Here is a 45,168-nt window from a genome sequence, read left to right on the forward strand (position 1 = left end):
CAAAAAACAACTTACACTCAAGTTGTCTGTTATCAGTATGGCTATTTTACTTGCAAGCTGTGGTGGTGGTGGTAGTAAGGGGTACTATAATAACCAAGGAGGTGATTCTTCTACTAATCCAACTAATCCTGGTACAGGTGAAGAGGTAAAAGCAGTTAATATTGGTGCACTTGAATTATTAGATCAGAATAATATTCCAACAGTAGCAATAACTAGTGAAGGTGTGATTGCAAAAGTAAAAGTAACAGATCAGTCAAATAATGGTATTTCAGGTGCTTTAGTCACTTTCTCCGCAACTGGAGGGGTGATACTAGGTAGTTCAAATGGTGCTGTTTTAACAAATGCAGATGGATATGCAATTATTTCAGTTCGTCCAGAAAATATTAATATAACAGGTGCTTATCAAATTTCAGCATCTGCTGATTACAATGGTCTTTCAGTAGCGACATCGCCTAAAAACTTTTCTTTACAAGCGACAAATATTATTTTAAGTGACTTACAAGTAGCAGAAAACAATCTTGAGGTTGGTGGTACAACAAATGTTACTTTGAAATCATTAAATGCTACAACACTTTCACCACAGAATAATGTAAGTGTAACTTTTGATGCAACTTGCGGTACATTTGAACCAGCTACAGTGGTTTCTTCTAATCAAGGAAACATTGTAACTTCTTATAAAGCAATTGCGGCCAATGGCGAACTTTGTGAAAGTTCACAAACAATTGGTGTTAGCGGTCAGAACATTCCTCGCTTAGAAATACCTGTACAGATTGCGCAAATTAAGCCTGATTCATTGGTTTATACAACAACTAGTCCTGTTAATCTTGGTATTAAGAGTAGTGGATCTGCTGCTTCTGGACAGATTGAATTTACACTTTATGCAAATGGTTCTCCTGCAAAAGATAAAGAGGTTGAACTTAAAATTATTGATGCCCCTATAGATTTAGAATTCGTATCATTAGGGAATCGCGCTTCTAAAATCGTAAAAAGTGATTCTTCTGGTAAGGTACGTGTGAATTTGTATCCAGGTAATACTCCTGGCCCTGTAGAGATTCAAGCAACTTTAGTATCTGATAAAAACGTTTTTGTTCGATCTAAAGATGTTTCTGTTTCAAGTGGGCGAGTTACTCAAAATGCACTAAGTTTGTCTGTAACAAAGCAAGCCTTACGAACGGATATCGATGGTGATGTTTCGACGATTGTAGCCCGTATGGCTGATCGTTTGGGTAATCCAGTACCAGATGGTACGGTAATTAGTTTTGTTTCAGAGGGTGGGCGAATTGAACCGAGTTGTGCTTCAGTTAAGGGGGAATGTTCGGTTAGATTAATTACTCAAAATCCTCGTCCTATAAACAATCGTGTTACTGTATTAGCCTATGTGGAAGGTGATAAGGATTATATTGACGTTAATGGTGATCAGCTATACACAGAAGGTGTTGATCAACTAACCCATAATATTGGTAGTATCTTCCGCGATGATAACGAAGATAATATACATAATGTGGGTGAGTTTATTTATACGAAAGCATCAGGTGCTTTAGCTTGTGCAGCTTCATCAATTTCGCAACCTAATGTTCCAAACACTTGTAATAATGGTTTGAGTGCTATTTTACGTCAGCAGCTTTTGTTTGCTTTCTCTCATGATACACCGACTTTTGTTTGGGGGAGTGGTATTGAACAAGATACTGGACGAATTTTATCTGGAAATGGAAGTTTTAAATTCCAAGTTTTTGGTAATACTCAGAAAACAGTACCGATGCCATCAGGAACTGGTGTCTCTGTTACTGTAAAAGATAACACTGAAAATAATAACTCATGTGAGGCAGAGATTATTAGTGGCTCGTTACCAGTACCGAGTACCATGCAATTATTTACACCAAATACATTTGGTAATGTTGGTAATGAGGTTGTTAGCTATACCGTTAGACTTCTTAAATGTGCGGCAGGAGATGATGTGAAATTAACAACAAATGTTCCTGGCGGTAAATCTCAAACTGTCTATTTAGAAATTAAATAGATATTAATTAAAAATTTAGACCAACTTACTAGCTAGTAAGTTGGTCTTTTTATTCGGATGGCTTAATTAATTTAAAATATTAATCATCCAACAAATCCATTTGTTTGGCGAGTTGATATAAATTGTTAGAGCGATTGCCAGTGCGGCAGAACATTAAGATTGGTTTTGGGAGTTCATTATAATGATTTGCGAATGCACGAACATCAAGTTCAGTAATCTGACCAGCAACGACAGGTTGATAAACATAATCTAATCCTGCATTACGCGCTGATTCTTCGATCTGAGCACTAGTTGGTTGTTCAGGGCCACCTTCCATATCAGGACGGTTGTTAATAATAGATTTAAAGCCTTTTTCAACAACTTGTTCTACGTGTTCTGGGCCAATTTGACCTGCAAAACCTACATTCTCTGACATCTTGTCACTCCAAAAACAAACAAAACATTTTATGCTCTATCATAGCATTAAGCTTGATCTTGAGTTTAAATGTCTATAACAAATAAGTGATGTTCAGTAAAAAGATAATGAAATGGAGCGCGCATGCACACCTATACCGTTGAGCCGTTGTATGTTCCGAGTGGTGATGAAACAATCGCAGCAGATTTTTATCTTCCGAAAGCTAACATTAAACCTGCGGTTATTATCATGGCTCATGGGTTTGCTGGGTTACGTCAATTTAAATTAGTTCAATATGCTCAGCGGTTTGCGAAAGCAGGATATGCGGTCATTTTATTTGATTATCGCTATTGGGGGGGGAGTACAGGAAAGCCCAGAGAGTTAGTTTCTTTAACGGCTCAGCTTGATGACTGGAAGACGATTGTTCAGTTTGCGTCAAATTGTAAATTGATTGATAACAGACGAATCATTCTTTGGGGAACTTCTTTAAGTGGTGGATATGTCCTGAGTTTGGCCACGGATCTAAAAAATATTCAAGCTGTCATGGTACAAGTGCCTTATGTTGATGGTGCTGAAACCGCTAAACTTTATCCACTCCAGCGTTATCCCGAAGCGTTAAAGCGTTCTAGCCAAGATTATATGGGATCAAAAATGGGGTTAGTACCAAAGACATTACCTGTTGTGGACCAATATAAATTATGTTTTCTACCAACCTCTGATAGTTATTATGGCTATCATTCCATTGTGAATCCTGATTATTATTGGAGTGGGGAAGTTCCTGCTCGTGTTTTTTTTAATTTAATGCGTTATCGTCCTATTCAGTATGTACGCAAGATAAATATTCCAGTTTTATTCATTGCAGCAAAACAAGATAGTTTGATTCCCATCGCATCTAGTCGTGAAGCCGCAACCAATATCGCCCCTTTTGTGAGCTATCATGAGTGGGAAATGAAGCATTTTGATATTTATCATGGTTCTTGGTTTGAAAAAGCGGTCACAACCCAATTAGAATTTTTACATCAACATATTGGAGTGATGTGATGATTATTGTCTGTGCATCCTGTGGTGCAAAAAATCGTGTTCCTGAAGAAAAGCTAGCTGTTCATCCAAATTGTGGCCAATGTCATCAAGCCTTATTACCTTTAACGCCGATCGAGTTAAACGAACAAAATTTTAGTCATTTTATTAGCAATAATGATCTCCCTGTTTTGATTGATCTATGGGCTGAATGGTGTGGTCCTTGTAAAATGATGGCACCGCATTTTGCTCAGGTTGCTAAGCAAAATCCTTATGTCATTTTTGCAAAAATTGATACTGAGGCAAATCCTCGTTTGAGTGCTGCATTTAATGTTCGTAGTATTCCAACACTGGTTTTAATGAATAAAACGACAGAGTTGGCAAGAGTTAGTGGTGCTTTACGGGCGCCAGAGTTACAACAATGGTTAGACCAGCAATTACAACAACATCAAGGACATTAACATGACGGAGCGCCTAAACCAGCCTGAAGGAATTCTATCGTTACAGACAATTGCAATGCCAGCTGATACCAACTGGAGCGGGGATGTGTTTGGTGGTTGGATTGTTTCACAGATGGATTTAGCCGGTGCCATTCACGTTGAGCGGTTGAGTAAAGGGCGTTGTGCAACCATTGCAATTAATCAGATGAGTTTTCTTGTTCCCGTGAAGGTTGGGAATGTTATTAGTTGTTATACCAAAATTTTGAAAGTGGGTAACACCTCAGTACAAGTCCAAATTGAAGTATGGAATAGCCATGATGACTCTCGTGAACCTGTTCGTATTACGGAAGGTGTGTTTACTTTTGTGGCAGTTGACATAAATGGTAATAAGCGTGTGATCGCCGAGGAGATTAAACAGGCTTTTGCAGCAGTCGATAAAGCTAAGGTTTTGTGATTAGTAATGCGCTAAAAATATTTTATTTGGAATAAAGAGAATGGCTGAAGAATTAGTTTTACAGCAAGGTGATAAGGCAGAGCAATATCAAAGTATTATTCCGCAAATTCAGGCAATTGTTGAGGGTGAGTCTGATGTGATCGCCAATCTTGCGAATATTTGTGCAGCGTTAAAACAACAATTTGATTGGCTGTGGATTGGCTTTTATCTTGTTAAACAAAATGAATTAGTATTGGGACCATTTCAAGGGCCGATCGCATGTACTCGTATAGCCAAAGGCCGTGGCGTGTGTGGCACTGCGTGGGAACAGCAGCAAGTAATGATTGTGCCTGATGTAGATCAGTTTCCAGGACACATTGCATGTAGCTCTGCTTCAAGATCAGAAATCGTGTTACCGATAATGAAGAATGGTGAATGTATTGGCGTTCTGGATATTGATAGTGAAGAGCTGAATCAATTTGATGAGATGGATGCTGAATATTTGCAGCAGTTAATGCTTATGATTGAAAAAATTGTGTAAGCGATTAAAAATAAGGCCAAAACTAGTTTTGGTCTTATTTTATTAGCACAAGGTCTAGAACATGGTATTTGAGTTCTTACTTTTTTCTGGAATATTTTGTATCACATCCCAATGCTCTACAATTTTTCCATTTTCCACACGGAATATATCAATAATCGCTCTGCCTCGATCACTATCATTTTCAGTAGAATGCACGTGAAGAACGACTAAATCTCCTTCAGCAATTACTTTCTTGATGACATTTTTTGCCTGAGGATTATTGCTAAATTTTTGCGTAAAGAAGTTTACAAAAGGCATTTTACCATCAGGTACATTAGGATTATGTTGGATATATTGATCACCAATATAACGATCTGCGTATGCTTTAACTTGATGTTTTAGAAAAATACCTTCATAGAAATCAACCACAATTTTCTTATTTTGTTCTGAGAGATTAACAGTATTTGTTAGCTCGGATGAACGGATCTGCGGGGTGTTTGAAAGAACTGAAGTACAGGCGCTAATAACTGTCAGGGAAAGTATAAGTGGAAGAAAATAAATTTTTTTCATAATAAGAAGCCCAAGAAATACAAGTGTATTTATCTTGGGCTGAAAACTAATCTCAAAGAAGTTTAGATCAGTTACTATTTTTTACGTTTTGGTAGCCATGCCCAAAGCATTTGGCATTGGATGGGCTCATTGCCAGAATCATCAATAACGGTCACAGGAATCAATAACTCGCCTTTTTCATTATCAGCGATAAACTTTTGTTGATCGGCTGATAATGTTGCTGTTGCAGTCAAACCACCTTGTGCCACTTTCAAATAATCTACATGTAACGATTTAATCAATAAAATACGATTATCGGGTACATGTAAGCCTGTTAAGAAGCCCGTTGCTGTTTCAGCTAATAATGCCATTGCCGCAGCATGAACGCCTTTAATATGATTTTGCATATTACGTTGGTTTTCGATACGAACTGCGACATGGTCTTTATCCACTTCTAAATAGCGAATATTTGCAGTTCCAACCATTGGAACAACACGACCAAAGGCTTTACTCCATAGTGTGCTACGGATGCTTTTCGGAAATTTAGAAGTGGTTTTAACCAGCGTATAAAGGCGGTTATCTTTTGCCATAGCGAACCTATTGCTTAGTCTTTGAAATTATTAAATTGCAGTGGTAGACCAAATTGTTGTTCACGTAAAAAGTTCATCACCTGCTGTAAAGTATCGCGCTTTTTGTCCGTGACACGGATTTTGTCTCCTTGGATAGAAGATTGCGCTTTGATGCCACTTTCTTTAATGGCTTTATTAATTTTTTTTGCAGTATCTGAGTCAAGTCCATCCTTAAGCTTGATCACTTGAACAACATGTTTGCCCGAAGCCGTTGCTTTTTGAGGATCTAAAGCTTGTACATCCACTTTACGCTTGTAGAAGTGATTTTCGAGCATGGTATAAACTTGCTCGCATTGGAAGTCACTTTCAGTTGAGATTTTAATTTCTTTATTTTTCTCATTTAACTCAATCGAAACGTCTTGTCCGCGAAAGTCAAAACGAGTACCAATCTCTTTTTGGGTGTTTTGCACAGCATGATTGACTTCAAATAACTCTAATTCAGAAACAATATCAAAAGAAGGCATGGTTAGACCTTTACAAAGGGAAAGAATATCTGAGATGCTAAGGGGGTTTTCTTCATTTGCCAAGTGTTGTTTACATCAAAGGAGTGCACAATGATCCGTAAACAAGAAATTACAACATTTGAGTTCCCAGAAGGCGCTGTCATTTGGGATGTCCGAGATACCAAAGCGTATGCAGAGGCTCATGTTAAAGGGGCGATGAATCGTCCAATTGCTGAGTTAAATGCGGATAGTTTGACTCAAGTTGCAGCGGATCAGCCGATTTATATTCTATGTGGTGGTGGTAGTAAAGCACCACGTGCGGCAGAGTTGTTAGACGGGATTGATAGTTCTCGTGAATATGTGGTTCTCATGGGCGGAACACGTGCAGCACGTGATGCCGGCTTGCCTTTGGAGCAAGGTGCTTAAAAGAACCCTAAAATTTGCCAAGATACATTATGTATTTTGGCAAATTTAAAAAATAGATTTAAGTCATCGTTATAAATAAATAATAATTTAACCTGAATAATACGGTTTTTTTACTTTAGCTTTCTTTTGAAAGCGTTGAGGATCGAGTTTACTCAATAAGCTTTGTGGTACAGGACAAAGTTCACCTAATACCAATGCCACCAAGATCTCACTGCATAATGGTGCAAATAAAAAACCTTTAGAACCTAAACCCGCAAACGTATAAATAGGTGGATCGTTTTGTATCTTGCCTACCAACGGAAAGTAATCCAAAGTTTGTGCACGAACTGATGCTCGACCTTGCCAAGTATCTGTAGCGGAAAGTTGCTCTGCATATGTTGGAAAGATACTGTGGATAAGTTGGTAGTTATGCACATGATCTTCAAGCAAAACTTCAGTGTCATCACGATTCGGATAAAAGGATGCACCTAAGATCAATTGTGATGAATCCAATTGCATGCAATAGCCACCATAGCTATAGGCTTGTTCAAGAGATAATGCTTGATTGGTATTTTCAACCCAGCTCACTTGCCCACGAATCGGTTTTAAAACAGGATAATGGTCAAACAATGCTGCACTTTGCTTTGCGCAACAGACAATGACCTGATCGGCAGTGGCGAGGTGGTGTTGATCTTGCCATAGCTCAGTTTGCGTTCCTATGCTATTTAAGCGTGAAACTTTGGCTTTTTTCACAGCAATGTTGGGATGTTGTAAGATTTCATCACGGAGCTGATGTGGTACCACGACACCTGCTTGTTGTAACGTCAAACTCGGAAATTCTGTTTGAGGCCTAATTTCATCCGATGTATGAGTCGTTAATACTTGATCAGGATATTGTTCGGCTAGTTGCAACAGTTCATCTGGATTCTTTAAGGCCATTTGCTCAACTTGAATGGCTCTAAAAGCTTTGAAACGTGCATAAAAATTCAATGCATGCTGCCAGCTTAAGGTCATCAAATGTTCATGTGCCTGTTCGATTGGACATAATTTGGGGTTGAGTAAGGCAAGAGGATTACCTGATGCGCCTGAGAGTGGCTCATTTTGCTCGTAGATCGTGATTTGATGACCACGCTGGGCAAATGCCCATGCTGTGCTTAAACCCGCAATTCCTGCGCCGATAATTGCGATTTTCTGTTGCTTGGTGAACTGGGGTATTTGCTCATTTTGAGCACGAATGACTGTTTTTATTGAATCGATCGAATGCGTTTCCGAGGATGCTTGATCGAGCCAAATCGCTTTGAGCATTTCTCTTTTATGACCAAAACCACGTGGACGACTGATTTGAATACCATGTTGTTTCAATCCTCGTTTGAGTACACCAGCTACACTAAAGGACGCAAAGGTCGTTCCAAAATCAGATAAACGTATGATATTATTCAGCACATTTTCTTGCCACATGTCTGGGTTACAAGAAGGTGCAAAACCATCGAGAAACCATGCATTAACAGTTTGTGTTTTAGGGATATTTGGGAAAATATCTTGTGCGTCACCTAACCACAAATCGATGCTAAATCTTTCCTCTGGAAAACTAAGACGATGACATCCTGCAATAGGCAGGGGATATTGTGCAATGAGTTTTTGTGCTAGAGGCGCTAACTCTGGCCAAGCATTCAGCGCTCGGATCAAATCAGTTCGGCAAAGCGGAAATTTTTCTACACTAATGACATGTAAATGGCTGTGGTTATTTGGACGAATCTGTTGCCAGAGTTGCCACAAGGTTAAAATATTTAAACCTGTACCAAAACCCGTTTCACCCACACAGAAATATTGATAGTCGTTGAGTTGTGATAGGCGCTCGTTTAAATCATTGCCATTTAAAAATACATGGCGAGTTTCGAGTAAACCATTATCTTTGGAAAAGTAGACATCGCCAAACTGTTTAGAAATGGGAAGGTCAATACCATCGACCATTTCCCAATCCAATTCAGCGGTTTGTATTTTTGATGAGTGAGACATAAATTACAGTATTGTGTTTACCATTGACGGCGACGTTTGGTGTAAACATAGCTAGCAATAAAGAAGCCGAGAATGACACCTACCGCGATCGTCATAGCACCATATAAGAACATCTGAGCACTACGTTCGCTTTGTAGCACTTGGACTTGCACTGTTAAATTATCATTTTTTAACTGCAATTCCTGATTTTGTGCAAGGGCTTCAAGATTGGCGTGTTCAAGTTGCTTTAAGCGATTGGCTTGATCTTGAACCAGTGCTTTTACTTTTGCTTCTTGCTGTTGTTTCGCTTTGGCAATTTGTTCTGCTGTGAGTGGTTTCGCAGTACTTTGTGTGGTAGGAGCGGTTGTAACTGCTGGTGTAGTTTCTACAGCCCAAATTGTAGTATTAAAGAGTAAACCTAGAGCGAATAAGCTTGGTAGTGCAATACGCATGATTTACCCTTTTGGAAAAGCTTTATTAAAAGGTTTTACGTCAATACTTGCGTAAATTCCTTCTTTTAAAAATGGTTCTTCTTCAATCCACACATCCAATGCTTCACGGCTATCAAATTCAACAATAATCGTGCTGCCCAGAAAACCAGCCTGTGGATTATTGGGATCGATTGGGTGAGCACCAGCAGCAATCAAACGTCCTTCATCATCTAGTTTTTGTAGGCGTTCTATATGTTGTGGGCGTGTTGCTAAACGTTTTTCTAAAGTACCTTCACGATCAGTACAGCTGAGTACGAAATAGGGCATAGCATTGGCTCAATAACGGAAATTAGGTGGTGGTTTTAAAATGCTTTCTCAAGCAAAATAGTATAACAGCAAGGTAACTGAGAGAAACGATAATATCGCCAAAAGCAGTGAATTCGCCCCAGTATTTTCCATCTAAAAATAAAAAGCCGAAGAAATAATGCAAACTTGCGAGTAAGAAGAATTGACCACACCATGCCCAGTTAAGATTCATCCAGCCTTTTTTACTGAGCTCCAAGACTGAGCCAAGCATTTTCTGGATAATGGGCATGCGTTCTTTGTTGAATAATGGGGTAATCAAAAAGCCGAGACCAATTCCGACATTGATAATGACCGCTTTTAATTTGATATAGGTTACATCACTGAATGCTAAGGTAATACCACCAAAAATGACGGACATGACCACAATAAACCACTGCATTTTTTCCAATTTAAATTTTTGGAATAAAAATAAGCAGCCATACACTACCAATGTGGAAATAAGTAAGGCACAGGTTGCGACAAGAATGTGGTTTTGATCGGTATTGCCAGTACTGCCAACCAATTCCAACAATGGATGCTGACTATCTTTAGGGTCAGTGGTTTTATAAAAATAGAAGAAGATAATCAGAGGGAGATAGTCGAGCAACGCTTTCATGTTACAGTACAGTGATGAAATAGGTCAGATAGCATAATACAAACCATGTTCGGTGTCGATTTACATACACATACGCTCATTTCCGATGGAACCTACTCTCCTGAGCAATTGGTACAAGCCGCTGTGGATTTAAAAATTCATACTTTAGCGCTGACTGACCATGACACGATGGATGGTTTAACGCGGGCGCAGCGTTATCTTGATGAGCATGCTCAAGATTATGATATTCGGCTGATTTCAGGTGTAGAAGTCTCAAGCCAATGGTCTAGACCAAATACCAAAAAGAGTTATGGGGTGCATATTGTCGCTTTGAATATGCAGGATGAAACTCCGATCAGGGAACTGCTGGAACAGCAGAAGAAAGTGCGTGCCGAACGTGCAAAAGTCATTTGTGATTTATTGGAAAAATGTATTGGTTTTGATATTTATCCTGAGGTGATCGCCAAAGTTGATGGACATGCGGATCGCGTGACACGAACACATATTGCCAAAACCTTGGTCGAAAAGAATATCGTGAGCCGCCCTCAACAAGCATTTGATCGCTTTCTCAAAGAAGGCAAAAAAGCATTTGTTAAGTTTGATGGCGTTGGATTAAAAGAAACCATCGACGTGATTCATGCCAGTCAGGGCTTTGCTGTGTTAGCGCACCCAACACGTTATGATCTTTCTGCGACCAATATTCGCTATCTGATTGAGTTATTTGCTGCAAGCGGTGGTGATGCCGTTGAGTTGCCACCAAGTATAGAACCAGCTTCGACTCGACAAATGGTGGATCGAATGATTCAGCAATGTGATTTAGCGGTATCGATTGGCAGTGATTTTCATGGCGACAATATGCCTTGGATTAAATTAGGACAAACACCTCGAGTTAAAGAAGGGCAACGAGGGGTTTGGGAGCAATTTAAATATCCAACATCATAATAAATTATGATCATGTGCCTGAATCGGCGGTGGAGTCGGACGACCTAAAGTACCCAGTAGCTCGATTTCAATGTTACGTACCATTGCATCTAATGGTAAGTCATTGCTTTGTGTACCAAAGGGTTCTTCGATTTCTGTACTTAATGCATCCAAACCGAGAAAAGTATAAGCCAAGATTCCCACTAAAAGAGGTGTGACTAAGCCTAATAACGAGCCTAAGCTAAACGGCAACATGACACAGAAAAAATACACCGTGCGATTCAGTAAAACAGAATACGCAAATGGAATCGGGGTATTCGCAATACGATCACAGCCTGTCTGCATTTCACTTAATGCTGCTACATGTTGATTCATTTGAGTATAAATAATATCTGTGATTTCGCCTTCTTTGAGTGCTTGTAAAAGCTCCCATTGGATTAAGCTAAGTGTGTACTGTGGCGCATTTTGTTGTTGATAGAGTTGAGTCAGCGCTTGCGGACTTAAACCACTTGTTTCAGTCAGCTCTGTAGGATTGGCAGTTTGATGACGTAAACGGTCACGTAAAACGTTGGCAAACACAATCACATTTTGGATTACACGTTCACGACGTGCTTGGGTTAGAACACGACAATCACGATCAAAATGTCGAGCTGTGGCAATTAATACACCCCACAGTTTACGTGCTTCCCACCAACGTTCATAACAAGCACTGTTCTTGAAACCAAGGAAAATCGAGAGTACAACGCCGATCAGGGTGAAGCCAACTAATGGAATTTCAGGAAAGCGGTATAAATTGACATACTCAATACCACCGATGATGGCTGAGACCAGCATAACAAAACCGAGTGAGGGTAAAATTTTGGGTAAAATTGTCCCACGCCATGAGAACAAAACTCTAAAAATACTTGGCTGGTCACGAACAATCATGTTATTTGGATCATTAATTTTATCAGTTGATATTCTCGTTTGCTTTAACCTTTGTCAAGACCAGATTGCTTGATTTTAGTAGGGTTGAGTAGTTGTTGCTCAGAAAAAGAAAAATAGCTTTCAGGCGAAATAATAAAGTGATCGATTAGATGGATTTCAAGTAATTTACAAGCTTGTTTGAGCTGTTGTGTAAGGTAAAGATCTTCAGTTGAAGGGTGAGCAATTCCATAGGGATGATTATGCGCAACCACGATTTGGCAGGCTTGTTGTTGTAATACATAACGTAGTGTTTGATTCAATGAAACACTACACGAATGATGCGAACCAAAAAACAATTTCTTGAAATGTAACTTCCTTAACTCAGCATCTAAACACAGTACCGCAAAGACTTCTTGTTTTTCACCCATTAATTCATAGCGTAAATAGTCGAGTACTAGACTAGAGGTATCCAAACAAAGTCGTTGTTGTTGAAAATGATTATTTAAATAGCGCCGTCCAAGTTCTTTTACTGCCATGAGCTGTGCATATTTAGTGGAGGCGATGCCATTGAATTGGGATAAATCTTCAAGTGAAGCATCAAAAATAGGATTAAGCCCACCAAAGTGTTGAATGAGGATGCGCGCTAGTTCAACTGCGGAATGTTGTTTAGAACCTGAGCGTAAAAAAATCGCAAGAAGTTCTGCATCGGATAAACTTTGAGCCCCTTGAAGTAATAAACGTTCTCTTGGTCGTTCTTGTTCAGGCCATGCTTTGATGGACTGCTTAATAGATTGATTCATTATTAAATTCACTTTGATTTTATTGTGTTTATGACTTTTTAAAAACCCATCACTTGGGTCTGATCGTATTTAATGCTATTGTGAGCGCCACTGCAACAGCAAGGTATCCTGTTTGTGAGCTTCGATCTTAGTGTTATTCCTCATAAAAACATTATATTGGCGGTTACTGGCGGCATTGCTGCCTATAAAAGTGCCATTTTGGTACGTCGTTTAAAAGACTTTGGTTTTGATGTCCGTGTGGTCATGACACATGGCGCACAAGCTTTTATTACGCCATTAACCTTTCAGGCACTTTCGGGTAATCCTGTACATACGGAGCTACTTGATCCAGAAGCTGAAGCAGGTATGGGGCATATTGAATTGGCGCGTTGGGCAGATTTAGTGTTAGTCGCACCTGCAAGTTGTGACACGATCGCAAAATTTGCAAATGGTTTAGCTGATGATTTGCTCAGCACATTATATTTAGCAACTAAAGCACCTGTTTGGGTGGCACCAGCAATGAACCAGCAGATGTGGGCGGCAAAAGCGACTCAGCGTAATTTGCAAACTTTGGTTGAAGATAGCGTGCATGTCATTATGCCTGATGCAGGTGAGCAAGCTTGCGGTGATGTAGGTTTAGGGCGTATGCCTGAACCAGAGGACTTGGCAAGACAAGTCGCTGCTTACTTCCATAAAGCACAACGTGCGATTGCGGAAAAGTTTGGTTTACTGGCAGGAAAACGTGTCACCATTACTGCGGGACCAACGCGTGAAGCGATTGATCCTGTACGTTATATTTCAAATCATAGTACGGGTAAAATGGGCTTTGCTTTGGCAGCTGCATGCTATGCTGCGGGTGCAAAAGTAACGTTGGTGGCGGGGCCAGTCAGTTTAGATACCCCCAATGGTGTAGAGCGAATTAACGTAAAATCCGCAATGCAAATGTTAGATGCCAGTATGAATCAGCTTGAAGAAGGCTGCGATATCTTTATTGCGACTGCGGCAGTTGCGGATTATCGTGTGGCTGAAGTAGCTGAGCATAAAATCAAAAAAGCGGGTGATGAGCTGGCAGTATCGTTGGTGAAAAATCCGGATATTGTTGCGACGATTGCACAGCAACAACAGCGTCCCTTCATGGTGGGCTTTGCTGCGGAAACACGTAATGTGGAAGAATATGCAGCAGGGAAGTTGGTTGCTAAAAAGCTCGATATGATTGCATGTAACGATGTTTCTCGCCCTGATATTGGTTTTGCTTCTGATGAAAATGCGATGACCGTATTCTTTGCGCAATCCTATCATCTAGAGAAACGTGAGTTAGAGAAAGCGTCTAAGCAAGAAATATCACAACAATTGGTTGAAGCTATCCATGATGCGTTACTGCAAAAATAGAGTAACTTGACTTTGCCGTTTTATCAAAATGCAACGAAATCGTTGCATTTTTTATGTATGCTAAAACGGCATAGACATTTGAGCTTGTTGAGCTTAGGTGGTCGATGGATCTGCGTAAAACCGAGAATAGCCACAGTTTTTATTAGGGATATCCTGATGATGAAAAGAACTTTAGCCACAATCATTTTAGTATCATCTTTTTCATTGAGCAGTGCTGTTATGGCTGCGAGTCTTGCTGATGATATGAAAACGCTTGGCAAAAATTATAAAGTGTTTAATCAAGCTAAAAATCCACAAGATGCAACGGCCGCATTAAACAAGATGCGCGGTGCCGCTGTAAATTCAAAACAGTTTAAGTTGGCTGCGCATTCTTCTGAAAAAGTGCCAAGCTCAACGGATTTATTTGAACAAATTATTGTCGAAATTGATAAAGCGAAAGTGCTTGTTCAGGCTGGTAAGCTAGATGAAGCAAAGCAACAAGGAAAAAAAATTGCTGCGTTACGTGACCAAGGACATAAGTATTATTCGCATTAATAGATCAGTGGCAGGAATAATAGGATAAGGCTGTACTTAAAAAAGTGCAGCTTTTTTTATTGGAATTCAGCTGGTTAGTATTTAAAGCTAAGACTGAGCATGATTCAGATTTTCACTGAAAGACAAAGTTGCTACAGTGAAAACATGAATGATGAGAGGTGATGATATGTCCTCACAACAACGTAATTATGAGCGCATTGCTCAAGCGATTCAGTATATCCAGCAGAACTTTCAGCAACAGCCACAACTGGATGAGGTGGCCGCACATATTCACTTAAGCCCTGCTCATTTTCAGCGGTTATTTACGGATTGGGTCGGCACCAGTCCTAAGAAGTTTTTACAGTATATTAGTGTTGAATATGCCAAACAGATTTTGAAGCAGGAGCAGGGTAGTGTTTTTGATGCGACCTTTGCCACAGGATTGTCCAGTACCAGCCGCTTGCATGATTTATTTGTTCAGATAGAAGGCATGACTCCGGCCGAATATAAACATGGTGGTCAGAGTCTGACGATCCAATATCAATTCGCAGAGACTTTGTTTGGTGAAGTACTGATTGCATCGACGCATAAAGGGATTTGTGCATTAAGTTTTGTCGATGATCGTGCTGAGGCCTTAGCGCAGTTAAAGCTGCAATTTCCTCAAGCTGTCTTTATTGAGCAGATTGATGCTTTTCAACAGAGTGCTTTAGCTTTGTTTCAAAAAGACCAGCAGCAATTGGCTGAGATTAAACTGCACTTGAAAGGAACTGATTTTCAACTCAAGGTTTGGCAAAGTCTGCTTAAAATTCCGATGGGACAACTTGCGACTTATGGTGAGCTTGCAAAAGTGATTAATCATCCTAAAGCAGCCCGTGCGGTAGGATCGGCGATCGGCAGTAATCCTGTGGCATTTTTAATCCCATGCCATCGGGTAATTCAGTCAAGTGGTCTCTTTGGTGGTTATGAATGGGGCAATGTCCGTAAAACGGCGATCATCGGTTGGGAAGGTGTTCAAACACATGCAGCAATCTGAACTGACACAGATCCAAGCCGTGATAGATAAGATTCAAGCGCTGAATTGGGATGTTATCACTGAGCAAATACATCAACAGGGATTTGCCTTGATTAAGCAGATTTTATCGACTGAGCAATGTGAGCTGCTCAAACAGCTATATTCGCAACCTGATCTGTATCGTAAATCAGTTGAGATGCAACGCTATCGCTTTGGTTTGGGGGAATATAAATATTTTACTTATCCTTTACCGAATCTGATTGAACGGATACGCCGTGAAGTTTATCCCCATCTGGTGCCGATAGCCAATGCATGGTTTAGGGTATTGAAATTAGAGCGCTCATTTCCATCCTCACATGCAGAATTTTTACAGCAATGTCATCAACATGGGCAAACACTAGCAACACCACTGATTTTGAAATATGGACAAGGTGGTTTTAATACACTTCATCAGGATTTATATGGTGAGGTTTATTTTCCTTTACAGCTGGTGATTGTATTGAGCCAGCCAAATGTGGATTTTACGGGAGGTGAATTGGTCTTCACTCAACAAATTCCTCGAGCTCAATCCAAGGTGTTGGTGATGCAGCCAGAACAAGGCGATATATTGATTTTTACGACACAGTTTAAACCTGAAAAAGGCAGTCAGGGCTATTATCGGGTCAATATCAAGCATGGCGTGAGCCCGATTCTACAAGGGGAACGTTATAGCCTCGGTATTATTTTCCATGATGCGATGAGTTAGTCTGATGTGGTGGCATAGTGAATTAGAGCAAACTGAGCTACATCTAAAATTAAAACAGCAGGAAATTCGGTTTGCAGGCAATGCTCAGCTTAAAATTTATGGCAGATTGACCTGTACTTCAGGGAAGCGCATGCTAAAAAGTAATCGGGTGTTTTTTGCTGATGAGCATGAAGCAAGGGGACAAGGTTATCGCCCTTGTGGACATTGTATGAAGCTGGCCTATAAGAAGTGGAAAGATGCAACTATTTGATATTGAAGCTGATCCAGAGCAGAATTATTTACCTTATGATGGTACGGTACAGTACTATGGCAAAGTGGTACAAACAGCGGCGGCAGATCATTATTTTGAGGCATTGCTACATACAATTGCTTGGGAAAATGATCAAGCACTGATTTTTGGCAAACTATTCACCACCAAACGTAAAGTGGCTTGGTATGGTGATCGGCGGTTTGAATATACCTATTCCAACATGAATAAATATGCGTTGCCGTGGACAGTTGAACTCATCGAGCTCAAAGCACTGGTTGAAACGTTAACAGGCGAAACATTCAACTCTTGTCTACTCAATCTTTACCATTCCGGTGAGGAGGGAATGGCATGGCATAGTGATGGTGAAACAGATCTGAAAAAAAATGGTGCGATTGCCTCATTAAGTTTTGGGGCAGAACGAAAATTCGCGTTTAAACATAAACAGAGTAAAGAAAAAGTAGAACTATATTTAGAGCATGGTAGTTTATTGGTCATGAAAGATGTGACACAAACGCATTGGCTACATCGTTTACCGCCCACTAAAAAAGTCAGTACTGCAAGGATAAACCTGACTTTTAGAACTATTGTGGGGTGAATATAAAAAGGGACTGAAAAAATCAGTCCCTTTTTATAAGTAAGCTTAATTTTGATTAAGCTTGACCTTCCGCATCAGCATTTGCTTGTAGGCGTTGCATGTTTGCTTCAAATTCAGCATCAAAGTTAATTGGTGTAAGAAGCAATTGTGGGAAGCTACCTTTTGTTACTAAATCATTTACTGCTTCACGTAAGAACGGGAACAGAATGTTTGGGCAATAAGCGCCAAGAATGTATGGAAGACGATCTTCTTCTACACCATCAATCAAGAAAATACCTGATTGAGTTACATCAACGATGAACGCAGTTTCATTTTCGTTGTTCGCTTGAACCACAACTTTCAAAGACACTTCATAATGTGTTGGATCAATTTTCTCTGCTGCAGAAGATAAATTGATATTAAGTTCAGGTTGCCATTGTTTAGTAAATACTTGTGCACCTGGAACTTCAAATGAAATATCTTTTGTGTAGATACGTTCTAACGCGAGTTGTGGTTGAACTTGTTCTTCGCTCATTGTTTTTCCTTAAATTTTGGAGTGTAGTTAAGCCAATAATGAATCGAGTTTACCTTCACGCTCTAAAGCATAAAGTTGGTCGAAACCGCCAATAAACTGGTCTTTGATAAAAATTTGTGGCACGGTACGATGATTAGTACGTTGCATTAACTCAATACGAACTTCCGGCGCTTCATTGGAAAGATTAATTTCTTTATAAGCAACACCCTTACGTTCCAGCAATTGTTTCGCACGGACACAATATGGACAAGAAAGTGTTGAATAGATCGTGACGTTTGGAGTTGTCATCTGTTCTCTCCTTAAGCTTTGGTTTTACTTTTCACTAATGGCAAGCCTTGTGCTTTCCAGTTACTAATTCCGCCGTCTAAGCGGTAACTGTCTGCATGACCCACTTTTTGCAAAGCGGTGCCTGCAACTTGCCCTAAGTTACAAATAAAGACCAATGGACGGTCACTGGCTTTTAATTCATCGATGTGACTGGTGATTTGGCTGTAAGAAATGTTACGGCTACCACTAATGTGACCTTCACGGAAATCTTTCGCATCACGAAGATCGATCAGCATGGCATTTTTTGCTTTAACCAAAATACCTAAAGATTGTGGTGAAATTTTACGACCATTGCGTTGTCCTTCTAAAACAAAGAACAAAATGATTAACACCCCAAGTGTGCCAAACAAGAAGGGGTGATTCCCCATAAACTCAAACCAACGTTCCACAAGTCACCTAAAGTTAGAAATCAAAAATTGCCACTGAGTATAACTTATCTCAATGGTGATCAAAAACCTTAGTTCAAGGGCAAGTTTTAATTAATGTTAATTTTTTTGTTGAGCTTCTTGGATTTCATCGCTCAGTCGCAAATAACTGTCTAAACGACGAGGCAAAATCTCTCCAGCTTCAACCGCTTGTTTCAACGCGCAATTCTTCTCATGGGTATGGGTACAGTTGCGAAATTGGCAAAGCCCTAAGTGTGCTTCGATTTCTGGGAAGCCTGTACGTACTTTTTCCAAACTCAAATGCCAGAGTCCAAATTCACGGATTCCCGGAGAATCAATCAATGCACCATTTGTTCCAAATTTAATCAAACGGGTTGAGGTGGTGGTATGTTGACCCAATGCCGAGTTTTCTGAGATGACATTGGTTTTCTGTGCAGCGTCCGGAACAATAGTATTAATCAGTGAGCTTTTACCTACCCCTGATTGCCCTACAAAAGCAACCGTCTCATTGTCCAGCCGCGCAGCAAGCGCAGACAAATCACCTTGTGATTGGCAAATCAAACTTTCATAACCCAAAGCTTCATATTCGCTGAGCAAGGTCAGAATGGGATCATTTTCTGTGAGCAGATCAGATTTATTCAACACCAATAACGCTGGAATATTGGCATCTGCACACGCGACCAAATAGCGATCAATTAATGTCGGTGCAGGTTCAGGTAAGGGTGCAAATACAATCACGATCAGACTGATATTGGCAGCTACGGGTTTGACCTTATGATAACGATCTGGACGCGTGAGTAAGGATTGTCGAGGGTATATCGCCGTGATAATCCCAAGTCCTGTATTTGGATCTGCTTGCCATTTGACACGGTCACCCGTCACTAACAACTCTAAGTTGGTACGGGTATGGCAACGCCAAATGCTATCTAATTCAATCGGTTTCCAAAACGGTTCTGGCTCACCGTCTGCAACCAGCGGTTTTTCGGGATGTTGTGCAGGTACAGACAAAGCTTGTACTTCGAGTTGACGACCATAATGCTGAACCACCAGTCCATCTAAATCTTGCGATGTATCAATGTCATCTTGACGAGACTTATGTTGTTTCTCAATACGACGCTGTTGCTGTTCAGTTAATCGACGCTTACGAATTAAAGCCATTCATATCCCAAAAAATCCACACTTTCAAGACCGCAAAAATAGCACGAAGCCGCTATAGAATTACAGCCAAGATGTAATTAATTTGCTACTATTGATGTTTTTAAGCACATTAGAATCGCCATCCATGAGCAGCACCCCTGATACACGATTAATTTGGATCGACCTCGAAATGACAGGTCTTGATACCGATAACGACAAGATTATTGAAATTGCGACAATTATTACAGATGACAATCTTAATATCTTAGCTGAGGGTCCTGTTTTAGCCGTACACCAGTCTGATGTGATTTTAAATGCAATGGACGAGTGGAATACCAAACAGCATGGTCAATCTGGTCTGATTGAACGTGTGCGTCGCAGTAAATTGACTGCACAAGATGCGGAACAGCAAACATTGGAATTCCTAAAAAAGTGGGTCAATCCAAAATCATCGCCGATGTGTGGTAACTCGATTTGCCAAGACCGTCGTTTCTTACATCGTTTAATGCCTGAATTAGAGCAATTTTTCCATTATCGAAACTTGGATGTATCTTCAGTGAAAGAGTTAGCTAAGCGCTGGAGACCTGAAATTATGAGTGGCTTAAAGAAAAATGCGTCACATTTGGCGATGGATGACATCCGAGATTCAATTGCAGAGTTAAAATATTACCGTGAATATTTCTTTATTATGAATAGTAATAAGTAATCACGGTGTTCATGATCTTCTTAAAACGAACAGATCATTATTATTGAGGAAAGGAGCTTATTTAGGCTCCTTTTTTATCGAGTGTAAAAAAATATTGGGCTAAACTGCAAAATCGCTTACACTCACATTTTCATTTCGTTAACTATAAAAAGAGAGCAGACATGCAAAGCGATAATCCTATTTTAACCCGTGTTGAAACCTATAGTAATGTAGCCGAGCCCATGACCATCCAAGGGGCAATTCAAAAGTCTGTGCTATTAACCGTGATTGCAGCGGCATTAGGCATTGCATTATTTTTATATTGTGCGATGACTGCTAATTTTTCAATTGCTTATGCAGCGACCATTGTCGGTATTATTGGTAGTCTTGCACTGGGTTTAATTACTACGTTTAAACCAAATACAGCCCCAGCTCTGGCAATTCCTTTTGCTTTATTTGAGGGTGCATTTTTAGGTGGGGTGTCTTTCATTTTCCAAGTGAAATTTCCTGGTGTGCCATTACAAGCTTTATTGGCAACGTTTGTGACTACTTTGGTTCTATTTGCTTTGTATAAATTCCAAGTGATTCGCGCCACAGAAAAGTTTAAGGCAGTTGTCATTTCAGCTTCGATTGCGATTGCATTGGTGTTTGTCGTACAGATTTTTTTAAGTTTTGCACTTGGTTCGACCATTCCTTATATCTTTGAAAGCAATTGGTTAGGGATCGGTTTTGCTGCTTTTGTTGCGGTAATTGCATCTTTAAATCTTATTTTAGATTTTGATTTGATTGAAAATGCTGCTGCTCAAAATGCACCTAAAAACTTTGAGTGGGTATGTAGTATCGCGTTATTGGCAACTTTGGTTTGGATGTATTATTCATTTATGCGCTTATTGAGCTTAATTCAGAAGTAAGCATAGATTCGAGTTGTTTTATCGATTTCAGCGTGTTTTTTTGTAGGATTGAGAAAAAAGATGCATTATGCAATTCCGAAAAACACGGAATATTGGCATCATGGGTGAAAATTTTTCGAGTGAGAATAAGATGTCACAAGGACTTTTAGCTGGTAAACGTTTTTTAATTGCTGGGATTGCCAGCAAATTATCAATTGCTTACGGTATTGCAGCCGCTTTACATCGTGAAGGTGCGGAGTTAGCGTTTACTTATCCAAATGAAAAGTTAAAGAAACGTGTTGATGATTTTGCAGCACAATTTGGCTCAAACTTGGTTTTTCCTTGTGATGTTGCAGTAGATGAAGAAATTGATAATGCCTTTGTCGAACTTGCAAAACATTGGGATGGTTTAGATGGTGTGGTGCATTCAATTGGTTTCGCACCAGCACATACGCTTGATGGTGATTTTACAGACGTGACAGACCGTGACGGTTTCAAAATCGCGCATGACATCAGTGTTTATAGTTTTGTTGCGATGGCTCGTGCAGCGAAGCCTTTATTACAAGCGCGCCAAGGTTGTTTATTGACTTTGACTTATCAAGGTTCTGAGCGTGTGATGCCAAACTACAACGTGATGGGTATGGCAAAAGCATCTTTAGAAGCAGGTGTTCGTTATTTAGCTTCTAGCTTGGGTGCAGATGGTATTCGTGTAAATGCGATTTCTGCTGGCCCAATCCGTACTTTGGCCGCATCTGGTATCAAATCATTCCGTAAAATGTTGGATGCCAATGAAAAGATTGCTCCACTAAAACGCAATGTGACGATTGAAGAAGTGGGCAATGCAGCATTGTTCCTTTGCTCACCATGGGCTTCAGGTATTACTGGTGAAATTATGTATGTTGATGGTGGCTTTAATACTGTAGGTATGAGCCAGTCGATGATGGATGATGAATAATTAGATTACTCTAAATTATTTAATAAAGCCGCTTTTATAGCGGCTTTGCTTTAAGTGGTTAAGGGAATTCTAAAAATTATAATGATTAAGCTAAGGGCGAGCTTTAGCCCATCCCAGCTAGCGATTTGAGCGCATTTTTATACCTATTAAGCAGGAGAATTGAGAGCTTTGTTTCGCTTAATTCGCTCGTGAATAAAGCTCGCAATTACGGAAGCTCCAATACCTAAAATAAAGCCAAAGAAGTAATCTAGAGGTTTAATCCACCATGGAGGACTTGAGGCTCCAATTGCAGCTCTAATTGCAGCTTGCTGATCATCTGTCAGCTGCTTTAGTTCTTGGGATTTTTCATACTCTCTCTTGATGGTTTCAGACTCACGCTGTGTTTTTTGCATATCTGATTTTATTTCCGTTAGATGTTTTTCAAGACTCTTTATACTCTCAAGGGCGTTCGCTACGTTTTCTATGCGGGTATCTAAATTTTTATCTTCGTCTAAAAAATTAGTAATTAGACTTGAAGTTGAAGCTATTAGAGTAAGGATGATTGATATAATGCCGAAAGCAAGGTTTTTAATTTCTGATCTCTTTGACTTTATTATGTCTGCACGGGCTTTGGAGTTACTTGTTTTTGTTAGGGCTTCAAATGTTACGCCTTGGTATATCTTTACTAAGGTGTATCCTGAACTGAGAAGAAGTTTCTTTAAAAGCTCTTGTTCTTCTTCGTTTAGTTTTGCTGAAGTTATAAGTATAAAACCATCAAAACCTGATTTGATGCGCTCTGCAGTTTCGGCGATTCTATACAGGTCTTGCTTTGAGAGTTTTCTTCTGTGCTTGGCTTCAATTGCAATTTTGCAAGGTTTTTCTGCGTCTTTCAGCGTGGCGCTGAAGTCATAACCAGAGTCGATTTTTCCAGATGTAAGGTTTTCTAGCGAAGTTAGGTCTTTTTGCTCTTGAAGAAAGTTGAACGCTAATTCTTCAAATTTTTCTACAGATATGTCGTAGATATCTATTTTGATCATATTTAATAGGCGCTGTATTGGTTCTTGATTTAGGTATAACTACATTTACACTGCAAAGTTGTCGCATAAAAAAATTAAAATGCTATATAACCAATTTTGTACCTATCGAGGGTAATTCTAATTTAATAAGCATATAAAACAGCAATATTTACGTCAACACAAAAGCTATGAACAACATCACTTTATAAGCTTTATTCGTATATTAAATTCAACAATATGCGATCCATTGAAAATATATCAATAAGTATAATTATCTATTTGTCATCCTATCCCTTATATGATAATTAATGCTGGTTTTTTGTTTAATCGAAAATTTTTAAATAGAGTTTCGATAAATATATTATTTTAACATTTCGGGGAAGGTCATCATAACGTGAAGAAAATTATCATTGTATTCGGTTTAGCGACGCTACTATCACTACAAGGTTGTGCAGCGGTTATGGCAAGTAACCAACCGCATAAAAAGAACTTGACCGTTTTAGAAGTCGGAAAACATCGTAATAACGTGATTTCTGAATTGGGTGCGCCAGTCACCTCAGAAACCATAAATGGCGCACGTAAAGAGATTTATACCTTTCAACAAGGATATTCAAAAGCGGCAAGAATCAGCCGTACACTGTGGCACACGACTGCGGATATCGCCACGATTGGTCTATGGGAAATTATTGGTTCACCAACTGAGATCTACTTTAATGGGCAAAACTCTCATATGAGGTTGTATTTGATGCCCAAGATAAAGTGAAATCTTCTCAGTTGATTCATACCAATACTGAAGACCAAGCAGAATTAAAACAATAGTCTATATAGACTATTGTTTGATCGGGCTTCCACCCAATGCCTGCATTAAGGTCACATAGGCATTGTACTGATTCTGTTTGGTTTCAACCAAACTGAGTCGTGCGTTACGGGTGGTCGCTTGAGCATCGAGTAAATTCTTCAAAGCGATCGCACCATTACGATAACGAACCTCTGTTAATCGCTCTGTTTTATCCGCTAGCTCTAAATTGCGCTGTTGCAATTGCACCTGTTGATCCAGCTGAGTTCGATTGGATAAAGCATTCTCTACATCTGCAAAAGCCTGATATAGCGTCTGGCGATATTGAACAATTGCTTTTTCATATTCTAGATCGCTGATCGCAAGATCTTTCTTCATATCATTATATTGCAGAAAGGGAAGGCTTAAACTTGCACCCAAAGTTAAGGCCGGATTTTGCAAGAGTTGCGTTAACGAGGTGCTCGATGCGCCCAAATTACCTGTCAAATTAATCGAAGGGTAATAACTGGCTTTGGTGGCATCTTTATTGGCAAGGGTTTTGCGTAAGCGCAGTTCAGATGCTTGTAAATCAGGGCGACGAGATAAAATTTCGGCTGGCAATCCAACAGCAATATTAGGCAATGCACTTTGAGGTAATTGCGCTGGCTCTTGAATATTCAGTTGTTGCACAGGTTGATGAAGCAGTACCGCAATGGCAGTGCGTGCTTCAACGCGTTGTTGTTCGATCTGGCTTAAACTGGCTTTTTGGCTTTGTACCGATTGTTCCGCTTGGGTAAGGTCTAAACCCGAAACCGCGCCTGCTCGGTATTGAGATTGAACCAATTCATATATTTTTTGCGTAGAAGCCAAATTTTGTTGGATGGTGTTGTAACGCTCGTTTAAATAACCCAGTTGCCAGTAGAGTTTGGCTGTGGTGGCAACTAAGCTTTGTGCTGTTGCTTGGAGGTCTTGTTCGCTTGCAAGAGCTTCCCAACGACTTGCCTCAGTTTGATTGGCAAGTTTTCCAAATAAATCTAACTCATAACTCACGCCAACACTGGTTGATAAACCGCGATCATTGCCATCACCTGAGCGGAGATCATAGTTGTGACCTGTAGAAACACTAGAGCTGGTACGTAGTCCTTGTCTATTTTCTGCCAATCCTGCTTGTAAGCGGGCTTGTTTTAAGGTGATGCCCGCAACGATAAGATCACTGTTTTTAGCTAAAACCTGATCAACCAGTTGGTTGAGCTGGGCATCATTAAATAATGTCCACCATTGATCAGTCAGTTTTACATTTTGTTCCTTTTGTGCATCGTACTGAAACTGTTGTGGTACTTGGACTGTTGGTGCGTTATACGGTGTTTTGACCACAGCAGAACAGCCAGCTAAGGAACCTGTGAGTGCTAGGGCAAGTCCTAATTTATTAAATTGAAAAGACATACTCAAATTCCTTATTCTCTTGCTAAAGCAGCAACTGGATCGAGTTGTGCTGCGTTTCGTGCTGGTAAGAAACCAAAAACGATACCAATTAAACTTGAGCATACAAAGGCAGCAACAATTGAAGTGGTTGAGTAACTCATTTCAATCACGCCTTTGGCAAAATGCCCGATGATTTGACCAATGCCTAAAGAGAGCAGGACACCAAGAACACCGCCTAACAGACAGACCAAGATCGCTTCGATCAAAAACTGCTGCAAAATATCGCTTTGTCTTGCGCCGACCGCCATACGTACCCCAATTTCTTGGGTTCGTTCAGTCACCGAAACCAGCATAATATTCATCACACCAATGCCACCCACGACCAGAGAAATGACGGCAATCGCTGAGATCAATAAAGTCATCGTGGCTGTGGTTTGCTGAATGGTTTCACGAATACTGTCTGAGTTTTGAGTAAAGACATCTTGTGCGCCGTGACGTTGTTCAAGCAAAGTCAGAATGGCATTTTCAGCCGCTGTACTTGGATATTCATCTTTGATACGCACGATGATGCTACGAACATTGGACTGTCCCAACATACGGCTCATCACAGTCGAGTAGGGGAGATAGACATTTAAACTGTCGGAACTCCCCATAAAGCCTTTCTCAGCCTCAATGACACCAATAATTCGGCTTGGAACACTTCCCAATAGAATGACTTGACCTACAGGATTGGTACCATCAGCAAAAAAAGTCTTTTCTGTATTGGCATCAATCACCACATCCTGTGCACGTTGGGTGACACCTGCTTTGTCAAAAGGCTGTCCCGATTTGAAGGTCATGCCACGAACATAGAAAAAGTCTTCACTCACACCGTTTACGGTTGCGGAAGCTTCGGTATCTTTAAAACGTAACGTTACACTAGTGTTTGCAGATGGACTTACCCCATCGACATAAGGCTGTTCAGCTAATGCGTCAGCATCCGCAGGAACCAAGGTTTTGACTTGGGAGGCCCTTGATGTATCACCAAACCCCCGACCTTGATAGACCGTGATGGTGTTGGTTCCGAGACTGCTGATATTTTCTAAAATTTGTTTTTGCGAACCATTTCCGAGCGCCACAACAGAGACGACAGATGCGATCCCGATGATAATCCCAAGCATGGTTAAAAAGGTTCGCATGCGATGGGCATTCATTGCAAGCAGTGCCATGCGAAAAGCTTCACCGAGACGATCAAAGAAAGAACGCCAAGCAGAAGTTTTCTTTTGTGGTTCTCGTTGCAACGGTTGATGTTCAAGGTATGGATCAGTATTTTCAGGCGTATTGGCGCGATCCGAAATAATATTACCATCACTGATTTCGATAATACGCGTTGCATTTTTGGCAACATTTAGATCATGGGTCACCAAGATAATGGTATGACCTTTGGCATTGAGTTCACGCAAAATTCGCATGACTTCAATACCACTATTTTTGTCCAACGCACCCGTCGGTTCATCTGCCAAAATAACATCACCACCATTCATCAAAGCACGTGCAATCGATACACGTTGCTGTTGACCGCCTGAAAGTTGGCTTGGGCGATGATGTAAACGTTCTCCTAATCCGAGTTCAGACAATAACTCTGCGGAACGTTCTTGGCGTAAATGATTGTCTACACCTGCATAGATTGCAGGAACTTCGACATTGCCCGATGCACTCAGATCACCCAATAAATGATAACGCTGGAAAATAAATCCAAAATATTCACGGCGTAATTGCGCGAGTTCATCAGGTTCAAGTAGCCGTGTTTCACGACCATTGACCAAATAACTTCCCTCAGTTGGTTTATCTAAACAACCGAGGATATTCATTAGGGTTGATTTGCCCGATCCTGATTGACCGACGATCGCAACCAACTCACCTGCATAAATCTTTAAATTGATGCCTTTGAGAATTTGGACCGTAGTTTCCCCCGCTGGAAATTCACGGGTCAGGTTACTGACTTCGAGCAGTGGTTTGGTCGAATGAATTTGATCTTGAGTCATATTACATTCTCATCGCACGCTGGCTACTGCGTTTGGCTGCGTCATTTGAGCTATCTGAACCATCAGCAATGATTACTTGATCACCTTGTTTAAGACCTTTGATGACTTCAACTGTGACACGGTTATTTAAGCCCACCAATACTGGTTGTGCTCTGGCAGAACCATCTGCTTGGATGACACGTACACTTGCGATACTGGCTTTTCCGTCAGCGACCAGTTGACGCTGTTCTGGACTTAGCTCAAGGCGGTTATTCGGACGTTGCTCGGTTTCATCATTTGATGCAGGCGCAGCACGATCTTTACGAGCAGGGCGTTTGCTACTTTGAACTGCTGCCGCAGGAATCGTTAGTACATTTTTAGCTTCAGCTAGGACAATGTAAACCTGTGCTGTCATGTCGATTCGTAATTTGCCATCTTCATTTGGTACATCAAATAGTGCATTGTAGTAAACAGCAGAATTTGATGAGGATGAAGAGCTATTGCTTGAGGTTTCAGTATTGATTGAATTGGGTGCAGGCTCAACTTGACGCAACTTTGCATAGTGTTTCTTTTCACTGTTGCCCAGCGTTGTGAAATAAACAGTTTGGCCTTTCTCCACTTTCATCACGTCTGCTTCAGAAATTTGCGCCTTGACGGTCATGTTATCTAGCGTTGCGAGTTTGACAATGGTCGGTGCAGTTTGGTTCGCATTTACCGTTTGACCTTCTTCAGTCACAATCGCCACAATCGTCCCATCCATCGGTGCAACAATACTGGTATAGCCTAAATCTTCTTTAGCTGTTGCAAGGGTTAGACGTGATTGTTCGATTTGGGCATTGATTGCTGCGATTTGAGCTTGTGCTGTTTTATAACTTGCTAGTGCCGATTCTAGCTCAGCACGAGAGGTGGCATCTTGGCTGAACATGGTTTGTTGACGCTTATATTCGGCTTCAACCTTGGCGAGATTGGCTTGTTGTACGGCCAGTTGAGCTTGTTGATTTTTAATATTGGCTTCCGCTGTTTTTAGCTCATTCTCTTGGCGTACTGAGTCAATTTGTGCGATGAGTTGCCCTTGTTTGACTTGGTCGCCAAGTTGCACATACATTTTTTTGACCTGACCAGAAACCTGTGCACCCACGCTGACCATTTTCGTGGCCTCTAAAATTCCTGTTGCCAAAACTGAATTTTCGATATCACCACGTCCTACTTCAGCCGTGATGTATTGTGGGGTTTCTGTTTTAGGCTTTAACATGAGCCAGCTTAATAAAGCAATCACGATAATACAGACCACAATGATGATTGTTTTTACAGGTTTCATCTTTTTAGAAATCATTTTTGGCATGGGACGAGTGCAAAGTTAAAAATTTTATTTAGTATAAAAGTGAAATAAGGATAAAGCGTGAATATTTTTAACCTAAAATGAGAATTATTCTCTATTTAATTTTTTGTTTAGATCGATGGGGTAAATAATGTGCGTCCACAGAGTTCACTGATGGCTTGCAGCATTAAATGCTCTGAGTTCTCTTGAGACATTCCTTTAATTGCAGCATCAATACGCAATAATAAATCAGACCACGTTAAAAACTGTCTTGGATTTAATCGACGCAATGCTTGTTGATACTGTGAAACTTTGGTTTTCCAAATTCCTAGTTGGATAGCATTATGTGGTTGTTCAAATAACTGCATTAGCAAACGCATTTCTTTACTTAGCGTCCAGAGAATAAGGCTGTCGGGTTCACCTGCGGCGATCAGATATTGATAGATTTTGACCGACTGAGCTAGATTACCTAGCAATAGAGCATCACTTAAATCATAAGTGGTGTAGCGCGATTGATCTTGTAAACACGCATAAAGCTGTTCGATTTGAATCTGCTGAATGTCAGGAAAAGTATCTGCAACACGCATCAAACTATTTTTTGCGGCTAGCAAATTATGCTCGTGGTGCTGCATCAACCATTGCCATGCATCATTGTTGAGTTGAATGCCAAGCTTTTCTGCTTCAATGGTTAGAATGCGTTGACGGTCTTGAGGATAATTTGCAGTGAGAGGAACAACGACGCCATTTGCTTCGACCACTTGGAAAAAAGCAGATTTTAAACTGCTACTGTCCTGCTTTGGTAACACAATCAACAACAAGTTATGTTCATTATGTTGAATATAACTTTTGAGCTGTTTGATGCCGTTGGCATCAGGTTTAACATTGCCATGTACTTCGATGGCAAGTTGCTGCGAAAATAAAGATAAACTATTTAGCGCATTAAAAACATTTTTCCAGTCATTGGCGCTGCTGATGTCGTAACGTTGACGTTCAACTTCTTGCTCTTGCCAGCTTTTGCGAAACGCATCCAGTAGATTCTGTTCAAGCAAAGGCTCTTGCCCATGCATAATCCATGCACCACGAGCTTCTGCAACACGTTTTAAAGCCTGAACATAATCGAGTTTCATAAATCAGAATTAAGATTGAGCTTTAGGAAGGCGGTTCGCTGCAATTTGACGTGTCACTTGCTGTGCGACATCATCAATCACAATACGATTAAGATATGCTTCTTGCTGATTATCGGTGTTTACCGTTGCTACATCGTATTGGTAGGTACGTGAAGCCGTTAAAGTACGAGGTTCAGTAATTTTGTTACCCTCACGATCTTCAATCTGAAAAGTTACCGTTAAACGAAGAAGAACTTCAGTTAATTTACCGTTAAGAAGTTGGCGGCGAGGGGTATAATCCAGTACACGGAGCACATAAGCATCATTTGAGTTGCTGAGCTGGATACCTGTTGCCGTTAAATAAATACTTAAACGATTTTCAAGCTCATCGGTGTAGTCGGGCAAGACTAAAGTCAACTTGTTGTAAACCAGTGGTGTTGCCGCTGGATTGTTGCCTTTTAAATGGAAGCCACAGCCGACTAAGCCTGCACTTAGACCTAAAGTTAAAACAATCGCAGCGAAACGTTGAGCTATATGCATGCTTTGTCCTTATGATCTTCCATCAAATACGGAAGATGTAATCTTGATAAATTGACCATATTTTAGAATCAAAGCCCGTTGAATAACAGCGGGCTTTGATGCGGTTTTGTTTCGATAAAGTTCCTACTCTCTTTAGGAGAAGGTTGGATGAGGAAAATAACCTCTCCCTAATCCTCTCCTGAGAGGAGAGGGAACATAACTAAGAAATTAAACCACCAAATTCACAAGTTTATTTGGTACAACAATTTCTTTCTTGGTCGGACCCGTCAAGAATTGTTGAACTTCTGGTAGCGCTTTAGCCAAAGCCAATAAATCATCTTTTGAAATATCGACAGCGACATCTAATTTACCGCGGAGTTTACCATTCACCTGTACAACGATCGTTTGTGTATTACGTGTCAATGCAGATGCATCTACTTGAGGGAATTCAACCGTAGTTAAGTCCATTCCAAACTGAGTCAATAATGTTTGACTCAAGTGTGGTGCAAATGGTGCAAGTAAAATCAATAACGTAGTGATTGCTTCGCGTGCTACAGCAGCATCATTATCATCTTTTGCTTCAAACTTGTTAGTTGCATTGAGTAACTCCATCAACGCTGCAATCGCTGTATTGAACGCATGACGACGTTCGATGTCATCACCCACTTTTTGGATGGTTTCATGCGTTTTACGACGTAAATCTTGTGCGTCTTTCGACAAGTTCGCAGTATCGATGACAGTTGTTTGATTGCCCGTTTCCAAGAATCCAGCAGCTAAACGCCATACGCGTTTTAAGAAACGGTTAGCACCTTCCACACCTGCATCAGACCATTCTAAAGATTGGTCTGGTGGCGCAGCAAACATCATGAAGACACGTGCCGTATCTGCACCGTATTGGTCAATAATTGCTTGTGGGTCGATCCCGTTGTTTTTCGACTTCGACATTTTTTCCTGTCCGCCGATCACAACTTCTTGACCATCACCTGAGTATTTCGCAGAAAGGATACGACCTTTCTCATCACGTTCTAATTCGATGTCCGCAGGGTTAAACCAAGTCTTCTTACCATTCTCAGCTTCACGATAGAAAGTATCTGCAAGCACCATGCCTTGAGTAAGCAAATTCGTAAATGGTTCGTTACCTTGTACTACACCTTCGTCACGCATTAATTTGTGGAAGAAGCGTGCATAAAGTAAATGCAAAATGGCATGTTCTACACCACCGATGTATTGGTTGACTGGAAGCCAGTTTTGAGCAGCTTCTGGTTTAACCATTCCACCAGTAAAGTCTGGAGATGCATAGCGAGCATAGTACCAAGATGATTCTACAAAGGTATCCAACGTATCTGTTTCACGACGCGCATCGCCGCCGCAGTTAGGACACTTAGTCTCATAAAACTCAGGCATTTTATTCAGTGGGTTACCAGAACCATCTGGCACCACATCTGTTGGCAATACCACTGGCAATTGATCTTCTGGTACTGGCACCTGACCACAGGTGTTACAGTTAATCATTGGAATTGGACAACCCCAGTAACGTTGACGAGATACACCCCAGTCACGTAAACGGAATTGAACCTTAGCATTTGCTAAACCTTGTGGTTCTAATTTTGCGAGGAAAGCATCATAAGCAGCTTGGAAATCTAAACCGTCAAATTCGCCAGAATTAACCAATTTACCTTCTTTAGAGCCGTACCATTCCTGCCATTCAGTCGCTGAGTATTCAGCATCATCAGCACCTTTGGCATCAATCACTTGTTTGATTGGTAAGTTGAATTTATTGGCAAATTCGAAGTCACGCTCGTCATGTGCTGGTACGGCCATCACCGCACCAGAACCATATGACATCAATACATAGTTTGCGATCCAAACTGGTAGGTCTGCACCTGTCACTGGATGCTTAACAAATAAGCCGGTTGCCATGCCTTTCTTTTCGGCAGTGGCTAAATCAGCCTCAGCAACCGATCCCATGCGACATTCTTCAATGAATGCAGCCAATTCAGGATTATTCTCAGCAGCCTTCAACGCCATTGGATGTTCAGCCGCAACCGCAACATAGGTCGCACCCATTAAGGTATCACCGCGAGTGGTATAAACCGTTAATCCGTCGGCATAAATTTCGGTGTTGCTCGATGGGAAGGTAATTTCCATACCCGTAGAGCGACCAATCCAGTTACGTTGCATGGTTAACACTTGTTGCGGCCAACCATCTTTTAATGTATCTAAATCGTCTAATAATTCTTGTGCATAGTCGGTGATGCGGAAGTAGTACATTGGAATATCACGTTTTTCCACCAATGCACCAGAACGCCAACCACGACCATTTTCAACTTGTTCATTGGCTAAAACGGTTTGGTCTACAGGATCCCAGTTTACAGTTGAAAGCTTACGATAGATCAAGCCTTTCTTATAAAGCTGAACAAATAACCATTGTTCCCAGTGATAGTATTCTGGTGTACAGGTCGCAAATTCGCGATCCCAATCGACAGATAAACCCAATTTTTTTAATTGGTCACGCATATATGCGATATTTTCAAATGTCCATTTTGCTGGTGCAACTTGATGAGCGATCGCGGCATTTTCAGCTGGTAAACCAAATGCATCCCAGCCCATTGGTTGTAATACCGTTTCACCTTTTAAACGATAAAAACGGCTGATCACGTCACCAATGGTGTAGTTACGCACATGCCCCATATGCAGTTTGCCACTTGGATAAGGGAACATCGACAGGATATAGCGATGTTTGCCCTCTACAGTGTCTGCAACTTTAAAAACTTTGCGATTGTCCCAGTCTTGTTGAACTTGAGGCTCAATGGCACTTGCTTGATATTCGGAGTCAATGTGAGAAGTCGTCATAGGGATATGCGATACAACAAAAAAGTAAAGTTAAGATTGCTGCACAGCATAGCGCAAAATCAGGTGAAATGTCAGTTTTTAGCAGTGTTTTTATTGGATATAAGTGAGGAGAATGTCTTGGACACTCTCCGTAAACTTTTGAGTTATCGATCTGCCAGCGCTTCTGCTATTTGTATATTTTGAGGTTGGTATGTTTCATCTCTAGGCGTACTTTCTTCTTGAGGATGATTTGTTGTCGATGTGGTGGTGTGTTGAGGTGATTTTTGCTGATTTTGTGAAGATGCATTGGCACTGCTTTGACTGTTATTTGAACCATAGGTTGAAATTTTATCTAAGCGTTTTGCTCCTTTAGGTGGTGGAGTAGTGGTGTAATGGGTCGAACCATTCGCATCGATCCATTTATAATATTGTTGAGCATATATTTGGCCAGAACAGAACATGAATAAACTGGTTAAGGTTATGGATATGATTGTTTTTAAACGAGATGATTGCATTGTCATTTTCCCCAAGATCATTTGATCTGATCAGTTGTTTAATATTCAAAATAAATACTTTAACTGGAATTTATAAATACCAAAAGTACAATAATTGAAATAAAACTCATTTGAATATGCTGTTATTTTTATAATTGCACTGTTTAAAAAAACAGCAGCCAAAAAATATTATATAAAATCTGTTCCTTTAATCTTGACTTTGTGCAGGAAAGCAACAAAAATGCTTGCTTTAGTTTTATATGTGTTTATTTGATCACCCTTCGAATAAATAACATGGCTTGCAATGGACATTCTTTCTAGCCGAGAGGATGATTTTTTGAAATATGTTTATCCCAACATGTTTTGATTCGAGATGTAATAACAGCTTATACGGCTGATGAGTCAGAAAATTTTTCCTATTGCAGCAAAAACGAGTAGAATATGCACACTTATAAAAAGTGCATAAATTAATGAATGAAACACAGTTTATGTCTTCCATAAATTGTGCAAACACTAGGGTGAATCACGTTGGAACTTTTATCTGGTGGTGAAATGCTCGTTCGCGCCCTTGCGGACGAAGGCGTAGAGCATGTTTTTGGTTATCCAGGCGGCGCAGTTTTACATATCTATGACGCGCTATTTCAACAAGACAAAATCAATCATTACCTCGTACGTCATGAACAAGCAGCAGGTCACATGGCTGATGCTTACTCGCGCGTAACAGGCAAGACGGGTGTTGTACTAGTGACTTCTGGTCCAGGTGCAACCAATACAGTCACACCAATTGCAACTGCTTATATGGACTCAATCCCAATGGTGATTTTGTCTGGTCAGGTTGCGAGTCATTTAATTGGTGAGGATGCATTCCAAGAAACTGATATGGTGGGTATTTCTCGCCCAATCGTAAAACACAGTTTCCAAGTACGTCACGCTAGCGAAATTCCTGCAATTATTAAGAAAGCATTTTATATCGCGTCTTCTGGCCGCCCAGGTCCAGTTGTAGTTGATATTCCAAAAGATGCGACTAATCCAGCAGAAAAATTTGCTTATGAATACCCAGAAAAAGTGAAAATGCGCTCTTATCAGCCACCTTCACGCGGTCATTCAGGTCAAATTCGTAAAGCAATCGATGAATTGATTTCAGCGAAGCGCCCAATCATTTATACGGGTGGTGGTGTTGTTCAAGGCAATGCTTCAGGTCTATTGACTGAGCTTGCACACCTATTGGGTTATCCTGTAACCAATACCTTGATGGGATTAGGTGCATTCCCAGGTAATGATCCACAGTTCGTGGGTATGTTAGGGATGCATGGTACATATGAAGCCAACATGGCGATGCACAATGCGGATGTGATTTTAGCGATCGGCGCGCGTTTTGATGACCGTGTAACCAATAATCCTGCAAAATTCTGTACCAATGCAAAAGTCATTCATATCGATGTTGATCCTGCAACGATTTCGAAGACAATTATGGCACACATCCCAATCGTGGGTGCTGTAGAGCCAGTTCTTCAAGAAATGCTGGTGCAATTGAAACAAATGAACGTATCTAAGCCAAACCCTGAAGCGATTGCGGCATGGTGGTCTCAAATTAATGAGTGGCGTAAAGTTCATGGTTTGCGTTATGAAGAAGGTCAAAATGGTGTAATGAAACCTCAGCAAGTGGTTGAGGCATTAGATCGTGTGACCAATGGTGAAGCAATCATCACTTCTGACGTAGGTCAACACCAAATGTTTGGTGCCAACTACTATAAATATAAGCGTCCACGTCAATGGATTAACTCTGGTGGTCTTGGAACGATGGGCGTGGGTTTACCTTATGCCATGGCTGCAAAGCTTGCATTCCCTGACCAACAAGTGGTTTGTATCACTGGTGAAGCATCAATTCAGATGTGTATCCAAGAATTATCAACATGTAAGCAATATGGCTTAAATGTGAAAATTCTATGCTTAAACAACCAAGCTTTGGGTATGGTTAAGCAGTGGCAAGATATGAACTATGAAGGACGTCATTCAAGTTCTTATGTGGATTCATTACCTGACTTTGCCAAGCTCATGGAAGCTTATGGTCATGTGGGTATCCAGATTAACCATGCAGATGAGTTGGAATCTAAGCTTGCTGAAGCGATGGCGATCAATGACAAATGTGTATTCATTAATGTCATGGTTGATCGTACAGAGCATGTTTACCCAATGTTAGTTGCGGGTCAATCGATGAAGGATATGTGGTTAGGTAAAGGGGAGCGTACATAATGAGACATATTATTTCTGTACTCGTTGAAAACGAGGCTGGTGCGCTTTCTCGTCTTGTTGGTTTGTTTAGTCAACGTGGCTATAACATTGAAACGTTAAACGTTGCACCAACAGAAGATGAAACCTTATCTCGTCTGACGTTAACCACCTATGGTGATGATCATAAAATTGAGCAAATCACCAAACAACTCAACAAATTAGTTGAAGTTGTAAAAGTGGTTGATTTGTCAGAAGGTGCGCACATCGAGCGTGAATTGATGTTAATCAAAGTGAAAGCTTTGGGTGCGGCACGTGCTGAAATTAAGCGTACTGCTGATATCTTCCGTGCTCAAATCGTGGATGTAACACCGACCACTTACACAATTCAAATCGCGGGTACAACGGACAAGATTGATGGTTTTATTGACGCATTGGCTGAAAATACCATCCTAGAGGTTGTACGTTCAGGTGTTTCAGGCATCGCGCGTGGCGAAAAAGTTCTAACAATTTAGTATATATTTCTCCCAATTTTGGTTGAAGCAATGCCAAAATTGGGAGCGACCAAATCTGTCCTTGTATAACAAGGGAAATGACAAAAATTTTAGCGGAGAAAACAGATGCAAATTTTTTACGATAAAGACTGTGACTTATCAATCATCCAAGGCAAAAAAGTTGCCATCATTGGTTATGGTTCACAAGGTCACGCTCATGCGCTTAACTTGAAAGACTCTGGTGTGGACGTAACTGTAGGTTTACGTGCTGGTTCAGCATCTTGGAAAAAAGCTGAAAACTCAGGTCTTAAAGTATCTGAAGTGCCTGCAGCTGTTGCTCAAGCTGATTTAGTCATGATTTTGACTCCAGATGAGTTCCAATCTCAACTTTATCGTGATGTGATTGAGCCAAATATCAAAGAAGGTGCAACTTTAGCATTTGCACACGGTTTCTCTGTTCTTTATAACCAAGTTGTTCCACGTAAAGATTTAGACGTGATTATGGTTGCTCCAAAAGCACCTGGCCATACTGTACGTTCAGAATTCCAACGTGGTTCAGGTGTTCCTGATCTTATCGCGATTCACCAAGATGCTTCTGGTAATGCACGTAATGTTGCACTTTCTTACGCTTCTGGCGTAGGTGGTGGCCGTACAGGTATCATCGAAACTTCTTTCCGTGAAGAAACTGAAACTGACTTATTCGGTGAGCAAGCAGTTCTTTGTGGCGGTGCGGTTGAGTTGGTTAAAATGGGCTTCGAAACTTTGGTTGAAGCTGGTTATTCACCAGAAATGGCTTACTTCGAATGCTTACATGAACTTAAATTGATCGTTGACTTGATGTTCGAAGGCGGTATCGCTGACATGAACTATTCAGTATCAAACAATGCTGAATACGGTGAATACGTAACTGGCGTTGAAGTAATCAATGAACAGTCTCGTGAAGCAATGCGTAATGCATTAAAACGTATTCAGTCTGGTGAATATGCGAAGATGTTCATCCAAGAGGGTGCATTGAACTATCCATCTATGACTGCTCGTCGTCGTCAAAATGCAGCACACGGTATCGAAGTGACTGGCGCTAAATTACGTGCGATGATGCCTTGGATTCAAGCGAATAAAATCGTTGATAAAGAGAAAAACTAATTTCTCGAATCAATTGATTTGAATGCGAAGACCCACTCTATTTGAGTGGGTTTTTTATGTTTATTGTTACGTGCCTCAAAAAGATGAAAGCAGTGCTTTCATCTTTTTTCGTACCTTGGATTCAAGCAAACAAGATTGTTGATAAAGAGAAAAAACTAATTCTTAGTCTCTGAATTAGTTAAAAAATCCTTGTTGAAATAACAAGGTTTTTTTGTTTGGATAACAGAGTTATAACAATCTAAACAGAAAAATAGGCTTAATATTGATTATGTTTTGAACATACTTGTGTTGTTAAAATATCAAAATAAATAAAATTTTGCATAATCTGGGGGAGTTGTGCAGTTTAAATGTATATTGATAGCGAGATAGAACGATTATAAAAATCTAGCGAAGACGGAATTTATAGATAAAAATAGAATGAATGAAACAGTTGATTTCATTGGGGTGAAATAATTCTATGTTTATATTCTATTGATTTATAAAGTGAAAAAGACTTGACCTTATGCTAGATGATGTTATTGTTAAGAAAAGTTTATGAATTGTATTTCGTCGCTTTCTTGAGTGTGAAGGATCGTTCTGGTTTTTTGGGCATATTGCTCCGTAAATAAAAAAAAGTACTGAATAATCATGGAAGTCCTTTATGGTACACGTTGATTACGATAGCACATTGGTCATCGTTTCCATTCTGGTTGCAGTGGTAACATGATACGCTGCAGTTTCGATGGAAGAACTCGTTTTTAAAGCTGCTTATAAAAAGTTTGAAAAGAGCATTTTAATTGCGAGTGGTCTAATCCTTGGGTTAGCGATATGGTCAATGCATTTTGTGGGGATGCTGGCAAGTCATTTGCCAGAGGGATATCATTTTGATATCGGATTGACAGTATTGTCATATCTGATAGGTGCTGTTGCATCAATTTTTGCGGTATGGCTAACCACTCGACCTACTTTGCCGACTGCTCGTCTAATTTTAGGTGCGGTCTTTATGGGCTTAGGCATATCAGGTATGCACTATACCGGTATGATGGCACTGACGGTTGATTACCATCAAATGTATTATGATCCGTTGTTGGTCATTTGCTCGATTTTGATTGCAATCAGTGGCTCTGGTTTAAGCTTTTTCTTTGTTTTTAAATACAAGGTGGCAGTTCATCACCGTGTTGCTCTAAAAGCAGTTGTTGCTCTACTCATGGCGCTCAGTATCGTCGGTATGCATTACACAGGTATGGCGGCGACATATTTTAATGAAAGTCTATTTGACATCGCTACACCTGCACAAACTGAACAAAGTATTTTATTATTTACGATTATTTTTATTGCCAGTTTGGTTTTTGTTGCAGGCTTTGCTGTGGCGGTATTAGAAGCTCGTTTGGAGCAACGTAATCAGCAGCTCATGCTGATTAATAAAGAGCTTGCGACACAGTCACTGCATGACTCATTAACTAAACTGCCTAACCGTTTATTTTTAACTGACTACGCCGAAGTCATTTTCCCTCTTCATCATTTACACAATCAAAAAGTCGCATTTTTCTATATTGATTTAGACCGCTTTAAATCAGTGAACGATGCATTTGGACACCACATTGGTGATCAGCTCTTGATTCAAATGGCACATCGTTTGAAATCGAAGTTAAATGCAAATCAGCGGCTTTTCCGTATTGGAGGAGATGAGTTTGTTCTTATCTCAGAAAATACCGAAAGTGCTGAGGCAATGAGATTTGCAGATGAGATATTGCATCATATTCAAGAAACTTATTTGATTGCAGGGAAGGATATTAATATTTCAGCCAGTTTGGGGATCGCGATCTATCCTGAGCATGGCCGTAATATACAAGATCTTCTGATTAATGCAGATATCGCCATGCTGACCTCTAAAGATCAGGGACGAAATACCTATACAATGTTTCATGCAATGTCTGATCAACAGGATGTACGTAGTCAATCAAAATTGATCAATGACTTATACAAAGCTGTAGATGAGCAGCAGTTCGTTCTGTTTTATCAGCCGAAATTTACAGCGAATTACGAAGTCTGTGGTGTTGAGGCATTGATCCGATGGAAACATCCAAGCTTGGGATTATTAACGCCACAGATGTTTATTGACGGCGCTGAAAAAACAGGTTTGATCATTCCAATGGGCTATTGGGCATTAGAGCAAGCCTGTCAGCAAATTCAAAAATGGGAACAGAGTAACAGTCCGTTTTATCCGATCGCTGTAAATTTATCCGCACTACAATTTGAAAATAAAAAATTATTTAGTGTACTGGAACAATTGATCGCACAATATCAGATCAAACCACATAATCTAATTCTCGAAATTACAGAATCAACAGCCATGCATCACATTGATGCCAGTGTTCGCACTTTGGAACGCTTACGACAACTCGGTATTCGTATTGCGATTGATGATTTTGGAACAGGGTATTCGAGTTTTTTATATTTAAAAGATTTGCCTGTAGATGAACTTAAAATTGATCGTGGATTTATTATTGATTTGCAGCCAAACTCAAAAGAAGAAGCAATTTTAGAAAGTATCATCCACCTTGCCACAAAGTTGGGTTTAACCGTGACAGCGGAAGGTGTAGAGACTCAACAGCAAGCAGATATTTTAACTAAATTAGGTTGTCATCAATTACAAGGTTACCTGTTAGGGATCCCTGTCAATGTTGAAGGCTTGGTATTGCATCGGCAACAACATTTTGCTTAAGTATCAATGAGATTAGGTTGTTGCTTGGATATAAATCAACAACCTAAATTTCAATGGCATAGATGTTTTAATCAGACCGTTCCGCTAACCATTGGTTGACCACTGGCCAAACGGCTTGAGGTGCTTGATTGCCAGATACCAATCCCATATGCCCGCCAGCTACGATTTTGAATTGTTTATCTTCACTGCTAATCAAATCCATGAGTGGGCGAACAGCTTCAGCTGTGACGATGATGTCTGTATCTCCACCAATTGCCAGTACTGAGCAATCAATATCTTTTAGGTTTGCAACTTGATCTCCAAATTGAACTCGACCTGTTGATAACTCATTGTCTATCCAGAAGCGTATGATGATATCGCGCATGACACCACCAGGATAAGCCAGCATGTTATCGACAAAAGAACTTGAAGTTGCATGGTTGATCACAAACTGACGATCATTCAAATTCTTTAAAAGTTCCCAGTAGTTTTTGACGTTTCCGATAGGATCGGTAAGTTTGAAACCTAGCGTGTTTTGCCAGCCATGAATGTGAAAGACGCGACTTGGAATCTGACGAATACGAAAGTTGGTATTATTGCGAATCCATTTTGCAGGGATGGTCAGGCGCTGATAAAACTTGCCCATATAACCTGATTTATGCGTGTTAATTGGGGATGCTAAAATCAGTAGATTTTGGATGTTTTTGTCTTTGAAAAGTGCGGTGTAGCATAGCGAAAGTGCACCACCTAAACTCCAACCATAAAGTGAAAGCTGTTGCTGACCGCTATGCTCACGAACCTTTTCAATAAAATCAGGCATAAACGTTTTTACATAAGTACCAAGATTATATTTGGCTTGGTGTAGACTCGGGCTCCCCCAGTCAATGAGATAGACATCAAATCCTTGAGCCAGAAAATAACGAACTAGACTACGATGGGGAAATAGATCATAAATCAACATGTTCGCAGCCAAAGGAGGAACAATCACAAGAGGAATACGATGTCTAGGGGATTGATCCGAATGCGCAGTATAGTGACGTAAACTAATGATTTCACGCTGATAAATGACATCAAAAGGTGTTTTTCCTGATAAGACCAGTTGATGTCCTCTTAAAATACGATCAGCTGCGTTCGTAAATACATGTTGTGTGCGTTGAGCTGTACGACTGCTGAAGATTTTCTGTGCAGCTTGAGAACCAAGCAAATTACGTTTAACTTTTGGCAATTGAGTCATTGGAACCTAAAACTCTAAGGTTGCGATGGAATAGCCGCATATTAGAAGAAAAAAGAAATTAGCTCAGTGACTCATCTGCTTAACTTATATTCCAAAATGATCAATTTAAGTGTTTTACTATAAAAAACAGTCCCACTGACCGTGGAATGGAATTTTTAGAGGCAAATTACTTTTACTAGTCATTTCATGGTAATAGTCGAAAGATTTGCCCCTAAGGCGATTTTATAAATTATGGAAGCAAGGCTGAACTATATAAAACAAGCCCAAGTGAGAAGAAATCACTTTGCTTGCTTCTTTGTAATTGTTTTCCATAGCTTGTATCAAGTTGAATACGATCCTTGCGCAACATATAACGAAAACCTGTTTGTACGAATGATTCTTTGCGGTCATTGCCATATAACTCAGTCGTGAGTGCGAGGCGCGGAGCAACCTGCGTTTCACTACCCACTCCCCAAGTGAAAAAGTTCCGATGATCTTGTTTTTCATGTGACCAGCCAAGATTAGCATGCACTATAAAAGCATCATCCATAATGGATAGGCTGACTGGAACAGAGGTGTACCAAATCTGATCAGTGGAATCATTTACATTGAACTGACTACCGGTGACCAAGCCTATTCCCCAACTATTTGTTTCTAATGCTTTTAGTAATGTCTTGGCTTGTAGAACTGCATAATTTTGCGGGTCTGCTTGATCTGTATCCGTGCGTCCCATACCCAAGGCGAGTTCGAAGTTAGAGCCAAAATTACAAGCTGGAATACTCCAGTACTCTCGATCATCGGCATGTTTTTGCATCCACATTTCGAGTTGGCAGCTTTTTGCATCGACGACTGATGCATCATCTACATGCATTGGTCGCCCTGCAAAGAGCTGCATACTGATCGACAGTGCAGTGAAACTGAGAACGAGTTTTAGTAATTGACTTTTTAATTTGAACATACACATCACTCCTATTGTTGGAGGGCGAATGTGAGTGCTTGTTATCTCATTAAATCTTGGATAGATAAAACAGAGGTCTGAAAGATACAGATGACCTTACCTTGTATCCACAAGGAAAGGTCTTAAGAGAAGAGCTTTTTGTGGATACTAGACGAAAATAGATCGACTACAACTGTCGCTAGAACAAGTACTCACAATGAAGCCCCTTAAAATGAATTGCGCGGATTTTAGCAATCGATGACGCAAATTTACAAGTGAATTTTTCATGACGATCAATGTACATGTTTATCGATCTTAAAGCTTTTCTCTGACCCAACCATATGCCGCAGCAAAGGGCAGAGCTGTTCTCGCCAAATAAGGGACATGCCATAATCCGCCATGATTGGCATTTTCCATGATCAGTTCAAGTGGATGATCCAATACCTTTTCTGGGTTGGTCGCACTTTCTGGATTATTTAAATCATGTACCCAAAGTGCAGCCATAATTGCATTGGTGGTTTCGGGGCTAAATGTTTCAACTTTAAATAAATCTGCACCTGAAAAAGCTGCTTTTAAAATTGGATTTTTCACAACAGAATGAGTGGTTGTTGATGGGGCAATATTGATTACGGTTTTTTGACCACGCGCACGTGCAGAAATCGCAAACCACTGTTGCAAACGTTTTGCGAGTGCATAGTTTGGACCTTGCTCAATCACCATGCAGTCGGAAATGCCATATTGTTGACCATTATCTGATTGAATTAACTGTTTCAAATTGGGTTTGAAAAAGTTGCTAAGAGAAATATTGTGAATGGATTTAGTGAGCAGTTTTTCTACGATTGGGCGCTGTTTAATTTTATTCTGTATAGAATGTACGACTGCTTTTGGAATGGCATAGATATCGGTCGGCGTCAGCATAAACATGATACTACTATCTGGTTTGTGTTGACTGACTTGTTCCATGATACTGATCATCGCAATCGAAACACGGACATGTTTTTCCCCATCTAGATATGCGATACCTGCCAAATCTAAAGTCTCGGAAAAGGTGTTTAACCAATTGGCAATCTCAGGTGTTTGAGTCAGTAAATTGGCACCAAGCTGCTGTCCATCTTTTGTTGTAGAGATCTGAGGTGCAATTAAAGTCGCATTTCCTGTTTCAATCACTTTGGTAATTTTTTCCCAAATCGCAGGGTTTGGTAAATCAATTGCAACAATATTGGCACGCCATTTTGCCAGCCAACTTAAAGGACCTGCTTCTGAGCCTGCACCGAATAACACCATAGTGCGTTTTGATAAATCAAACCATTCAGGATGTTGATTGAGTAAGCGGAGTGCCTTGGCATGACTAGGTTCGATGACCTGTTGTTGTTCCCAAAGATCAATTTGCTGTAATAGCGCTTCGCCTTGTAATTTTTTGCCATGATAAGGAATAAACCACGGTTCAATGGTTGAACTGCCTGTTCCTTTTAAAATAAAACGTTCAAATGGTTGATCTTTAATATTTGCCATGGCATGACTTAAAGCATCATTTTGTTCTGCACGATTAAAATTAAATGAGGCTTTGGCCGCTTCCAGTCCACTTTGTGCAATTCGTATAGGATGATCGACTGATTCGATACCTGCTTTAACCAATTCTTGAAAATAAACAGGGTAATTTTTTCTCCAGTTTTTTTCGGCAATGAGTTTAGAGGCATAAGGTGAATCAACACTTTGTAGTGCTGATTTAAGGATTTGTTTTGCGGTTTGAGTTGTACTGGGTACTTTTCTTCCTGATGGTATCGGAAATTGTATGCCATCACGATTGGATTGTATTTTTTTACTCAACTGAATACTCCATTATCTTCAAACTTAATTCAAAAGATCTCATTCATCATCTATGCCATCTTAGTCACTCAATCAAGTAAAGAAGATGGCAAAATGTGTATTAATGAATTGAAGTTTTTATTTGATTGATATTGGAAGAGATTTAGTTCGCATTTAAAACTATTTATGCGTAGATTCTGGCTGATATTCATTGATCACTTCAAGTGCAGCGCGAAATGCTTCTTGTGTTGCTGGTGCACCGCAATAAGGTAGGCTATGCAATAAAACTTCCTGAATTTCTTCAACACTGGCGCCGTTATTCAATGCACCACGAATATGACCTTTAAGTTCCGTTGGGCTTTTTAGTGCAGTTAAAAAAGCAATCGTTACCAAAGAGCGGTATTTACGTGGTAAAACCCCTTCACGTTGCCAAGTTGACCCCCAAGCATGTTCATTAATCCAGCTCTGTAAAGGTTCAGTGAAAGGTACGGTATTGTCTTGTGCACGTTTTACGAATGATTCACCCATCACTTCAGTACGTACTTTAAGTCCATTTTCATAATCTTGTTGTGACATATTTTTTACTCTTGCTCAGATGAGATCGTTATTGAATTTAAGTATCGATATTTACTTAATAGTAGCTAAATCATGAAAGAAGCTAAAGTTACGATTTTGACTGAATGTTCTTCGAGTAAAGAATAATACCTAGTCTAATCTAGTGTATTGGGCGTTATTGAAAAGACGGTGGTTTGGTAAATAGATATCGTTATTTATCTTAATAAATCACTCAATAATAATTAATAAGATCGTGAAGAAGGATAAGAACGATATGAAAGAAACACCCAAAATAAGCTCTTTTTTCATGATTACACCTATTCGATTTCTATGTGTGTGTGAAGCGTGATATGTTTTTTATTAAAAATGTCTATTTTGCACATTTTAATAAATGGTGATGAAAGTGTCAAGCTATAATTGAGATGGG

General features: G+C 40.2%; 45 protein-coding genes and 2 pseudogenes. 21 read left to right on the forward strand and 26 right to left on the reverse strand.

Annotated elements, in window-relative coordinates; translation table 11 throughout:
• Window positions 1-2,017: Ig domain-containing protein (locus HMPREF0023_RS11675; RefSeq protein ID WP_008942196.1), on the forward strand; the 2,017-nt coding region annotated here is incomplete at its 5' end.
• A 79-nt stretch (window positions 2,018-2,096) separates the two neighbouring features.
• On the opposite strand, the gene HMPREF0023_RS11680 is transcribed toward HMPREF0023_RS11675, so the two are convergent.
• Window positions 2,097-2,432: a TIGR01244 family sulfur transferase gene (locus tag HMPREF0023_RS11680; protein WP_004637851.1), complete on the reverse strand. Its 336-nt coding sequence runs from the start codon at window positions 2,430-2,432 to the stop codon at window positions 2,097-2,099.
• Window positions 2,433-2,555: 123 nt separating this feature from the next.
• Between HMPREF0023_RS11680 and HMPREF0023_RS11685 the strand changes: the two genes are divergently transcribed.
• Genes HMPREF0023_RS11685 through HMPREF0023_RS11700 form a run of 4 tightly spaced genes read left to right on the forward strand, consistent with a single transcriptional unit; the run spans window position 2,556 to window position 4,842 of the window.
• Window positions 2,556-3,452 carry an alpha/beta hydrolase gene (locus HMPREF0023_RS11685; RefSeq protein ID WP_005092188.1) on the forward strand — a complete coding sequence of 299 codons (897 nt, stop codon included), beginning with the start codon at window positions 2,556-2,558 and terminating at the stop codon, window positions 3,450-3,452.
• Window positions 3,452-3,889 (forward strand): thioredoxin TrxC, encoded by a 438-nt coding sequence (trxC, locus tag HMPREF0023_RS11690; protein WP_005092191.1) that lies wholly within the window; start codon window positions 3,452-3,454, stop codon window positions 3,887-3,889. Before HMPREF0023_RS11685 ends, trxC begins: the two co-directional genes overlap by 1 nt.
• A 1-nt stretch (window position 3,890) precedes the next feature.
• Window positions 3,891-4,322, forward strand: a complete 432-nt coding sequence (locus HMPREF0023_RS11695; protein ID WP_005092193.1) for an acyl-CoA thioesterase — start codon at window positions 3,891-3,893, stop codon at window positions 4,320-4,322.
• A gap of 40 nt (window positions 4,323-4,362) precedes the next feature.
• Window positions 4,363-4,842: a GAF domain-containing protein gene (locus HMPREF0023_RS11700; RefSeq protein ID WP_005092196.1), complete on the forward strand. Its 480-nt coding sequence runs from the start codon at window positions 4,363-4,365 to the stop codon at window positions 4,840-4,842.
• Between the two features lie 54 nt (window positions 4,843-4,896).
• On the opposite strand, the gene HMPREF0023_RS11705 is transcribed toward HMPREF0023_RS11700, so the two are convergent.
• From HMPREF0023_RS11705 to HMPREF0023_RS11715, 3 genes are all read right to left on the reverse strand, one after another.
• Window positions 4,897-5,391 (reverse strand): ester cyclase, encoded by a 495-nt coding sequence (locus tag HMPREF0023_RS11705; RefSeq protein WP_005092199.1) that lies wholly within the window; start codon window positions 5,389-5,391, stop codon window positions 4,897-4,899.
• A 74-nt stretch (window positions 5,392-5,465) separates the two neighbouring features.
• Window positions 5,466-5,960, reverse strand: a complete 495-nt coding sequence (locus HMPREF0023_RS11710; RefSeq protein WP_004637858.1) for a DUF4442 domain-containing protein — start codon at window positions 5,958-5,960, stop codon at window positions 5,466-5,468.
• A 14-nt stretch (window positions 5,961-5,974) separates the two neighbouring features.
• Window positions 5,975-6,463, reverse strand: coding sequence for a YajQ family cyclic di-GMP-binding protein (locus tag HMPREF0023_RS11715; protein WP_004637859.1), 489 nt, complete (start codon window positions 6,461-6,463; stop codon window positions 5,975-5,977).
• 90 nt (window positions 6,464-6,553) lie between these two features.
• Between HMPREF0023_RS11715 and HMPREF0023_RS11720 the strand changes: the two genes are divergently transcribed.
• Window positions 6,554-6,868: a rhodanese-like domain-containing protein gene (locus HMPREF0023_RS11720; protein ID WP_004637860.1), complete on the forward strand. Its 315-nt coding sequence runs from the start codon at window positions 6,554-6,556 to the stop codon at window positions 6,866-6,868.
• A gap of 87 nt (window positions 6,869-6,955) precedes the next feature.
• Here the strand turns inward: HMPREF0023_RS11720 and mnmC are convergent, their stop codons facing one another.
• Genes mnmC through HMPREF0023_RS11740 form a run of 4 tightly spaced genes read right to left on the reverse strand, consistent with a single transcriptional unit; the run spans window position 6,956 to window position 10,234 of the window.
• Entirely contained in the window at window positions 6,956-8,863 is a 1,908-nt protein-coding gene (gene mnmC, locus HMPREF0023_RS11725) for an FAD-dependent 5-carboxymethylaminomethyl-2-thiouridine(34) oxidoreductase MnmC (RefSeq protein WP_008942197.1), read from the reverse strand.
• 17 nt (window positions 8,864-8,880) lie between these two features.
• Window positions 8,881-9,294, reverse strand: coding sequence for a hypothetical protein (locus HMPREF0023_RS11730; RefSeq protein ID WP_004637862.1), 414 nt, complete (start codon window positions 9,292-9,294; stop codon window positions 8,881-8,883).
• A 3-nt stretch (window positions 9,295-9,297) separates the two neighbouring features.
• The gene (locus HMPREF0023_RS11735) at window positions 9,298-9,600 is read right to left on the reverse strand and encodes a YciI family protein (protein WP_004637863.1); all 303 of its coding nucleotides are present in this window, start codon (window positions 9,598-9,600) and stop codon (window positions 9,298-9,300) included.
• Between the two features lie 22 nt (window positions 9,601-9,622).
• A complete protein-coding gene (locus HMPREF0023_RS11740) occupies window positions 9,623-10,234 on the reverse strand; it encodes an inner membrane-spanning protein YciB (RefSeq protein WP_004637864.1) in 612 nt (203 codons plus the stop codon).
• A 45-nt stretch (window positions 10,235-10,279) separates the two neighbouring features.
• On the opposite strand from HMPREF0023_RS11740, the gene HMPREF0023_RS11745 reads away from it, so the two are divergent.
• Window positions 10,280-11,155, forward strand: coding sequence for a PHP domain-containing protein (locus tag HMPREF0023_RS11745; RefSeq protein ID WP_005092206.1), 876 nt, complete (start codon window positions 10,280-10,282; stop codon window positions 11,153-11,155).
• On the opposite strand, the gene HMPREF0023_RS11750 is transcribed toward HMPREF0023_RS11745, so the two are convergent.
• Both HMPREF0023_RS11750 and radC read right to left on the reverse strand, forming a co-directional pair.
• Window positions 11,150-12,061, reverse strand: a complete 912-nt coding sequence (locus HMPREF0023_RS11750; RefSeq protein WP_004637866.1) for a bestrophin family protein — start codon at window positions 12,059-12,061, stop codon at window positions 11,150-11,152. The genes HMPREF0023_RS11745 and HMPREF0023_RS11750 overlap by 6 nt on opposite strands.
• A gap of 44 nt (window positions 12,062-12,105) precedes the next feature.
• Window positions 12,106-12,840, reverse strand: a complete 735-nt coding sequence (gene radC / locus HMPREF0023_RS11755) for a RadC family protein (protein WP_005092208.1) — start codon at window positions 12,838-12,840, stop codon at window positions 12,106-12,108.
• Window positions 12,841-12,954: 114 nt separating this feature from the next.
• Between radC and coaBC the strand changes: the two genes are divergently transcribed.
• The 6 genes from coaBC (at window position 12,955) to HMPREF0023_RS11785 (ending at window position 17,323) form a co-directional block, all read left to right on the forward strand.
• The gene (gene coaBC, locus HMPREF0023_RS11760) at window positions 12,955-14,208 is read left to right on the forward strand and encodes a bifunctional phosphopantothenoylcysteine decarboxylase/phosphopantothenate--cysteine ligase CoaBC (protein WP_005092210.1); all 1,254 of its coding nucleotides are present in this window, start codon (window positions 12,955-12,957) and stop codon (window positions 14,206-14,208) included.
• A 156-nt stretch (window positions 14,209-14,364) separates the two neighbouring features.
• Window positions 14,365-14,742: a cytochrome b562 gene (locus HMPREF0023_RS11765; RefSeq protein WP_017396505.1), complete on the forward strand. Its 378-nt coding sequence runs from the start codon at window positions 14,365-14,367 to the stop codon at window positions 14,740-14,742.
• A 166-nt stretch (window positions 14,743-14,908) separates the two neighbouring features.
• Entirely contained in the window at window positions 14,909-15,754 is an 846-nt protein-coding gene (locus HMPREF0023_RS11770) for a methylated-DNA--[protein]-cysteine S-methyltransferase (protein WP_005092215.1), read from the forward strand.
• A complete protein-coding gene (locus HMPREF0023_RS11775) occupies window positions 15,741-16,478 on the forward strand; it encodes a 2OG-Fe(II) oxygenase (RefSeq protein WP_005092217.1) in 738 nt (245 codons plus the stop codon). Before HMPREF0023_RS11770 ends, HMPREF0023_RS11775 begins: the two co-directional genes overlap by 14 nt.
• Before the next feature lie 4 nt (window positions 16,479-16,482).
• Window positions 16,483-16,728, forward strand: coding sequence for an Ada metal-binding domain-containing protein (locus tag HMPREF0023_RS11780; RefSeq protein ID WP_005092219.1), 246 nt, complete (start codon window positions 16,483-16,485; stop codon window positions 16,726-16,728).
• The gene (locus tag HMPREF0023_RS11785) at window positions 16,715-17,323 is read left to right on the forward strand and encodes an alpha-ketoglutarate-dependent dioxygenase AlkB family protein (protein WP_005085472.1); all 609 of its coding nucleotides are present in this window, start codon (window positions 16,715-16,717) and stop codon (window positions 17,321-17,323) included. The genes HMPREF0023_RS11780 and HMPREF0023_RS11785 overlap by 14 nt, the downstream gene beginning before the upstream one ends.
• Before the next feature lie 55 nt (window positions 17,324-17,378).
• On the opposite strand, the gene secB is transcribed toward HMPREF0023_RS11785, so the two are convergent.
• The 4 genes from secB to rsgA all read right to left on the reverse strand — a co-directional run bounded on the left by secB (window position 17,379) and on the right by rsgA (window position 19,708).
• Window positions 17,379-17,837, reverse strand: a complete 459-nt coding sequence (gene secB, locus HMPREF0023_RS11790; protein WP_005085470.1) for a protein-export chaperone SecB — start codon at window positions 17,835-17,837, stop codon at window positions 17,379-17,381.
• Window positions 17,838-17,864: 27 nt separating this feature from the next.
• Complete coding sequence (gene grxC, locus HMPREF0023_RS11795) at window positions 17,865-18,125, reverse strand: glutaredoxin 3 (protein ID WP_004637875.1); 261 nt, start codon at window positions 18,123-18,125, stop codon at window positions 17,865-17,867.
• An 11-nt stretch (window positions 18,126-18,136) separates the two neighbouring features.
• Window positions 18,137-18,553 (reverse strand): rhodanese-like domain-containing protein, encoded by a 417-nt coding sequence (locus tag HMPREF0023_RS11800; RefSeq protein WP_004637876.1) that lies wholly within the window; start codon window positions 18,551-18,553, stop codon window positions 18,137-18,139.
• A 96-nt stretch (window positions 18,554-18,649) separates the two neighbouring features.
• Window positions 18,650-19,708: a ribosome small subunit-dependent GTPase A gene (gene rsgA, locus HMPREF0023_RS11805; RefSeq protein WP_004637877.1), complete on the reverse strand. Its 1,059-nt coding sequence runs from the start codon at window positions 19,706-19,708 to the stop codon at window positions 18,650-18,652.
• A 124-nt stretch (window positions 19,709-19,832) separates the two neighbouring features.
• On the opposite strand from rsgA, the gene orn reads away from it, so the two are divergent.
• The 3 genes from orn to HMPREF0023_RS11820 all read left to right on the forward strand — a co-directional run bounded on the left by orn (window position 19,833) and on the right by HMPREF0023_RS11820 (window position 22,217).
• Window positions 19,833-20,393, forward strand: a complete 561-nt coding sequence (gene orn / locus HMPREF0023_RS11810) for an oligoribonuclease (protein WP_005092221.1) — start codon at window positions 19,833-19,835, stop codon at window positions 20,391-20,393.
• A gap of 161 nt (window positions 20,394-20,554) precedes the next feature.
• Entirely contained in the window at window positions 20,555-21,283 is a 729-nt protein-coding gene (locus tag HMPREF0023_RS11815) for a Bax inhibitor-1/YccA family membrane protein (protein ID WP_004637879.1), read from the forward strand.
• A 130-nt stretch (window positions 21,284-21,413) separates the two neighbouring features.
• Window positions 21,414-22,217: an enoyl-ACP reductase FabI gene (locus HMPREF0023_RS11820; RefSeq protein ID WP_034437536.1), complete on the forward strand. Its 804-nt coding sequence runs from the start codon at window positions 21,414-21,416 to the stop codon at window positions 22,215-22,217.
• Between the two features lie 146 nt (window positions 22,218-22,363).
• On the opposite strand, the gene HMPREF0023_RS11825 is transcribed toward HMPREF0023_RS11820, so the two are convergent.
• A complete protein-coding gene (locus tag HMPREF0023_RS11825) occupies window positions 22,364-23,233 on the reverse strand; it encodes a restriction endonuclease (protein WP_005092225.1) in 870 nt (289 codons plus the stop codon).
• A gap of 373 nt (window positions 23,234-23,606) precedes the next feature.
• On the opposite strand from HMPREF0023_RS11825, the pseudogene HMPREF0023_RS11830 reads away from it, so the two are divergent.
• A pseudogene (locus tag HMPREF0023_RS11830) lies at window positions 23,607-24,031 on the forward strand (hypothetical protein).
• 10 nt (window positions 24,032-24,041) lie between these two features.
• Here HMPREF0023_RS11830 and HMPREF0023_RS11835 read toward each other — a convergent pair.
• The 7 genes from HMPREF0023_RS11835 to HMPREF0023_RS11865 all read right to left on the reverse strand — a co-directional run bounded on the left by HMPREF0023_RS11835 (window position 24,042) and on the right by HMPREF0023_RS11865 (window position 33,702).
• On the reverse strand, window positions 24,042-25,430 hold the full coding sequence (locus tag HMPREF0023_RS11835; RefSeq protein ID WP_005092228.1) for an efflux transporter outer membrane subunit: 1,389 nt from the start codon (window positions 25,428-25,430) through the stop codon (window positions 24,042-24,044).
• An 11-nt stretch (window positions 25,431-25,441) separates the two neighbouring features.
• A complete protein-coding gene (locus tag HMPREF0023_RS11840; RefSeq protein WP_005092230.1) occupies window positions 25,442-27,433 on the reverse strand; it encodes a MacB family efflux pump subunit in 1,992 nt (663 codons plus the stop codon).
• 1 nt (window position 27,434) lies between these two features.
• On the reverse strand, window positions 27,435-28,754 hold the full coding sequence (locus HMPREF0023_RS11845; RefSeq protein WP_005092232.1) for a MacA family efflux pump subunit: 1,320 nt from the start codon (window positions 28,752-28,754) through the stop codon (window positions 27,435-27,437).
• Window positions 28,755-28,861: 107 nt separating this feature from the next.
• Window positions 28,862-29,857 carry a DNA polymerase III subunit delta gene (gene holA / locus HMPREF0023_RS11850; RefSeq protein ID WP_004637887.1) on the reverse strand — a complete coding sequence of 332 codons (996 nt, stop codon included), beginning with the start codon at window positions 29,855-29,857 and terminating at the stop codon, window positions 28,862-28,864.
• Window positions 29,858-29,866: 9 nt separating this feature from the next.
• Window positions 29,867-30,376 carry an LPS assembly lipoprotein LptE gene (gene lptE, locus HMPREF0023_RS11855; RefSeq protein ID WP_005085445.1) on the reverse strand — a complete coding sequence of 170 codons (510 nt, stop codon included), beginning with the start codon at window positions 30,374-30,376 and terminating at the stop codon, window positions 29,867-29,869.
• Between the two features lie 207 nt (window positions 30,377-30,583).
• Entirely contained in the window at window positions 30,584-33,208 is a 2,625-nt protein-coding gene (gene leuS, locus HMPREF0023_RS11860) for a leucine--tRNA ligase (RefSeq protein ID WP_008942201.1), read from the reverse strand.
• Window positions 33,209-33,351: 143 nt separating this feature from the next.
• On the reverse strand, window positions 33,352-33,702 hold the full coding sequence (locus HMPREF0023_RS11865; protein ID WP_008942202.1) for a DUF4124 domain-containing protein: 351 nt from the start codon (window positions 33,700-33,702) through the stop codon (window positions 33,352-33,354).
• A gap of 507 nt (window positions 33,703-34,209) precedes the next feature.
• Between HMPREF0023_RS11865 and HMPREF0023_RS11870 the strand changes: the two genes are divergently transcribed.
• The 4 genes and pseudogenes from HMPREF0023_RS11870 to HMPREF0023_RS11885 all read left to right on the forward strand — a co-directional run bounded on the left by HMPREF0023_RS11870 (window position 34,210) and on the right by HMPREF0023_RS11885 (window position 40,251).
• Window positions 34,210-35,934 (forward strand): acetolactate synthase 3 large subunit, encoded by a 1,725-nt coding sequence (locus HMPREF0023_RS11870; protein ID WP_005085438.1) that lies wholly within the window; start codon window positions 34,210-34,212, stop codon window positions 35,932-35,934.
• Window positions 35,934-36,425, forward strand: a complete 492-nt coding sequence (ilvN, locus tag HMPREF0023_RS11875; protein ID WP_004637892.1) for an acetolactate synthase small subunit — start codon at window positions 35,934-35,936, stop codon at window positions 36,423-36,425. Before HMPREF0023_RS11870 ends, ilvN begins: the two co-directional genes overlap by 1 nt.
• A gap of 105 nt (window positions 36,426-36,530) precedes the next feature.
• Window positions 36,531-37,547, forward strand: coding sequence for a ketol-acid reductoisomerase (ilvC, locus tag HMPREF0023_RS11880; RefSeq protein WP_004637893.1), 1,017 nt, complete (start codon window positions 36,531-36,533; stop codon window positions 37,545-37,547).
• Between the two features lie 640 nt (window positions 37,548-38,187).
• Window positions 38,188-40,251 (forward strand): annotated as a pseudogene (locus tag HMPREF0023_RS11885) (putative bifunctional diguanylate cyclase/phosphodiesterase).
• Between the two features lie 67 nt (window positions 40,252-40,318).
• On the opposite strand, the gene HMPREF0023_RS11890 reads toward HMPREF0023_RS11885, so the two are convergent.
• From HMPREF0023_RS11890 to HMPREF0023_RS11905, 4 genes are all read right to left on the reverse strand, one after another.
• Window positions 40,319-41,464 carry an alpha/beta fold hydrolase gene (locus HMPREF0023_RS11890; protein ID WP_008942204.1) on the reverse strand — a complete coding sequence of 382 codons (1,146 nt, stop codon included), beginning with the start codon at window positions 41,462-41,464 and terminating at the stop codon, window positions 40,319-40,321.
• A gap of 229 nt (window positions 41,465-41,693) precedes the next feature.
• Window positions 41,694-42,401, reverse strand: coding sequence for a hypothetical protein (locus tag HMPREF0023_RS11895; RefSeq protein ID WP_008942205.1), 708 nt, complete (start codon window positions 42,399-42,401; stop codon window positions 41,694-41,696).
• Window positions 42,402-42,695: 294 nt separating this feature from the next.
• Window positions 42,696-44,207 carry a hypothetical protein gene (locus HMPREF0023_RS11900; protein ID WP_008942206.1) on the reverse strand — a complete coding sequence of 504 codons (1,512 nt, stop codon included), beginning with the start codon at window positions 44,205-44,207 and terminating at the stop codon, window positions 42,696-42,698.
• Window positions 44,208-44,366: 159 nt separating this feature from the next.
• A complete protein-coding gene (locus HMPREF0023_RS11905) occupies window positions 44,367-44,762 on the reverse strand; it encodes a carboxymuconolactone decarboxylase family protein (protein ID WP_008942207.1) in 396 nt (131 codons plus the stop codon).
• Window positions 44,763-45,168 lie beyond the last annotated feature (406 nt).

The organism is Acinetobacter sp. ATCC 27244, from assembly GCF_000156555.1.
Lineage (GTDB): Bacteria > Pseudomonadota > Gammaproteobacteria > Pseudomonadales > Moraxellaceae > Acinetobacter > Acinetobacter haemolyticus.

Excerpts from the sequence above, each read along its gene's own strand:
- HMPREF0023_RS11680 (WP_004637851.1), bottom strand. The coding sequence starts at position 2,432 with ATGTCAGAGAATGTAGGTTTTGCAGGTCAAATTGGCCCAGAACACGTA.
- HMPREF0023_RS11685 (WP_005092188.1), top strand. The coding sequence starts at position 2,556 with ATGCACACCTATACCGTTGAGCCGTTGTATGTTCCGAGTGGTGATGAA.
- trxC (WP_005092191.1), top strand. The coding sequence starts at position 3,452 with ATGATTATTGTCTGTGCATCCTGTGGTGCAAAAAATCGTGTTCCTGAA.
- HMPREF0023_RS11695 (WP_005092193.1), top strand. The coding sequence starts at position 3,891 with ATGACGGAGCGCCTAAACCAGCCTGAAGGAATTCTATCGTTACAGACA.
- HMPREF0023_RS11700 (WP_005092196.1), top strand. The coding sequence starts at position 4,363 with ATGGCTGAAGAATTAGTTTTACAGCAAGGTGATAAGGCAGAGCAATAT.
- HMPREF0023_RS11705 (WP_005092199.1), bottom strand. The coding sequence starts at position 5,391 with ATGAAAAAAATTTATTTTCTTCCACTTATACTTTCCCTGACAGTTATT.
- HMPREF0023_RS11710 (WP_004637858.1), bottom strand. The coding sequence starts at position 5,960 with ATGGCAAAAGATAACCGCCTTTATACGCTGGTTAAAACCACTTCTAAA.
- HMPREF0023_RS11715 (WP_004637859.1), bottom strand. The coding sequence starts at position 6,463 with ATGCCTTCTTTTGATATTGTTTCTGAATTAGAGTTATTTGAAGTCAAT.
- HMPREF0023_RS11720 (WP_004637860.1), top strand. The coding sequence starts at position 6,554 with ATGATCCGTAAACAAGAAATTACAACATTTGAGTTCCCAGAAGGCGCT.
- mnmC (WP_008942197.1), bottom strand. The coding sequence starts at position 8,863 with ATGTCTCACTCATCAAAAATACAAACCGCTGAATTGGATTGGGAAATG.
- HMPREF0023_RS11730 (WP_004637862.1), bottom strand. The coding sequence starts at position 9,294 with ATGCGTATTGCACTACCAAGCTTATTCGCTCTAGGTTTACTCTTTAAT.
- HMPREF0023_RS11735 (WP_004637863.1), bottom strand. The coding sequence starts at position 9,600 with ATGCCCTATTTCGTACTCAGCTGTACTGATCGTGAAGGTACTTTAGAA.
- HMPREF0023_RS11740 (WP_004637864.1), bottom strand. The coding sequence starts at position 10,234 with ATGAAAGCGTTGCTCGACTATCTCCCTCTGATTATCTTCTTCTATTTT.
- HMPREF0023_RS11745 (WP_005092206.1), top strand. The coding sequence starts at position 10,280 with ATGTTCGGTGTCGATTTACATACACATACGCTCATTTCCGATGGAACC.
- HMPREF0023_RS11750 (WP_004637866.1), bottom strand. The coding sequence starts at position 12,061 with ATGATTGTTCGTGACCAGCCAAGTATTTTTAGAGTTTTGTTCTCATGG.
- radC (WP_005092208.1), bottom strand. The coding sequence starts at position 12,840 with ATGAATCAATCTATTAAGCAGTCCATCAAAGCATGGCCTGAACAAGAA.
- HMPREF0023_RS11765 (WP_017396505.1), top strand. The coding sequence starts at position 14,365 with ATGATGAAAAGAACTTTAGCCACAATCATTTTAGTATCATCTTTTTCA.
- HMPREF0023_RS11770 (WP_005092215.1), top strand. The coding sequence starts at position 14,909 with ATGTCCTCACAACAACGTAATTATGAGCGCATTGCTCAAGCGATTCAG.
- HMPREF0023_RS11775 (WP_005092217.1), top strand. The coding sequence starts at position 15,741 with ATGCAGCAATCTGAACTGACACAGATCCAAGCCGTGATAGATAAGATT.
- HMPREF0023_RS11780 (WP_005092219.1), top strand. The coding sequence starts at position 16,483 with ATGTGGTGGCATAGTGAATTAGAGCAAACTGAGCTACATCTAAAATTA.
- HMPREF0023_RS11785 (WP_005085472.1), top strand. The coding sequence starts at position 16,715 with ATGCAACTATTTGATATTGAAGCTGATCCAGAGCAGAATTATTTACCT.
- secB (WP_005085470.1), bottom strand. The coding sequence starts at position 17,837 with ATGAGCGAAGAACAAGTTCAACCACAACTCGCGTTAGAACGTATCTAC.
- grxC (WP_004637875.1), bottom strand. The coding sequence starts at position 18,125 with ATGACAACTCCAAACGTCACGATCTATTCAACACTTTCTTGTCCATAT.
- rsgA (WP_004637877.1), bottom strand. The coding sequence starts at position 19,708 with ATGGCTTTAATTCGTAAGCGTCGATTAACTGAACAGCAACAGCGTCGT.
- orn (WP_005092221.1), top strand. The coding sequence starts at position 19,833 with ATGAGCAGCACCCCTGATACACGATTAATTTGGATCGACCTCGAAATG.
- HMPREF0023_RS11815 (WP_004637879.1), top strand. The coding sequence starts at position 20,555 with ATGCAAAGCGATAATCCTATTTTAACCCGTGTTGAAACCTATAGTAAT.
- HMPREF0023_RS11820 (WP_034437536.1), top strand. The coding sequence starts at position 21,414 with ATGTCACAAGGACTTTTAGCTGGTAAACGTTTTTTAATTGCTGGGATT.
- HMPREF0023_RS11825 (WP_005092225.1), bottom strand. The coding sequence starts at position 23,233 with ATGATCAAAATAGATATCTACGACATATCTGTAGAAAAATTTGAAGAA.
- HMPREF0023_RS11835 (WP_005092228.1), bottom strand. The coding sequence starts at position 25,430 with ATGTCTTTTCAATTTAATAAATTAGGACTTGCCCTAGCACTCACAGGT.
- HMPREF0023_RS11840 (WP_005092230.1), bottom strand. The coding sequence starts at position 27,433 with ATGACTCAAGATCAAATTCATTCGACCAAACCACTGCTCGAAGTCAGT.
- HMPREF0023_RS11845 (WP_005092232.1), bottom strand. The coding sequence starts at position 28,754 with ATGCCAAAAATGATTTCTAAAAAGATGAAACCTGTAAAAACAATCATC.
- holA (WP_004637887.1), bottom strand. The coding sequence starts at position 29,857 with ATGAAACTCGATTATGTTCAGGCTTTAAAACGTGTTGCAGAAGCTCGT.
- lptE (WP_005085445.1), bottom strand. The coding sequence starts at position 30,376 with ATGCATATAGCTCAACGTTTCGCTGCGATTGTTTTAACTTTAGGTCTA.
- leuS (WP_008942201.1), bottom strand. The coding sequence starts at position 33,208 with ATGACGACTTCTCACATTGACTCCGAATATCAAGCAAGTGCCATTGAG.
- HMPREF0023_RS11865 (WP_008942202.1), bottom strand. The coding sequence starts at position 33,702 with ATGCAATCATCTCGTTTAAAAACAATCATATCCATAACCTTAACCAGT.
- ilvN (WP_004637892.1), top strand. The coding sequence starts at position 35,934 with ATGAGACATATTATTTCTGTACTCGTTGAAAACGAGGCTGGTGCGCTT.
- ilvC (WP_004637893.1), top strand. The coding sequence starts at position 36,531 with ATGCAAATTTTTTACGATAAAGACTGTGACTTATCAATCATCCAAGGC.
- HMPREF0023_RS11890 (WP_008942204.1), bottom strand. The coding sequence starts at position 41,464 with ATGACTCAATTGCCAAAAGTTAAACGTAATTTGCTTGGTTCTCAAGCT.
- HMPREF0023_RS11895 (WP_008942205.1), bottom strand. The coding sequence starts at position 42,401 with ATGTTCAAATTAAAAAGTCAATTACTAAAACTCGTTCTCAGTTTCACT.
- HMPREF0023_RS11905 (WP_008942207.1), bottom strand. The coding sequence starts at position 44,762 with ATGTCACAACAAGATTATGAAAATGGACTTAAAGTACGTACTGAAGTG.